Raw genomic sequence first — 57,671 nt, 5'->3', positions numbered from 1 at the left:
ACCACGGCACCATACTATACTTCAGTTGTATATGACGCATTAAACAGGGTGGTCAACAGTTTTGATGAAGACGGAAACCTCACGGAGACTAAATATGCGATTGACAACAGTATGTATAAGCAGACTACGCAGCAGCTTCAGAACCTTGCCGTACCATTGAAATATGAAACATTTAACAATGCCGAGGGAAAAGTGGTTAAAACAAACAATTTTGTCGGAGGGCAGGTATTGTCAACCACATTCAACTATAATAATATAGGAGAGCTTCTCTCTTCCACAGATCCGGAGAATAAAACAACTGCCTACGCGTATGACATGGGAGGCAGAAGAATAAGGGAAGATCATCCGGACCGCGGTATTTCAAGATTTGTTTATGATGCGGGAGGCAATCTTATCAGAAGATATACGGCAAACCTTTCAGGTTCCACGGCATCTCAAAACTATATTGCTTATACTTATGACTTAAACAGGCTGACCAACATCACCTATCCTCCGCTGCCGAACGGATCGCCTAATCCGAATAACGTGGTTTACCAGTATGCGACCAATGGCTCAGGAAAAGGAAGGATTACATTTAAAGGTGACGGAACCGGTTCTGTGCAATACCTCTATGGAAATATGGGTGAGATCGTGCGGGAAAGGCGGCGCATCTTAGGATACAATATCCCTGTTATGTCTTTCACCACCAGTTACACCTATGACAGTTGGAACAGGATTTCCGGGATACGTTATCCGGATGGCGAATATCTGAGCTATCAATATGACCGCGGCGGAAACCTGAAGCAGGTAACCAGCGACGTGAATGGGGATTATATTAAGGACATCCGATATGACCTTTATGAACAGAGGACCAAAGTAGTGAATGGGAATGATACATATTCCGTCTATACGTATGATCCCGCCAGGCGTATGTTAAAAAACCATATCCTCACAAAAGACAATTATACGGTATTCCTTAATAATCAATATAAATACGATCTGGTAGGTAATGTTGTCAAGAATACGAATGCGGCCGACCCCACACCCAATATGCTGGGAGGACCGTATGAAATGATCTACGGCTATGATACCATGAACCGTCTGATCTCTTCGGAAGGTTCCATGTTCAAAGAGTTAAAGGAAGATCATACGGATCCGAACAATATTGCTTCAAGCTACAGCACATCGCTGAGCTATACCAACAGCAGCGGAATCGATACCAAAAAGCAGACGGTAATCCACCAGGGTACGGTTGATCCTTTGAATACCTACAATAATCTTTACACCTATTTAAGCGGTACGCACAGAGCGGATTCTGTTCTGGACCAGGCTACCAATACGAACAATCTGTTTAAATATGACCTTAACGGTAATCCCGCAGCCGACGGATCACCATTGGGGGCAAGATATATGTATTGGGACGAAGAGAATAACATGAAGGCCTATTCTTCGGAAGACGAAGGCATTTACCAGTACAACGTATATGACGACAAAAATGAGAGGACCATCAAGTATATTCTGGGCCAGCAGTCACAATTGTACCAGAATGGTGCCCTGGTTGACGGCTCGATGTCTTTGCAGTCCTACTCGGTCTATCCGAATCCTTTCATGACGGTAACTTCGGACGGGAAATATACCAAACATTACTATGCAGGAACCCAAAGAATAGCCAGCTACCTTTCCACCAACAGCGGAAATATCAGCAGATCCCAGGATTCCACCTCAGTAGCAGGAAGCAATGCAGCCCCTGATCCTGATCCCCGGGCGGATTTCAACCGGTATGCGGAAAAGGCAGGACTTGATGTACAGAGTATCGATACAGAGCTGAAATCGGGTTCCGCACAGAACGGAATTTATTATATCCACGGGGATTATCTGGGAACCGGCACCTTTGTGACGGATGGCGATGGTATTGCTACCCAATTTTTCTTAAATTTACCATTCGGGGAAACATTTGTAGAACAGCAGGTAACCGGCAAGTATCCTAATCCTTATAAGTTTAATGCCAAAGAGTTAGACAGCGAAACCGGTCTTTATTATTATGGAGCGAGGTATTATAATCCTAGATTGAGTATTTGGTATGGGGTGGATCCGCTGGCGGAGAAAATGCCGAGCTGGTCGCCGTATGCTTATGCATTTGATAATCCTATAAGATTTACTGATCCGGATGGAAGATATCCTATTTTACCTCTTGTCGGGACAATAGCTGTGTTCTTGAGAACATTCAATAATACACCTTCTAGAATGGGAACGCTTTCAGGTGCGAATGCAGCAGCAGCAATGTCAAGATTAGGAAACACTGAATTTAGTTGGAGCCAAGGTAGAAGTCTTCCTACTAGTACGGCATATTTTAATAACCGGGATGGAAGATATATCTATACAACCGAAGGCGGTTGGATTGATATGGTACATTTTCTATTTTATGCAGGTAGAGCCTATAACTATAAACAAGATAAAAGTAGAGCTCAAGCAGAAGTGTTGGCAAAAGGTGGTTCTGTGTCTTTAAAAACTTTAGGAGAATCTAGGATGAATCCAGTCAGTGAATCATTGCAAGATGGATATGCGCAGGAAGCGTCAGATGTTATGTTTGCAGAACATTCTGCATATAGTTATGAAGATTTGCCTAGCGATAAATTTGGAGCTGAATTCGGAGCAAATTATTTTGATCCTAAAAGCAAATTTTCATTTGGAGAGCAATTGCAAAATTATTTAAATTCATTAGGTGCAACAAATCCTAAAAATGCTCCTAATTATAATGAACTTCCTAAACAGGATAATCTTAAATCCCCTCCACGAAAAAATTATAGTACAAAACCAGTTTATATTAAAGGAGATAAAGGAGGAACAAATGGTAATCCTTGCTCATTATGCCAGCCAACTAAATCAAAGCAATAGAGATTAATATTATGAAGAAACTTAAAAGTAAATTTTTATTCGTCATGCTTTTTTTTATAATTAGTTGTGTATCAGAAAATATGCAAGAAGCTAATCATATCATAAATAAAATAGAGGAATATAGAAAATCAAACAAGAAACTTCCTGAGAATCTTAACGAAATTGGAGTAAAAGAAACGGAAGAAGGTCCTGTATTTTATAAGAGAATTGGTTTATCAAACTATATAATATGGATTCAAGCTGAGTCTTCAATGGGGGATTCTGATATTTATTATTCTGATACTAAAAAATGGGAGAAGGCATATAGAGAAATTAAGTCAACTAAATGAATGGCTCTGTTATTAGGTCCTAGATCAGTTGTAAAATAAGATTATAGCACTTGTCATCTGCTAGGACAAGTGTCTCGCTCTTTCCTTCGTGATAAGATTGGTGTTACAAGCCTGTTTTTCTTAAATTTACCATTCGGGGAAACATTTGTAGAGCAGCAGGTCACCGGGAAATATCCGAACCCTTACAAGTTTAACGCAAAAGAGTTAGACAGCGAAACAGGTCTTTATTATTATGGAGCGAGGTATTATAATCCTAGATTGAGTATCTGGTATGGGGTGGATCCACTAGCGGAGAAGTACGCAGGGTGGTCGCCGTATGCATATTGTGGAAACAACCCTATTAATTACATTGATCCTGATGGAAATTTTAGATTACCGGCAAATGCTACGAGAGAGCAAAGAAGATTATATACAGAGGCAATAAAAACTATAAAAGCGGTGTTTCGAGATTCAGGATTTCGAAAAGCGTTTAAAGAGAGATTTGGTGTAGATGATAAAATGATACAGAAAATGCTCAGAGATGGAGATGGACCCACTGTTGTAATGAATGAAAGTATGGGACATTTGGGGTTATTTGATCAAAAAAAAGATCCTAATGCTATTTATATTGATCCTGGTGTAATAAACACGGTTTCAAAACATAAAGGAGATAAAAAGTATATTGATAATTTAGCAGAAATAATGATTCATGAAGGTGGTCATTGGGGAGACTATCAAATAGACCATATTTCCGAGGAATTTACCCTAGGTTTTAGGACGAGTTTTCAATCAAAAAGTGGTATGCCAGATGCAGGAGATAATTGGGAAATTACTTATTTTGGAACAGATACTCAATTTTCTGCTTCTGATCGTGACATAATTACTGAAAAGTTTGATGGATTTAGGAGGAATAATGCTGCAAAAGATTTTAGGCAACAACGTGAAATCAGGGACTTGAAATCAGAAAAAAAGCCATCTATTTTAGATATTTATAAAAAACCGAAAGATAATTTGCGGGTAAGACCATGTTATTAACCCAAAATCCCTAAACAATATGAATTTTAAAACTAAAATAGTTATGATCTTATTATCCTCTTTATTACTTACGAATTGTAAGGAGGAAATGAAAAGTTGTGTAAGCCAATCTACCGATACTAATGTAAAGCTATATAATGACTTAACAGATCAGTTGATACCTATTTTTTTTGGAGAAGATTATTTAGGTAAAAAAAGATATTTTGATAGTTTAAGAGTTCATGATGAGGATTTATATATCGAAGAGAGGACAAAAGCGCACAACGAACTTTTTAATAATCCTGAAAAATTTTGCAATTTATATATAGATTCTACTAAAAATAAAAATACATATTTCGGGACAGATAATACCGAAGTTTATTTAAGACGCATAAAAAGAACGAAGGATTCTTTTAAAGACTTTTCTAATAGTCCAGATATTAAAAAATTAAGTACACGAAGTTCTATAAAAGCAAATCAATTTAATTTGTGTACCGCAAAAGTGCTGGATCTGGCAGAGTATGATAAACATACAAATGAATGTGAGATAGGTGTTGTCTATTTTTCAGAGATTGTATTTGATCCTTCTAAAAGAAGAGCATTAGTTTTTGTTGACCATCGTATAAAAAATTATTTCCATAGAAATGCCGTATTTGAACTAAGATTGCATGATAATTATTGGGAAATAGAAGATTTTATGTTAGTGTCAACTTCCTAATTTTCCCGTCGCTTCCGCACGAATCCTTTCGTGTGGTAGTTTGGAAATTATCATAAATTTACAATTTGTGGAAACCTTGATTGAGCAGCAGGTAGCCGGAAAATACAGCAACCCGTATAAGTTTAATGCCAAAGAATTAGACAGCGAAACCGGTCTTTATTATTATGGAGCGAGGTATTATAACCCGAGGTTGAGTGTTTGGTATGGTGTGGATCCGCTGGCGGAGAAAATGCCGGGCTGGTCGCCGTATGTTTATGCATTTGATAATCCGGTACGTTATACCGATCCCGACGGTAGAGCTCCAAATGATATTGTTTATTTTAATATGCTAGGACAAGAAATATATCGAATAAAAAGTAATACTGAGTTCAGAACATTCGTACAAGCTTCTACCTTTTCTGAAATTGTAGGTGGACAAACAAGTATTGCGCCTGTAGGAAGCGGTATATCTGGTTTTTTTGTAGAAGCTCAAATGCCAAATATAATTCAAACTAGAACTCAAAGTGGCGAAGATGTTAGTGGTCCAAAATATCAAGTAAATGACTATCAAATAGCTGCAAGTACACATCTGTCAAATAATGAACTTAACTCTGGTACTATGATAGTAGGAGATAAGAACGGAAATTTAGTAAAAGCTTGGAGTATGCAAGAATCACATGCTGGAACAAATGGTTCAATTTACAAGTTAATAATAATGAGGATTTTACACCGGATAAAACAGCAATTGGAATTACAAAAGGAGCAACATTCTCAACAAATAAAAAAATTAATTTATCTATTAGATATGCAATCGGTGAGGGATTCTCTTCCAGTCCAAATTATTCAAAAGATGGTAGTGGTAAAATAATTTCTAGAAACTGGTCTTGGAGAGGATGGAATGAAGCAATTAAAGGTTATAATGGTGGAGGTGTAAAAGGTTATGAAAAATATATTCAAACAATGTTAAATCAAAGTAGAACACCTAAACCTTCAAATTATTAAAAATATGAATACAAAAAATATTGTATTATTTATAATATATTTCACTCATTGCGGATTCTCTTTCGCGCAGAAAAAGGAAATAAATTTTACAGAAGAAAGGCACAAGTTTAATCAAAAACTTATATTCAATCAATGTTATAATATGGTTAAAAAACAGATTACTAAGAATGATGAATTTAAAGGCAGCTTTTTAGGCCGGGTTAAAACGAAGACAGGTAAGACTTATTTTATTGTAAAATCCTCGTACATTTTTAATTTAAATAAGAGTGCAACGGCAGAAAGTCAAATCTTTGTTTATAATTATAAAAACGAATTTGTCGGCTATTATTATTTGAGTAATATTAATCAATTGCCTTGGAAATTGTTTCATAATAAATTATACTTTAATAACAAAGATTGCAGGGAAAAGATAATTGTAGATTTTACCACTGGTATACCTAATGCTATTAATTTAAAATGTAATGGAGTTGACGACTTAATTGAGTTAAAATAAATGTCTGCTATTACATAGGAATTCTGCTTGTTAATGTGCAAAAAGGCGGCATTAATTTGATAATATCTAACTATGGTATATTTTACGACAGATACTAATTATGTTTCAGTAAAATATAGCTTAATTACCCTTCGGGGAAACATTCGTAGAGCAGCAGGTCACCGGAAAATATCCGAACCCTTACAAGTTTAACGCAAAAGAGTTAGACAGCGAAACAGGTCTTTATTATTATGGAGCGAGGTATTATAATCCTAGATTGAGTATCTGGTATGGGGTGGATCGGCTGACGGAGAAAATGCCGATGCTTTCTTTTCCAAATCCTGTTCAATGATGTATCTAATAAGAAAAGGTCCTAAATGGACCTTAATACGACTCGTTTACCAATTTTATGCGGGTCTTTCTTATATAATATCTTGCCTGCAAAACCTAAATTTTGTCTATTTTTGCACATGATTTCTAAGCAGACCATTGATAAGATATTTTCCACAATCCGCGTTGAAGAGATTGTCGGGGAATATGTGCAGCTGAAAAGGGCAGGGTCTAACTTCAAAGGGCTCAGCCCGTTTCATGAAGAAAAAACCCCGAGTTTCGTGGTGTCGGCCAGCAAGCAGATCTGGAAGGATTTCTCTACCGGAAAAGGCGGAACGGCCATTTCTTTTTTGATGGAAATCGAAAACTTTACCTATCCCGAAGCCCTTCGCCATGCCGCCAAAAAATACGGCATCGAGATCGAAGAAGACCAGAAAGATTTTTCTGAGGAAGCGAAAATGGCCCAGTCGGAGCGGGACCAGCTGTATAAAATCCATGAAGTGGCCAATGATTTCTTTCAGAATTTCCTTTGGGAAGTGGAAGAGGGGAAGAATATCGGTCTTTCCTATTTTAAAGAGCGGGAACTTCGTGACGACATCATCAAAAAATTCCAGCTTGGCTATTCTCCCGAAAAGAAAAACGCCTTTACCGAATATGCCCTGGAAAAAGGCTATTCCAAAGATCTCCTGGAAAAATCCGGGCTTTCGATTTTCCCTGAAAATTCACCGTCCGGCATCGACCGTTTCCGGGAAAGGGTCATGTTTCCGATCCACAGCTTTTCCGGCAGAGTGCTGGGATTCGGGGCGAGGATCCTGAGAAATAACGTAAAAACCGCCAAATACCTCAACTCCCCGGAGACGGAAATTTACCATAAATCCAATGTCCTGTACGGCCTGAACCAGAGCAAGCAGGCCATTTCACGGAAAAATGTCTGTCTTTTGGTGGAAGGATATATGGACGTGATCTCCCTTCACATGTCAGGCATCGAAAATGTGGTGGCGAGTTCCGGGACTTCCCTGACCACAGAGCAGATTAAACTGATCAAGAGACTCACGGAAAACGTGACCATTCTTTTTGACGGGGACAATGCCGGAATCAAGGCCAGTTTCCGGAGCATTGATATGCTGCTGACCGAAGGAATGAACATCCGTGTCCTGCTGTTTCCCGACGGTGACGACCCCGATTCGTTCGCCCGCAAGCATCCTCAGGAATACGTAGAGAAATTCATCGAAAATGAAGCAATGGATTTTATCGACTTTAAGGCGGAAATCCTGTTGAAAAACATCGGGGATGATCCTATCAAAAAAGCCGAGGCGATCCGCGATATCGTAAAATCGGTTTCTTTCGTTCAGAATGCTTTAAAAAGGGAGGTTTATTTGAAGCAGGTTTCCGGTAAGTTCGGTCTTTCGGAGCAGAGCCTGTTCAATGAGCTGAATGTCCAGAAGCAGATCACGCAGGGCCAGACGCATCATGTACAGCAGCAGCAAAAAGAAACCGCTCCGGTAAAAATGGATGTGGTTCCTTTAGATGAAGAAAAATCCGATCCGTTTTTGTTTGAGGTTCTGTTCATGGAAAATAAGCTGATCGATCACATGCTGATGTTCGGTGATATTGTACTGAAAAGGAAAAATGAAAGTGAAGAGGAATACCAGATTACCGTTATTGAGGAAATACTTTATCATTTCGATGAAGAAGAATACCGTTTTCTGGTTAAAGGAAATGAAATTATTATCGGACACGTAAAAGAGGGGATTCAGAATGAAGAACTGAGAAGCGGAAATTTCTTTATTACCTTTATGGACGAGGAAATTACGACAAAAGTGGTGGATGCCCTGCTTCCGGCCAACGAACTGGAGAACTGGGCTTCCAGGAATATATTCCCGCCGAATTACGGAGACAAAATTGCCGATCAGGTAAAAGGGGATATCCTGCTTCATAAATACCGGTATATCGATTATCTTATTGCAGAGACTGCCAGAGAACTCGACCATTACAGGGATTCCGACCAGACAAAATATTTTGAGCTGGTGCAGAAAATTATGTTGATGAAGCAGGCGTCCATCAAATTAAGCCAGATGATCGAATATTCGCCTATCAAAGGGATTTATGTCAACCGGAAAAGATAGTTGCTGAAATTGTACGCTCTTCTATGACAAAAAGTCCTATAAAATTTTAGGAATAAAAGTTGTAACTTCAACTTCGTAACATATAATAATACAAACAGAAATATGGACATTAAAAAAGAATTCAGAGATTTCTCTACGAAACATTTAGGAAACAACGGTCTGGTTACCGATCAATATATGAATATGTACGGTCCTACGAATCTTACCCCGTATATCATGGAGGAAAGAAGACTGAACGTAGCACAGATGGACGTTTTCTCCCGTCTGATGATGGACCGGATTATTTTCCTGGGAACAGGGATTGATGATCAGGTAGCCAACATTGTAACGGCGCAGCTTTTATTTCTGGAAAGTGCCGATCCTTCAAAAGATATTCAGATCTACATCAATTCTCCTGGCGGTAGTGTATATGCCGGATTGGGCATTTATGATACCATGCAGATTATCAAGCCGGACGTGGCCACCATCTGTACGGGAATTGCTGCTTCCATGGGAGCGGTACTTCTGGTAGCAGGGGAGAAGGGAAAGCGTTCTGCATTGAAGCATTCAAGAGTGATGATTCACCAGCCTTCAGGAGGTGCCCAAGGGGTTGCTTCCGATATGGAGATCAATCTGAGAGAGATGCTGAAACTGAAGAAAGAACTTTATGAAATCATTTCAGAACATTCGGGACAAACGTACGAGTGGGTAGAAAAAGCTTCGGACCGTGACTACTGGATGACTTCCGAAGAAGCCAAAGGCTACGGGATGGTAGATGAAGTTTTGCAGAGAGCGAAAAAATCATAGTCAGCAAAGGCTGTCATAACAAAAGCGCACCGGTTCCGGTGCGCTTTTACTGTTTTTAACATCAGCAGATCAATACTGAAATTAGATTATTTTGAATAGGCCGGAAGCATCGGGTTGGTGATGACCGAACATTTCCTGATTTCAATAGTTGTGATAGCCGTATTGTTGGTGGTATCGGTATCGGTAATCTGGTTGGATGATACGTTGGAAACCATTCTGAAGCTGCGGTTGTTGCCCAGGCCTTTTTTATAATATTTTCCGGTAATCGTAACGATGCCTGACGTTTTGGCCGTCAGTCCCACCGTGCCGGTGATATTGTTGGACGTAAATCCTGAAGTCGGCAGATTGGAATTGGTAAATCCTGTGGTCGAAAGACCCGTTATTGAAAACTTGGACGGGTCGAGTACATTATTGTTTTCATCTGTTATTTTCCCGTTGAAATCGATGCTGTTGAGTGCGGCATCGGTATCGTTACTGACCTCTACTTTAAAAGTAATATCACTGGTGTTGTCATTGCACGTAAAATAGCTGTCCGAACGGCTGTCTACCCTCAGGTTTCCGGGCGTAGTGAGGATAATGTTCCTGATTTCCTGAAAATTGAATCCCCCGCCTGTAGAAGCGGCGAAGCCCAGTTTAAGATTGGAAGGGATAGGATAAGTCGCTGAGCTCAGCGTGTAGGAGAGAACCTGCGTAAAAGTAGTCTGGTTTTCCTTTCTCCATTTGATGGTTACCACATAATCATTACCCGGCTTGGTAATAATCACCTGGACCCTCCGGTAGAAAACATTGTCCGCAGGCCGGGTTGCCGTAAGGGTATTGTAATCGATTTCGTCACGCTGCCGGATGGCATCAACGGTTCCGCTCCGGTTACCCAGCGGGGCGCTTGCAAGATATACGTTTGAATTGTTGTAAGTAGCGCTTGTCGGTCCTCTTAGCACAAAAGCGTTGGGAAGCATCCCTGAAGTCAGGGTGCCGGCAGGTGCTGACCCGTTTCTGTTCTCCCCGTTGTTGGCGTAGTTGCCGTAAGCATCAAGCCCAATCCCGAGGTATCCCCCGGATAATCCGGTGGTTCCGGCCGGGTTACTGTAGGTGGCATATCCTAATGAACCGCCGTAGCCACCCAATTTGAAGTTGGCATCCGATACAGTGGCGTCAAAGAGGTAAACGGAAAAACCGTCTGCTCCAAAATAACCGTCATTGATATTCCGCCAGTCTTTGTATTCGAAATCGGCAATGACGCCCAGCGTCGTCGGAAATCCCTGAAGGACATACATAAAACCTTTCTGGTTGGTTTTGGCCTCGGTAAGCCTTAACCATCCTGCTCCGTTGGGATCAACCCCGTTCGCCGCAGTAAGGTAGGCATTGTCTCCTACTCTTATCCCCGTCATGTCCTTGGTTGTCAGAGGATTGGTAATCGTAAACTGCCCGGATACCGTGACCAGGGAAAGGGAAAGTACAGCCGTTAATAATTTTAATCGATATTTCTGAATATTCATTCTCAGGTTTTTATTTTACTACAAATACAATATTCATAAAGCTGGCATCCGTCGCATTATTGCTGACCGTATAATTCATTACCCCGTTGGCATCAATCGTTACATTGGTAAAGGCATTGGTATCGTAATAGGTGATATAATATTCAAGATCGTTTTTGCCGAGTACAGGAATTTTTCCCAGAGCACCGGTACTGGATACCTGCGGCGTAGTAAACTGGTTATAATACAGCTGGTAAAGGTCTTTTGTTTTGGCACCCAGGGTAGTGGTATCAAAAAGGATGGATGGCATATAGAAGAACTTAGGCATTCTCAATCCTACCCATTTTGAGATCCCGTTATTGTAAAAATAAAAGCCGGGAGTGGTAATATTAGAAGTTTTTGAAGTTGGGGTACCGGGTACGGCAGTCACATACACCACCGCTGAATTCTGATCTGCCCCATACAGGTTATCCTTGGCGGCAAGTTCCGTTCCGGTCATTCTTACGGTCAGCAAACCATCCGGAGTTGAAGCGGCTGATTTGGTAAGATCCAATGTTGACTTTGGGAGGTTAGTATTAATACCTACTTGCCCGCTAAGGTAAGAAATAGCCGATAAACACAGCATCGAAATGATCCTTTTCATATTTTTTTTGGGCAAAAATATGAAATTTAAGAGCAGATATACTAAAATTAACCGTCTTTTTTTATGACTGTAATCATAATCCCCGGCGGAGTGATAAATTTTATTGCGGTTTAATTGCGATACCTAATAAGAAGCCTCATCCAAAGCTGATCCATTGGGGAAAAAAAATTTTTTCCATTTGGCAACGGTATTTCTGCTAAGTCTGAAATGATCGGCCGTCTGGGTATTGTTCAGATGATGCTTTTGCTGGTAATTCAGGATTTTGAGAATGGTATTCCTGTCGTACGATTTCAGCTTTTGGTTGTCCTGCAGTTTTTGTTTATCGCTTTTTCCGGTAATAATGGCATTTAAACGCATAATATCCAGGAGATCGATGTTCTTTTTCTTTAAAATAGAGCTGCAGAGCTTTGCCTTCTCAGGATATTTCATCCGGATCATATCCTGATAGATTTTCCGGTAGTCAGGAGTTTTCATTTTATGTGTATTTTTATTTTTTACTGATCCACTTATAAAGCGTGGTTTTCGGAATACGGTATTCCTGCATAATTTCTGCTTTTGTCTTAATGCCGGTATGAATGAGTTCAAGAATAAAATCAATAATTTCGCGGGTATAAATATTTTTCCGGAAAACGGGGAGCTCGGTTTTTGTTTCAGCTTTTTCTTTAATATTTACGGGGGGCGAATAAAGAATGAGATGCTGGGTGTAGATTCTGAAAAAATCATAGTCGAGCAGTTTGCTCCACTTCAGAAGTTTTTCTGTACTGATTTCATGGGAACCATACATACGATAAATCTCCTCTTCAGTACATTTCATAAAATTACAGATATGGTACAATTCCATTTTCTTTTCAACCACTCTTTTTTCGATTAAATTTCCAATATGGATGTTTTTAAACTTCATACGATATAATATATTGATGTAAGGAGATGATAATCTGTTGAATACCCGGATCCTGCAATTTATTTTCCGGCACTTCTATTGAAAAACGTACTGGAATCATATCTTAAAAACAGCTGGATGATCCCTCTCATTAATGATTTAAAAATCCGGCACCTGTGAATATACGATCATTACAGGATCCTATACCCATAATGATATGTTTCGCCGTAAACCTGTACTGAAGGATTTCCGAAAGTGCTGGTATCGCCTGCAGGATCACCCCTAACATCAAAAATCATTTCAGAAGTTTTTATTAATCGCTACCTGTGCATATAAAACTTACAGGGAGAGAAAAATTAGGTATGCTTATTCATTGTATATTAAATTTTAGCTGTTATGATACGGAACCCTTTACAGGATTTACATGGCAAATATAATAATTATTTTAGATGATTAAATAAATCCAGGTAAAATACTGAAAAATAGAAAATTATAACAATGTTCCACTAATTAAATAACAAAAATCAGATAAAAATTCTATAATTAGTGGTACTGTTTAACTTTTATTCTTTTAGATGAGGATGAACTTTTTTGTTTTTTCGTGAATGTTTGTTATATAGAATTAATATAATGATAAGAAAAGATGTTTTCAGCTACAGGATCATTTATTTAAAATACAATTAGTATTCGCTTAAACATCAGTTCATACATCATCCTTACTTTCGCGTCACAATAAACCAACATGAAAAAAATACTGTTTTCTGGCTTGATGCTGACTGCGCTTACCGCATGTAAAGATTTTGAAACGACCGATAGCGGTCAGGATATCAATTATTCCAAGCTGCCTCAGGAGTTTCCTTTCAGCACTTTGGCAACCGTCAACGGAGTAGAGGTGATCAACGGGGGATTCGGATCCGGAGCTGCGGCGCATCCCACCAGAAAAGGAGAATTCTATGTCATCACAGACCGTGGTCCCAATACGGATTACCTGAACGGGAAAAAATTCCTGTCGCCTTCCTTTACCCCTACCATCATGCACTTCAAGATAAATGCGGCAGGAAATATTGAAGTCATTAAATACATCAAACTTAAAAACCCTTCAGGGCAGCCGATTACCGGACTTCCGAACCCAGCCGGAATGGGAAGCACCGGGGAAGTGGCCTATGATGCCAACGGAACGGTACTTGGGACGGATCCTTATGGAATGGACAGTGAAAGTGTTGTGGCAGCAGCTGACGGTACGTTCTGGGTTTCAGATGAATATGGTCCGCATATCGTACACTACACGGCAGAAGGTGTGGAAATGGAGAGAATCAGCCCGATCGGAGTCAATACGGGAACGCGGAAGCTGCCGGCAGTTCTTGCCAAGAGAAGGGCAAACCGCGGAATGGAAGGACTGTGCATCACACCGGATGGAAAAACCCTGGTAGGTGCCATCCAGTCGATGATGTATGTGCCGAGCAAAAGTCTGGCAACCAATAAAACATTAACGAGGATTGTCACTTTCGATATTGCTACCGGACAGACGAAGCAGTTCCTGTATCAGCAGGATGGAGGCGCTTCCGACTCGGTATGTGACATTACGGCACTGAGCAGTACGGAATTCCTGCTTATCGAAAGAGACGGAAACTTCGGTTCCCAGGGGGGCATCAAAAAAGTTTACCGCATCAATCTTTCCGGAGCTACCGATGTGAACGGATCTGACCTGAGCGCAGTAGACGGAATGAAAATCAACGGGAAAGCTCTTGAACAATGTACCTGGGCAGAAATTTCTGCAGCCGGAATCCAGGCCGTTTCCAAGACCCTTGCCGTGGATCTCGTGGCTAAACTGGGTTATGAACACGATAAATTCGAAGGCATCGTTTATCTCGGAAACAATAAACTGGCCGTTTTCAATGATGATGACTTCGGTATCGTAGACGACGGAAACGGAAACCCTAAAGCCAAGATTCTCCCAAAAACCGGGAAAGTAGACAAAGGAACGATGTACGTCGTCGATATTAAATAGTTTTCAAAATATTCTGAGTCTCCCGAAACCGGGGGACTTTTTTATCGGTAAGATCAAAGGAATTTTATTTTACGGAATTCTGAAATGTTTCAGATTGTATAATCGCTCTTTTACAATTAAAAACTAATACTTCCAATTTACAGCAGATTCATAATAAACGGGTCATTGATTTTACTGATTCAGCAGATTTAAAATCTAGATGGCGAAATTACATTCAGACGTTTTATAACACTTAGATTTACAGCTGTTTAATACCACATTATCTTATGAATTGTTTTAATTTTGAATCCGTAACCTGTATTTGTGCGTATATACTTTTTACATCAACTCAATCATAATAAACGGCTTATGTCTTTATTTAAGGAAAACTTCCGGCATATTATTGTTGCTGAGATCGAGGAAACTTATGGAATTGCCATTCCTGAACATACGGAAAAACAGGAACTTGTCTATCTGCTTTCGCATTCTCTTCTCGGGATCTATCATAAAAAATTATATGTGTATTTCATATCCGGTCATGTCGTTAATTATAAAGTCCATCATTTTATCTTCAACAGGAAAATAATGTAACCAATTCATTTAAGTAAAAGCTGAGGTTAACAGATTGGAAAAGGGAAACTCTGGTAGTTTTTGTCGGGATTACCGACAGGATTTTCAATTGAGGATAAAGCAAATAGTACCGGATTCATAGGAATTCAGAAACAAAAAAACCACCGCATCCGGTGGTCTTCTGGTGTCTGTGTTATTATTGCTTATGATTGGAAGGCCTCGATGATTCTAGAAAAATCTTCCAATTTCAATGCTGCTCCGCCGATCAGTCCGCCATCGATATCGGGTTGGGAGAAAATTTCCCGGGCATTGTCCGGTTTTACGGAGCCTCCGTACAGGATCGAAATTTCGTCGGCTACTTCCTGTCCGTATTTTGCTGCGATTGTGCTTCTGATATGAGCATGGATCTCCTGCGCCTGCTCGGGACTGGCTGTTTCGCCGGTGCCGATGGCCCAAACCGGTTCGTAAGCGATCACTACTTTCCTGATTTCCTCTGCCGAAAGCGTAAACAAAGCGACTTCCGTCTGGTTCTTTACCACTTCGAAATGTTCGCCTGCTTTTCTCTGCTCCAGGGTTTCACCGTTACAGTAAACAGGAATTAAGCCTTTATCCAACGCCAGCTTGATCTTTCTGTTGCAGTGGGAATCCGTTTCACCATGATACTGCCTTCTTTCGGAGTGCCCGATCAGTGAACCGGTAGCATCGATGGATTCCAGCATGTCTGCAGAAATTTCCCCGGTATAGGCTCCGCTTTCATGCTCGCTCATGTCCTGGGCAAAAATGCCGATCTCATCTTTTTCAAAAATATCCTTTGCCATCATCAGGTATAAAGCCGGTGGAGCGATCCATACTTCACAGTTCGGCGTATGGTTGTTTTTATAGCTTAGCAACTGAACCATCAACTGTTGGGCATCAATTACACTTTTGTTCATTTTCCAGTTTCCTGCTACTATTTTTCTTCTCATAAAATTTATTTTAATGTTTAAACCGCTTGGTACGGTCTGTTTTAATGTTCTGATTTATCAATATTCCAAAGATTTTTCAAAAGCGTATAAAAAGTATGCTCTTCATCGGTCACTACTTGATCCGCTTTGATCAGGGTCTTGGCAAACTGTATAAAATTGTCGCGTTCTTTCTTTGTGGAATCATCGTAAAAGCAACGCGCGTGAAATTCGAAATGGTCTTTCCATTCTTCCGGCTGCAGCAGGGCAATGGTTTCAAGTTCGTTATCGAGGTTGATCTTAAAAGGAAACTCATCCGCTAAATACTGCTGGACCAGCATTCCTTCTTCCGGGGAAAATTCCCCGTCTACTGAGGAGAGAATCATTAAAAGGTGGTAACCGGCAATCGGCTTATTGGATTTTTGCATGATGATTATGATATAGTTTAAGGTTTAAAGTTCGAGGTTTAAAGTTGGTCCCGGATTCAATATCTCTATATTGTTTCTTCATTTTTGGGTGAATGGTCAATTTTGTTTTTGATTCGCCAGCCACTTTTTTAAAATTCACCTGCGCAGCAAGATTCACTTTGGGTGCGGTCAATGGTAAATTCCTTCGGTTGAATGGTCAATTTTATTTTTGATTCACCATTCACTTTTTAAAAATTCACTTGCGCAGCAAAATTGACCTGCAAAACAAAATTCACCTATTCACCATTCACATTGATCCCTATCGTTTCAAATAGTCCTCCGCCGGCTGCTTGTCGACGATCCTCCCGTTTTCCAGGATCAGGACAAACGGATTGCTGCGGGCAATGGTTTTGATGGCTGTGCCGTCCATCATGTTGTTTTTTATGGTTTTAAAAGTGTTTGGAAGGGTGGAAACGCCGGATACTACGGCAGCTCCTTGGGTCTTAACCTTTGCTTCAAGCTGTTTCAGGAGTTCCGGGGAAACCGATTGCGGATGATAAGAGAAGATCAATATTGCTTTCGGAGCATTGATAATCTGTTCCGTCACGTCTGTTCCGTTTGGATCTTCAATCTTGAACTTGACGATCTCCGATTTATAACCTTCCTTAATTAAAACCGATTCATTTTTTCCTTCCTCAATTTTCCAGGGGGAACCTTCCGCCCAGTATTTCGTTTCTTTGATGTAATCGTCCTGGTTTACTTTTACCGTTTCCCCCGTTTTTGCATTTTTCAGGGAATAGAACGTTTTGTATTCCGAAGGGTTTTTATTGATTTTTGCTTTCTCTGCTTTCAGGTCGGTACCGATTTTATAATCACGGAAATCAATCAGCGGTTCATGAACAATTCCATGGGCGCCGATCAGGATCATGGCCACTGTAAAAACACCCAGAAGGATATATTTGAATTTATTTCCTGTTTCTTTCCTGGGGTTGAAACTGTAGGCATCTTTCTTTTTGAAATCCTTTCCGTACAGGATAAATACGATGATTAAGCCGATCAGCAGCACCACATCCTTGATAAAGCTCTGCCAGGGAGTAAACTTAATGGCATCGCCAAAGCATCCGCAATCCGTTACCACATTATAATACGCCGAATAGAACGTGAGGAAGCCGAAGAATACACAAAGGGCGATCAAAGCGGAAAGGGTGAATTTAAGCTTTAATTTAATCAGCAGCATAAAGCCGAGAAGAAGTTCCAGCACTACGACGAAAACCGACAGGGGCAGGGCAAATTTTTCAAAAAACGGCATATCAAAAACCGTAGGAGAGAAGTATTCTTCCATTTTAAAGGAAAAACCTACCAGATCCACCGCCTTCACAAAACCGGATAGGATGAAAATGACGGCGATAACGAAACGTAAGATAGCTTTCATATATTGTATTTTTTAAGAATTAATCTGAACATTAATGAAAAAGGAGCGTCTTTATCAGCAAATCTTTTAAGTTTCAGAGCTTCTTCATCATTATATGTATCCCTACCTTCTTTAATAATATTGCTTTTTATTTCAATTAATTGATTTTTGAATTTATGCAATAATTTTGATCTCTTCAGATCAAGATTTTCACTGTCCAATCTATATTTTTTGATTGTTTTCTTTCCTAGTTCAGAATCTGAAAGAATGTATTCATCTTCAAAATATAGATTATTTTCAATTTCATCGTCTGAGTTTCTAAAAGGATTCAGAACCTCACTTACGGCAATGTCAATATTTGGAAGTTTATCATTACAGTTTGAGCTGGACAAATATAAATTGTCCCATTCATAGGCATCTTCTGGTTTTTCATCAACTTCTATATGATGATCTATTTCCCGATAGTTCCCTTTAAGCATTTCCCCTGAATAAAAACATTTATGGCTGCTAGTGGCAAGCAATTTACTAATAATGTCATGATGACCATATTTATTATGATCTGGTCTTGCTTTAGAATTTGTTAATCTCTTTTCTAAAAATTTCTCTGTCCATTCTGCTTTTTTCCTGTCTAATATACCAGGAGCAGATAATCTAACCAAGTGAATCATTTAACAATGGATTTTAATAAATTATCCAGTTCCAGATAGGAAAAATACTGGGGATTAATTTTTTTTAATTCATCTTCAATCTCATTCTCCAATTCTTTATTCTTTTCCTTTATCGCTTTCTTCCTCCGGCTTAGCAAAGAAGATATTTTCTCATTGGCAAAAGGCAACGTTCCATCAAAAGCATCTGAAATTAAAATTTCATCAATCGGTTTGCTGCTGTACTCATCGGTTTCATCGGAGATAACAGAATACTCTTTCTCCGATTTGCAGACATATACTTTTGCTCCATCCACTGATCCTACAATAAAGGGAGAATGGGTAGTTGCAATAATCTGAAGATTTGGAAAAATATCTAAAATAGAATTGAGAAAGGTTTTCTGCCACTTTGGGTGAAGATGATTCTCTGCTTCGTCTATTAATAAAACACCCGGAGTTTTCAACAGATCTTCTAACGGTAGATTATTTAATTTATATACCGAGTACATCTGAGATAAGAGTCCCAGCATTCTTTGGATTAAATACAGATTGCCACTGCTTAATTTTTCCAAAGAAATTTCATTTCCATTGATATCGATGATTGGTAAAAGAGACGTTCGGTCAACGTATTTTAATTCTCCGTGATTTAAACTTAATCTAAATATTCTTCTAATGGTTTCATAAATAAATTCACCCTCTTTTTTTTGATCCGGCTGATCGGATGATTTGTAGTAATCGAAAAATGTTATAATTTTTGTCGTTTCAGCATTCTTTTGAAATCCTTTTAAGGCGCCAACGAGATATTCTTCTGGTTTAATAAAATCCAAGCTCGAAATATGGAATGGCTTATCGTCATTTTGAGAAGTCCAGTAATTCATTATCCATAGTTGATTATCTGAATCTTTGTCGTCAAGGAAAGCATGTGATATGATACGATAAGGATTACCTTTAAATAAAACCTGCACACCATTATCAACAAGTTGAGAACTTTCTAAATCGAGTATTTCATTATTAACTTCAAGCGTTAAATCAATTTTAAAATCCGGATTTCTATTTATTTGTCTTTTAATATTTCCATATAAATCATTGTCAGCCAATATCACTTTCCTGATTGCATCGAGCACAATCGTCTTGCCTGTTCCATTTTCACCTGTGAGAATTGTTACCTGTTTCCTGGAGTTTTCAAAAGTGGCAAATTCGATACGATCATCCAGAAATGGCCCTATATTTTTTAAATGTAAGTCAAGCAGTTTCATTTCTAAATTTTTTTTTATTCTACGGGGCTTGCTTTTTCAGAAAACTTGATCAGGCAGAAAACGGCATAATTCAGCATGTCGAAATAATTGGCATCCAGGCCTTCGGAAGCAATCGTTACCCCCTGGTTGTCCTCGATCTGTTTCGTTCTCAGTACTTTCTGGTAAATAAGATCGGTAATCGATGAAATCCGCATATCCCTCCAGGCTTCACCGTAGTCATGGTTTTTCCGCTCCATCAGCTGTTGGGCTTCCGTTGCATACCGGTCGTAAAGCTGCATCACGTCTTCCTTATCTTCATTGAAATCGTTGGAAAAGCCCTTTTCAAGCTGGATCAGCCCGATGATCGAGTAGTTGACGATGGCGATAAACTCATCTTCTTCACTTTCGTCCACCATTTTTTTATCAGTCATCTGCAGGGTACGGATCCTGTTCACTTTAATGTAAATCTGGTCCGTAATCGAACTCGGTCTTAAAACCCTCCATGCAGCTCCGTAATCCTGTAATTTTTTGCTGAATAATTCGCGGCACTGACCAATAATTTTCCCGAACTGTACTGAAGTTTCTGACATAAATTTTCTTAATCTTCCAAATATACGAATTAGGTTTTAGGTAGCGGAAATCAGGGCTGAGTTTTTTGCGGATATTGGAGTTCGGGCCTGGAAGTCGTATTTTTGCCGGATGGAACATCTTGGATCATCAATCGGATCTCATACTCTAAACTGCAACGGGAAGCTGGTGGATCTGTCGACGCCTAAAATCATGGGCATCCTGAACCTGACCCCCGATTCTTTTTCCGACGGCGGAAAATTCAATAATGACGAAGCGGCTCTGGTACAGGCTGAAAAAATGCTGGAAGAGGGTGCCGGGATCATCGACATCGGGCCGCAGTCGACGCGGCCGCATGCTGAATTTTTAAGTGCCGGTGAAGAAATAAACAGAATCGGAAGGATCATTTCTTTAATTAAAAAAGAATTTCCGGAAGCCCTGGTATCCCTGGATACTTTTTATTCCGAAACGGTGAAGTTCGGCTTTAACGAGGGAATTGATCTGATCAACGATATTTCCGGGGGACAGTATGATGACCGGATGTTTGATGCGGTTGCCGGGACAAAGCTTCCGTATATTCTGATGCATGTGAATCCTTCCTACGAAACCATGCATGATAAAATAAAGTTTGAAGACATTACCGTTTCCATCAGCCGGTATTTCTCCGAAAAAACAGCTGAACTGCTCGCAAAAGGCATTCGGGATATTATTTTGGATCCCGGTTTTGGCTTTGGGAAAACCGTAAAGGATCAAATGAAAATGATTGATGAGGTAAAGTATTTTGGTTCCGGTAAATTTCCCCTTTTGATCGGAATCTCCAGGAAATCATTCATCTATAAGCCACTTGGGAAATCGCCGGCAGACATTAATGAAGAAACGCAGAAACTTCATCTTAAAGTGCTGCAGCAGGGTGCTAAAATCCTGAGGGTGCATGATGTTGCAGAAACGAAAAAGACAGTTGATCTGTTTTTGAGAAGCTGTTAGTCAGGAAATGTAAATAAATTTTTTTAACTTTCAAACAAATATTAATTTGTATAAAAACAAAAGCATGAGTGTAGGAACCAATCTGAAAAAATTACGAAGCAAAACTAAATATTCCCAACAGGATATTGCTGATATGCTGAATGTAGACAGACTAACGTATGTCAACTGGGAAAACGAAACAACAGAAATAAAATCAGGCTATATTCCAAAACTTGCGGATATTTTTGGAGTAAAGATTGAAGATTTATTTGAAACATCTACAAGCATTGTGGGTGTAAATAATGATTATTCAACCGGTGGTCAACATGGAATTATTATCAATCTTTCAGATAAGGATCTTGCAGAAAAATTAAGCGGACAAATTCAGGAACTTATCAAAAATTTGAAGAAATAATAAAACGGTCTCAAAGGTGAGACCGTTTATTGATATTGTAAGGCTTGATTTTAAAACTTGTTCAATTTGTCAATCCGATAGAAAACTAATAATTTTATTTTGATAAATCAACCTGGATTTTTACGGAATAGCAAAAATAAATAATTATTCAAAAGGTTTTAGTTCTAAGGGATTATTAAATAGTTTTTTCTTTTTGTCCAGCATCTCCTGTGTTTGTTTTCTCATGTCTTCGTCCATATCCGGGAAAGCAGCAACGGTAAACTCCATATTGTATTTAGACTGCAAATAATTTTTCTTACTCATCAGCTTGAATGGAGAAAGATTAAACTCAAACTCTTCTGAATTTTTTTCAATCTTCGTTGCGGTAAAATGATAATCATTTTTTGTGTCATAAAGTTCAAGGATCAATCCTGGTAAACCATTGAATTTGTATGGACCTAGAGATTGCGGATATTCTTTAGAAAAATAAGCGATCCATCTTCTTCCAAATCCGTTTGTCGCAGCCATTTGACATTTTATTCCATTGATTATTTTTGTATCACTATATAAAACCCATTGTAAAGATTCATATTCTTCATAACGTATTTTTGAATTGACCGCAATCGTGAAAATCGTAGTTTTATTATTTATTTTTAATATTCTGTCATTAAATATAATGCTGTTTTTTTTAGTATCAATTCCTCCTGAAGAAGTATAATTTCCGGAATCGTAACGGTAAATATTGTCGATGGCAAAATAATAGTCTCGGGAATTTCCAACCAAGATGAAATCTTTATTTTTCATATTCTTTTCTCCGAGATTTAAATTTGTATTATAAGTGACTTTTATTGTTGGCTCAAATTCTATCTTTTGACCATTAGCGAAAAGATAAATGTATACTAATAAAACACAAAAAAAATTTTTCATAAATAAATTAATTAAAGCAGATAGTTAGAACTATCTGCTTGCTTGCAAATTAAGGATGGATTGTTACATTTGCTTCTGTTCCACATTCATTGTAGTTCATACTTTCAATCCAGTTAGCCATTTGGTTGTAAGTCCAGCTATCTGGAAATGAAGTGTAATGCTTTACTCCACAAGTAGAAGTCCAAACTGCCTGAATTCTCGCAAATGCCATAACTGAAATTCCCATCATGGCACAAAATAAAATTTTCTTTTTCATGTGTAAAAAATTTAGTTGATTAAACTTTTACAAACATAAAAAGCCGTTTTGAAAATTTTAGTGTAGAAAATTATACAAATTTTGATGAATATTTACGACATTTAACTGTTTTATTATCATCTAATTAAAGTATTAATATAAATGTTTTTTTAAGTATAAATTTTTAATTAAAAATCTATTTTTACTGAAAATTTTCATTCCATATTCAATAACTCTCCAACTCTCTAACCCTCCACCTTAATTCAAATTCGCCAGCTTATCGGCAAACTGTTTGGAGAATTCAGCGCGGTCTTCTTCCAGCTTTTCCGGGTGGGAGGGCAGGATGTAGTTGAAGAGGATTTTGTTCTCATGATCCAGGAAGATGATTTCCTTTTCGTTGCCGTCGATCATCTGAGCGAAAATTTCCCACATCGACGTGTCTTTTAATTTTAATAATTCGAAGAACTGTTCTGCTTGTATTTCGATTTTCTGCATAGTCTTTTATTTTATTTTATTTTTATCCGCTTCAGGTAAAGGGGCCGGATCGGTTTAGAATTCTAATAATTTTAATTTGAACTGAACGGCAAAGTTCTGTTTGAAGTTGTGGGTGGTATAATAGCCGACCCGGTAAAACAATCCCAGATTAAAGTAGGTGGAAAGGAAATTGTTCCATTCCAGGCCGACTTCCTGGTAAAGATGGTTTAGCGGACGGAACCTGAACTGATGGTATTCGGCCTTATCCATATCTCCGATGGTTCCGCGCAGCACAAAATCGAAGCTCGAAATGTTCTGACCGAAACTTTTAAAATACCATGGCAGCTTGTGGGTCAGATAATAAGCCACAAAACGGTCATTATAATACTTTCCGCCTTCCAGCGTCGCAAAGCCGAGGAATGAAGTGAGGTTGAAATTAAAATCCCTTCTCGGCGATGCCAGCCCGTTCATGGTGAAGTTTTTCCAGATCGGGGCACCCCCGAACACCATTCCTCCGTACAGCCGGAATCCCGTGGTTCCGAACCTTGTTTTAACATGATGGACGAAAAGCGCGTCAAAGCGCATATAGCTGAAATCTCCGCCAAAAATTTTATAGCTCTGCTCATAGTTGAAATACAGCTCCGGATACTTCTGGTCGATCAGTGATTTTCCTTGCGGAGTCATGATGTTCGTAGAGTTCGGGGAATATTTCAGGGTAAACAGGGTGTTGAAATTTTCAAATGAAGAACCTTTTCCTCGGAAGGAGTAGTCGAATAGGGCTTCTTCCAGGTTCCTTCTTGCCGCAAAAACCAAAGTCAGTCCGTTGGTAACGTCATTCAGGTAAGAAACGGAAGCACCCCTGTAATGGTAATAGCGATCGTTATTCAGATTGTTTCCGTAATTCGCCATACGCATCTTGAAATTCCACAGCCTCCGGTAAAACTCGCCGGAAGCGGTTACGTCATCATAATAATCTATCCTGAAGTAAGAGTCTTTTTCAAGGGTGGTTTTGATGTCGAGACCGATCCTGTATTTCCACTTATCGTCTTTGAAACCGTAGGCGAATGTATAGTCCGGAGAGAAATAAGGGCTGAAATTTTCATTCAGCTTGGCCTTTAAACCGACCCTGAATCCTTCGTATAAATTGTAATTGACGATTTCATCCACCGCAAAATCCACTGCGCCAACGCGGATCTGGCCATTCAGCAGACCGCTCAGGATCTGGGCTTTGTTATCGATATTGTACCTGCGGCCGAGGCTGTCGATGGTTTTGTAGGTGTTTTTCTCCCGTTCCGTCAGGGGATCGGTTCTGTATTGGTCCAGGGTATTTCCGCGGATATTTTTTACGGAGAAGGTATAGCCTCTGAAATCGGCGGGGCTGTTATCGGCAGGAGATTGATAATCGAAATACCGGGAGGTCAGGAAAGCATAGGTCCCGAAAGTCTGTTTCTTTTTGCGGTCCGGTTTTTCATCCGGATGCTGAATTCCTTCTTCTTCCAGCTTCATGTTGCTCATCTTCAGCTTTACGGTTTCATGGGCGAGAAACCATTTGTTATGAAAGAAAATCCAGGTGCTGGTAATAATGCCGTCGTTTTTATTCTTGCTGAAATTTTCTATTTTTTTAACGCCGTAGGTTTCGGTATCGATATAGATGGCGCCGTTGTATTTCCGTTTTTTATCAGGATTTTTAAAATTAACTTCCCTGAAGCGGATGACAAAGTTTTTCCGGCCGTCCATTTCCAGCGTGTCGGTGAGGAAAAACCGGTACAATCCCCGGTTCTCCTGTTTCAGCTGATCGGGGATCTTATCCCGGTTGCTCTGCTGAAGGGCAATCATTTCATAAATCGGCTGTTTCAGTCCGGAGATCCGGTTGTCCAGGATATTGATTTTCTCGCCGTATTGTTTGGAGTACAGAAATTCCTGGGCCCTTTCCCAGAGAAACAGTTTGCTTTTGGAAAATATTTTTCTCGCCGAAATGTTGTTCAGTGAATCTTTCCTGCGTTTTTCCCGGAACATCCCGGTTTCCTCAAAAAACTTATTGTACTGCGAAATGCTGTCTTCATCGATATCCAGTGAAATTTTTTCATACGATTTGTAAGAATAGGAATCCAGGGTCTTCGGTGAGTTTTCCCGGAACTGCTGACTGACTTTTCTCAGGATTTCAAGTGCTCTCGGATCGCTTTTGTCTTCGATGGTAATGCCTTCAATAGCGGTAACTTTCGATTGTGAGAAACCAAACGTCCAGCATAAAAGACCGAAAAACAATAAAATCCTTTTCATAAAAAAACCTTTCAAAATTAATGATATTTCTCCGCACAGAAAAGTTTTTACCACGCGGTTTTGGCAGGTTAACAAAATTTTATACGTTAAAATGGAATGGCGGTCTTCAGCTGAGCATGAATCTGTTGCCAGGGAAGAAATTTAAAATGAGGGTACCGGAGCACTAACGGATGAAAAAGTTTAACGTGAACTCGAAGAACCTGGATTAAGCGGCTGGAAGAGCGGTGTTGGATGCCGGAAGTTTCTCTTGTTAAATACAGGATCAAAGGTGCTGATCATCAAACTTATAGGTTTTTGCTTTATCAGAAAATTTTTTATGTAATCCTCAATAACCGGTTTAGGTTATTTTTCAATCAGAGAAGGATTAATATCGTTTCAAAGTCCTGAAGGGAAGGCTTGGTACAGGATAGGATAAAATCCTGTCAGAAGCGTGAACCGTTTATTCATTCTACCAGGATGAGTGGTATCCAAAATCCTGACTGAATCATTCTAACTTTTATTTTTGATTTAAATAATCGACTGAATATGATGTCAATAAGGTCGAATTCACGTTAAGTTTAATATCTGAAAAAATCTAAATCCCGTAGGATATACGCGATCATCCGTAAAAAACCGTGCAGCCGTAGGAAATAAAAAAAGCGGACCCAAAAGTCCGCTGCATCGAAATAATAATGATCATCAATCAAGAATACCGTCAATTCAGTAAATTGAATTTAACTTTAATCCCGAAATTATCTTTAAACTCTGAAGTCTGATAATAACCTAACCGGTAAGAAAAACCTACGCTGTAGCGGCTTCCCAGGAAGCTGTTCCACATGAACCCGGCTTCCTGGTAGTAATGATCCAACACCCGGAACATGAACTGATGGTCTTCCCGGTTTTTCATATTTCCGGCGGCCGCCTGGTATTCAAGCTCAATGTTGGAATATCTTTTACCCAGCGTTTTGAACCTGAACGGAAGGTATTGCGATACTTTAAAAGCGATGAACCTATCGGCAAAGAAAGTTCCTGCCGGCATGGTGGCAAATCCCAGATTGGAAGGTGTGCTGACCGCAGAGGTCCATTTTTCCAGAGTCAGGTCCCTCTGTCCCGCCATTTCAAAGTTTTTCCAGATCGGCGCGTCTCCGGAAGAAAGCCCTCCGAAAAGTTTAATGTTGGTATACCCCAGTTTTGATCTGAACTGATGGACGATTAAAGCATCCATTCGGTGGTAATCCAGATTTCCGCCCAGTGTCCGGAATCCCTGTTCGTAATTCATGAAGATCTGCGGATAGCCTTTTTCATACGTATATTTTCCGGTCGGGGTCATGATATTTTTATCATTCGGGGAAAATTTAAGGGAGAGGGTAGCACTGGTATTGTCGAAAGCATTTCCGAGGTCTTTGTACTGATAGTCGAAACGGGCCTGTTGCTTTTCCCTGTTCAGCGCAATTTTCATGCTTAATGAATTGGATAGATCATAAAGGAAGGAAGCACCCCATTTCTGGTTTCTGTAGAAAGCAGCATTGTGAAGGTCGAGGTTGAGGTCCGGGATTTTCATCATCATATCCCACATGGCATTGCTGAACCTTCCTGCTGCAAAAACATCGTCGATATATTCAATCCGGAATACCGAAGTTCTTTTTTGTGATAACTTCACGTCTAAACCAAGGCCGTATTTCCAGCGGTGGTCTTTGAATCCGTATCCGAAATACCCGTCCGGTGAGAAGGTCTTGCTGAATCTCTCATTCAGCTTGATGCCTGCACCCAGACGGATCCCCTGGTACTGGTCGTAGCTGAAAAGCTTGGTAATATCGAAATCAATGATTTTGTACCGCAGGTTCCCTCTCAACAACTGGGTCAAGGTATTGAGTTTCTTTTCAAAATCATGTTTCTGTACAAAACTGTCGATTTTGGTATAGGTAGCACTTTCCCTCGCCGTCAGGCTGTCGGTACGGTACTGATCCAGAAGGCTGCCGTCTGAATTTTTCACTTCCAGGGAATAGCCTTTGAAATCGGATGCTTTCTGTTCTTTGTTCAGCTCAAAATCAAAAAACCGGTTTTTTACATAAAGGTAATTGCCGAAGCTTTTTTTGTTGTATTTTGGTTTTTCGCCGGCTTTCACGCTGTCTTTTTTGGAAGTGTCAAAACTCTGGTCTCCCATTTTCACCCTCATATCTTCGTAATCCAGAAACCATTTTCCGCCGACGGGCTTCCAGACGGAGACGATTTCTCCTTCATTTTTCTTCTTGCTGCTGCTTTCAAACTTTTTCAAGGCATAGGTTTCAGAGTCTACATAGATTTTGCCGTTGAATTTTCTCGGGTTCTGTTTTTTCTTGTCGGTGATTTCCTTGAATTTAATCACATACGTTTTTCTTCCGTCGAGCCGGATTGTATCAGAGAGGTAAAAGTTAAACAGCTTCCTGTTTTCCGGTTTCAGCTGTCTGGGAGTCCGGTCCAGGTTGGAAATATTGATGGCCAGGGCTTCGTAGACCGGATTTTTGAAACCTGACATCCGGTTGTCGATAATATTGGTTTTTTCACCGAAGCTTTTGGAATATTTGTACTCGGCTGCTTTTTCCCAGAGAAACATCTGGCCTTCCGCCGAAGCCTGAATAAAATCTTCTGCCGTAAGAGAATCTTTTTCCTCCTTTTTAGTCTGCTTCACCTCCTTTTTATCCACTTTTGAGAGCGAATCTTTTCTTATTGCCAGGAAGTCTTTATAAATGCCGATTGAATCTTTATCAACATCAATGGAAAATTTGGTGTAGGATTTAAAATTGTAGGAATCCAGGGATTTGGGTGAATTTTCTTTGGCTCTTTTGTTCACTTCATCAAGTATTCTCAGGGCTTTCGGATCGCTTTTGTCCTGAATAACCACTTTGTCGATCGTACCCATTTTTTCGGATAAAGGCTGCATGGCCGCTTCCATGGATTTCTTTACGTCGGCCGTCACATCCTGAAAGTTGCTGGCCAGGATTTCTACCTTTTTACACTTTGTCTTAAAAGATAATAATCCATTAAAATCGGTCTTTCCTAGAAGCTCATCCTCACAATAGACTGCTGCATTATAAATGGGCTTTTTATCAGCTTTGCTGACGACCTTCAACTGATTCTGCCCGAAGAAAAGCAGTGTAAAGAATAAAAATAAGGGGGTTAAAAGTTTTGTCATTAGTTTTACTTTGTAGATAAGACAAAACTATTGATAAGAAGGTTACAATACCATAGCAAAAAATATAATCTTTTGTTAAAAATAATGAACTGACCGGCAGGGAAACTGATGGGAATTCAACAGGTACTCAAGTTCTATCACCCTGAATGGAACTAAAAAAATCAGGCTGTCTAAAAAATTAGACAGCCTCGCCTGCTTTAATGTAAATAGGATAAGAAAATCCTCTTTTATGCTCTGCTGTTTCCATTTCCTCTTGCTGCCAGAGCCACAATAAGGATGATAATCAGGGCTCCTGCTACCCATAAAATAGGATTGGACATGATGCCGGCTGAACTTCCTCCTTTATCTACATTAACATCTACTTTTAAGTCTGCTGCTTTTTCCTGTGCACTGGTCCATACAAAGGCAAAGTTCATCATTAATGTTAATACGGCCAGCTGGATTTTTGAAAGAATTTGTGTCGGTTTCATAATGTTAATTTTTGTAGTTGTATTAATAGGTGTAAGTGTGTTATTCTTAATAAAAACAGGTTTTTTATATCGTTGCTTTTATAAATTTGTGATATAAGTTGTATTATTGTTTAGTATATCGCAATCCGTTATATTTAAGATAAAAATAATCTGTTCTTTTTTCATTAATCATGAATCGTTCCAAAGTGGAGTTATAAAAAGAATTCCTGGAAATTTTAAGTAATTTTTGATTAGATTAAAAGTAAATATTCTGTTGATTCAGGTATTTTTTCCAGGTAGTGGAAAAAAAGAGATTAAAAAATTGTTATAGATAAAGGCGTTAATCATACTGTTATGCCATCTTGGTACAATGTCTCAAGATCTATTCGGAATTATATGAGAATGTATTTAATTAAAAATTTTAGGCTTATAAGCAGTCATTCCGTCAGTTCGGGTGTTTTGCAGCGCATTGGAGAAAATGGATAAGAAATTTGCAGACAAAAGAACTTTAAGCGGACTTTTCAAAATCGATTTGAGGTAATAGGATAAATTTTTACTGATAAAACAAATCCCGTCCAAAAATGAACGGGATTTTATAATAAAGTCTTGACGGATTGTTGTGAACCTGTATGTATGATTAAATATTCAACGCTTTCTGATATGCATTTTCCAGTCCGTCGAGGTTTTTCCCTCCGGCTGTGGCAAAGCCCGGGTTTCCGCCGCCGCCGCCCTGGATTTCTTTGGCCAGTTCTTTAATGAGTGCTCCGGCCTGATAGATTCCTGCCAGATCATCTGAAACACCAACGGTAATCATTGGTTTTCCGTCTGCGTCGGACAGAATAACCGTGATGGAAGTCGGGATTTCTTTCTTCAGCTGGAAGACGATATCTTTTACCGAACCTGCATCCAGAGAGGTTCTTTTTACCAGAAGCAATTTATCGCCTTTCTGCTCGTAGGCCCCTTTCCAGTCGCCGATTTCACCTTTGGCTTTTTCCTTTTTGAAGGCTTCCACTTCAGATTTCAGAGACGAATTTTCTTCCATTAATTTTTCAATCGAACGCATCAGGTCTTTGGATTTCAGCAGCTGTGACAGTTCAGCAACCTGCTTTTCCAGGTTTTTGAAATATTTTTCAGATTCGTCACCGGAGATCGCTTCAATCCTTCTGATTCCTGCAGCTGCAGAGCTTTCGGAAATGATTTTAAAATGGCCGATCTCATTCGTATTTTTTACATGGGTTCCCCCGCAGAGTTCCTTCGAGCTTCCGAACTGGATCATTCTCACACTGTCGCCGTATTTCTCACCGAACAGTGCCATGGCTCCTTTGTCAAGAGCTTCTCGGATCGGGATGTTCCTGAATTCCTGCAGGGCGATGCTTTCTTTAATTTTAGCATTTACTTTGTTTTCCACCAATGCCAGTTCTTCTTCTGTCATTTTATTGAAGTGGGAAAAGTCGAAACGAAGGTAATCCGGGCCTACGTAAGAGCCTTTCTGCTCAACATGGGTTCCCAATACCTCTCTTAAAGCTTCGTGCAGTAAATGGGTTACCGAGTGGTTGGCCTGGGAGTTTTTCCGGTTCACTGTATTCACTTTAGCATAGAAGAGGGCACCGGCATCTTTCGGAAGACCGGTGATCAGGGAAACGATCAGCCCGTTTTCCTTTTTGGTTTCCAGAACCTCGAAGCGCTCCGTAGCATTTTCAATAACCCCTTTGTCACCAACCTGTCCACCGCCTTCAGGGTAGAAAGGAGATTCACTTAAAACCACCTGGTAAAATGCGCCGTCTTTATTTTCTACTTTACGGTATCTGGTGATGTAGGTTTCCGATTCAAAGGTATCGTAGCCTACGAAATTTTCAGGTTTTTCTTCCAGGGTTACCCAGTCGTAGACTTTCTGGACAGAATCAGCTTTTGAACGTTGTTTCTGTTCATTTAATGCCTGCTCAAAACCTTTTTCATCAATGGTTAACCCTTTTTCTTCAGCAATGATTCTGGTTAAATCATCAGGGAAGCCATAAGTATCGTACAATTCAAAAACCTCTTCCGTAGGCAATACTTTTTGGTTATCGGCAATTGTCTGCTGGATCAGTTTTTCCACCCGGATCAATCCGTTTTCAATGGTTCTCAGGAAAGATTCCTCTTCACTTTTGATGACTTCGGTAACCAGGGTTCCCTGCTTCTCAAGTTCCGGGAAGAAGGTCCCCATCTGTCCCTGCAGAACCGCCACCAATTTGTAAAGGAAGGGTTCTTTCATGTCCAGGAACCGGTAAGAATAGGAAATTCCCCTTCTCAGAATTCTGCGGATTACATAGCCGGCTCCTCCGTTGGAAGGCAGCTGGCCGTCGGCAATCGCAAAAGCAACGGCCCGGATATGGTCCACTACCACGCGGATGGCAATGTCTTTTTCGCTTTCTAAAATTCCGGTGTATTTTTTACCGGAAAGTTTTTCCACTTCAGCAATCAGCGGAGTGAAAACATCGGTATCATAATTGGAAGATTTTCCCTGAAGCGCCATACACAGACGCTCGAAGCCCATTCCGGTATCGATATGTTTGGCCGGCAGATTTTCCAGGGAGCCGTCTGCTTTCCTGTTGTACTGCATGAAAACCAGATTCCAGATTTCCACCACCTGCGGATGATCGTTGTTGACCAAGTCAAGTCCTGAAACCTGCGCTTTTTCTTCAGCGCTTCTCAAATCCACATGAATTTCAGAACAAGGCCCGCAAGGTCCGCTGGCACCCATCTCCCAGAAGTTGTCCTTTTTGTTTCCGTTGATAATCCGGTCCTCGGAAATATGGGACTTCCAGAAATTATATGCATCATGGTCCCTTTCCAGATTTTCGGAAGTGTCGCCCTCGAAAATCGTAACGTACAGGTTTTCTTTCGGAATTCCATAAACTTCCGTTAATAATTCCCAGGCAAAAGCAATAGCATTTTCTTTGAAATAGTCGCCGAAAGACCAGTTCCCCAACATTTCAAACATGGTGTGGTGGTAGGTATCCCTGCCCACATCATCCAGGTCGTTGTGTTTCCCGGAAACCCGGAGGCATTTCTGGGTATCGGCAATCCGGGTGGCTTTAGGCTCTTTGTACCCTAAAAAATAATCCTTGAACTGGGTCATCCCAGAGTTGGAAAACATCAGGGTGGGGTCGTCTTTCAGCACGATGGGTGCGGAAGGTACGATCAGGTGGCCTTTACTTTGAAAATAATCTAAAAATTTCTGACGGATCTCTTGTGATGTCATGATCTATATGCTTTGCTTTTTTTTACAGTTTTGATAAGATGCAAATCTACTGTTTTTTACTGAAAACCGTAAACGGGAAGCCGTAAATTTAAAGCGGACCTGAAGGGTAATATGCCGGAAGAGGAAAGAGGGGTGCCGGAAGTTTTACTGCTATTAATAAACAAAGAGTATACAATATCAATAAGAGGATATCAAAACTAAAATTAATATTATAAAGTCTGACTGAAAATTTATCAAATTAAGGTTAATTATACAGGTCACTATATATCTGTCCTCTGAGAAACAGTGCCTGTTTACCAGGTGAAAAAGTTTATATCCACCCTCTCAAAGCATCTTTACGGATGAAAAACAAACATCCTGGTGTTGGAAAAATGCTGTGGCGCTTTGCTTTGTAAAAACAGACCGCTAATCCAGGTAAAATTCTTTTGTATAAACAGGGTAAATCTTTTCAGTATCAAAACCATTTCCTGAAATTTTTCGTAAATGATAATGCAAGGAAATCCTGCAGACTGCTATCGCGGAGATAGAGATTATCTTTGAAACAACCGGAAAATTAGTCCGAAATTTGCAATTTAGATAGGCAGGTTTTTAATGAAGAAAAGTAAAGATTTGAAATGGATATAAAAATAAAAATGAAGAACATATTAATATTGCTCAGCGTTGTTCTGGGTATTGCGGTTTTTGCTACGAGCTGTGGAGATGCCAAAACGAAATCTACAGAAGTAAAGAAAGAAAATGAGACCATTATGGACAATAAAAATGTAAAGGAAATCTATTTTGCAGGCGGATGTTTCTGGGGAACCGAACATTTTTTCCAGCAGATCAGAGGGGTGGTAGGTACGGAAGTAGGATATGCCAACGGGAACAAAAAAAATCCGACGTATGAAGAAGTGGTAAGCCATACGACAGGATTTGCCGAAACGGTAAAGGTAAAATACGATCCTGAAGAAGTAGATCTGAATCTGTTGATCGATCTGTATTTTAAAACCATTGACCCAACCAGCATTGACCAACAGGGAAATGACAGAGGAAACCAGTACAGGACAGGAATCTATACCACCGATAAAGAAACGGAAGCGATGGTAAAGGCCGAAGTGGCCAAACTGGCAAAGAATTACAGCAAACCGGTTGTAGTAGAAACAATTCCGTTAAAGAATTTCTACAGAGCGGAAGACTATCACCAGGATTATCTTGACAAAAATCCGGGAGGCTATTGCCACATCGAACCGGGGTTGTTTGAAATGGCGAAAAATGCCAATCCACCGAAAAAAAAGGAAACCAAGGCAACCACCTACCAGAAGCAGGATAAAAAAGTTTTAAAGGAAAAACTGACTGCCGAACAGTATAATGTAACCCAGGAAAACGGAACGGAGATGGCTTTTAAAAATGAATACTGGGATGAAACCCGTGAAGGGATCTACGTAGACATTACCACAGGGGAACCGTTATTTATCTCCACCGATAAATTTGAATCCGGATGCGGATGGCCAAGTTTCTCCAAGCCGATTACTAAAAAACTGGTAGAAGAAAAACTGGACCGTTCCCATGGGATGACAAGGGTTGAAGTAAGAAGTAAAACGGGAGATGCGCATTTAGGTCACGTTTTCAATGACGGACCGGCAGACAAAGGCGGACTCCGGTACTGTATCAACAGTGCCTCGCTGAAATTTATCCCGAAAGCGGAAATGAAAGCCAAAGGCTATGGAGAATACATTGCCTTATTGGATAAAGAAAAAAAATAAGTGTTTTTAAAGTGAAGAAGTGATTGTAAGGGGGCTGCCGCAAGGCAGTCCTTTTTTGTCTTAAAGCTGCTGTATAATAATTTAAACCTTCAAGGTTTTTGAAACCTTGAAGGTTTAACAGGCAGTTATACTCTATTTCTCTTTATCTGAAGATTTTCTTTGATGCCGAACATCGAGATGTTCAGAAATAATAAAAAGCCGGAAACAATATAATAAGCAGGTTTTGGGAGATTCAGTAAAATCTGTTTTGATGTTTCGTAGAGATTAGGGCTATACTCTCCATATGAAAGTGATCCGTAATCAATGGGAATTATAACGGTATCATCACCAAAAAAATCTTCCTTTGCATCCGGATCAATATAGTTAACCACAGCAAAGAAATGTCCTGTTTTTTCCAGATCTAAAGCATAGGTTTCCTGTTTTGCAATGGCCATATCATTCAATAGAGAGACAAAATCGCCATATGTATTATTTTCGTCCAGAATAAACTCAATCCCGGTTTCCTTTTCATTTCTTTTCTGCATTGCTTTTATCTCCGAAACATATAAAGCAGAATTTTCTCTGGCTGTTGAAGGATAGACTTTTATTTTTTTATAATTCCAATTTCTTAAAGGTTCAAAAGAATTAACGAAATCATTTTTTTTCTGTTTCACTTTAGCAGGAAGCCCGATGTCAACTACATTATATTTCGTTTCATTAATATACGGATGGATAAAATACCAAAATAAAACAGGCACGATCAAAGCACTGATCATTCCCGGGAAATAATAGATCTTTTTCATGGCTTGAATTTTAACCGGAATTTAATGAAAATTTTAATATAACGAAACACAAAAGCAGCCCGGAAAACGGACTGCTTAAAATATTGAGTTCAGTTAAATATTAAAGAACTTGAAGTTGGCTGTATCAACCTTATATCCGGTTGTTTTGATTGATTCAAAAATAAAATTAAAAACTAATCAGAATTCTGTAACAGAATGCAAAATATGCAGTAGTTTGCTGAGCAAGAACTTTGATCCTGTTTTTTGGCAGGAGAAACTTCCGGCATCCGGCTTCCCTCTTCCAGCCTCTTCATTCACGTTATTTCCTACCAGTCTCTTTTCCTCAGGATCCAGTAGGATCCGAAGATGAAAATCGCGCACCAGAACAGGCAGGCCACGAGGCTTTCCACAGGGTAATGGAATTCATACTTCATGCCCATCATTTTGGCCATGTTTAATCTCATCATCGGGTTCGGAATCAGGCTCGACATGCTTTCCAGCGGCAGAAGATGCGTCACGAAAAAGTCGTTCTGCAGGATCTGGTTTCTCTGTTCGCCCTGCAATCCCCTTACTTTTGTAAATACCTCAACGGCTGATAGGATGCTTTCTCCAATCCAGAACACGAAAAGGGCCAGGAAAACAAACACCGACTTTCTCAGCAATACGGAAAGGAACATCAAGAAGCAGAAGAATGTAAACAGCTTGATAAAATAATTGCCGATGAAGAAAATTTCTTTAAAAACCTTCGCCGACTCGGTGGTATCGGAATACTGATATCCCAGGAACAGGGTAATCCCGAAAACGATCACTGTGGAAACAACTGTAAAAACGCTGATGGTCAAAAGTTTGGAAGAGATGAATTCGGTCCGGCTTAATCCGTCAATCGTATTCTGCTTGAACATCCGGTTGCTGAACTCCTGTGAGATGGAAAACACAATGATCAGTCCCAGGAAGATTTTCAGCAGGGCCACGATCCAGGTTGTAAAATTCCAGATCTCCGGAAAGTTGTAGATTCCCTGTTCCTTCAGATTAACCGTTCCTCCGAAAAGGTCGAAGTCAATTAGTCCGATAAAAAGCAGAGCCACCAGAATGGCGAAATATAAGATCGTAAAAACCTTAAACGGCCGGTAGTTCAGGTTTTTGTAGTATTCTAGTTTTAATAGTTTAAGCATGATTATTTTGTGTTTTTTACAAGTTCAAGGAATTGGGATTCAAGCGACAGCTTTTTCTTCGTCAGGTGCGAAAGGAAAATTCCTTTTTCAGCCAGCTTCCGGTTCAGGGTTGAGGCGGAAATCGAGGCATCATCCCGGATCTGGGCTTTCAGCAGATCACCGTCCTGATTAACGGCAGTAAACCACTGGAGTTCATTCAGCGCATCCAGCAGCAAGGCATTGTTGTCCGCTTTCAGTTCAAAGTAGCCGTTGTTGGCGGTCATTTCGTCTACCCTTCCGCAATACAGCGAGGTTCCTTCTTTCAGAACGATCACATGGCTGCATATCTTTTCAATTTCATCCAGCAGGTGGCTGGCGATAATAATCGTAATGCCCTGTTTGGCAATATTGCTGATGATCTCACGGATCTGGATGATTCCTTCGGGATCGAGCCCGTTTGTCGGCTCATCCAGGATCATCACTTCAGGATTGTTCAGCATGGCGGACGCAATGGCCAGACGCTGCTTCATGCCCAGCGAGTACGTACGGAACAGGTCTTTTTTCCTTTCCAGCAGGTTAACGGTTCGTAGAACCTCATCAATCCTTGCATAAGGTGTTCCCTTGATCTCCGCTACGATTTTCAGGTTGGTTTCCGCATTCAGGTACGGATAAAAATTCGGCTGTTCGATAATGGCCCCGATTTTCTTCAACGTGTCCGGACCGGTGCCTTTTTTCCCGAACCAGTACCATTCGCCGCTTGTCGGGTTGATTGTGGAAAGCAGCATCCCGAAGGTGGTGGATTTTCCGCTTCCGTTGGGACCGAGTAATCCGTAAACATTTCCTCTTTCCACATCAAAGGAAATATTGTTCACTACCGTTCTTTTGAATTTTTTCGTCAGATTCTTTACTGATAAAATTTTTTCCATGTAATTTGTTTTACATAGTAGTAGTCTATGTAATTGAAATTTTGTTACAAATAATAATGGATATCCATAAAATTTAATTTTTAAAAATCTTACATTTGATAGAATTAATCGGGAATTATGAAGTTAATTGAACTGGCCGGGGAACTGAATGTATCGGCCGAAGCGATAAAGCAATTCATTCAGGATTTTGATCTCGACCTTACGGATTGCATCCACACCAATTTTGAAGTAAAAAAGGATTTTGAAAAGTTTGCCCGCGAAAATGCCGAATTTTTAAGGCGTTACGAAAAAGATCTGGATAAAACCAAAACCCTGGAACAGATTGCGGAAACCATCAAGCAACCGAAAGAGAAAATCGAACAGGCGATCAAAGAAAAAGATCCCAACATTTTCGACAACGGCTTTTTCAGGTCTTCGGTTTCAAGCTATGGAATCGATAATCAGTTAGGCGGTAACTATCAGTTTGTCTATGATTATTTCGGCCACAAAACCAGTCTTCAGAAAAGGGATTTCATCGGCTACCGGGATTTGTTTTTTTACATTTCAGAAGTGCTGGAGCCTTTCCTTAATCCGCAGCAGATCAAAGACTGGGGCATCAACAGGCCGGCGGGGATCATCCTGTACGGCCCTCCCGGCAGCGGCAAGATTTTCTGGGCCAATAAGATTGCAGAGATCATCGGCTATCAGTTTAAAGAAGTAAAAAAGCATGCTCTCGGGACTTCTTACGTAGATGGGAGTCAGACCGATTTCAATGATTTCCTGGTTACGGTGATGAAGGAAGACAAAATCTTATTGTTTATGGAGGATTTTGATGAGATCATGATGCCCAGGAAAGCGGAAAACCGGGTGGCCTCATGCAACCTGGAAGCCCAGGAAACGATCCTGCACCACATCTCAAGATTTGAGCAGGAAAGACTTCTGATGATAGGTTCTGCAAAATCCGTCTCTGATATCGATGAGGAAATTACCGCTCCCGGACGGTTTGACGTGATGGTTCCGGTTTTCCCTCCCAATGCTGGAGAACGGGCAGAGATCATCCTGTATGCCATAACGAAAAACCTCGAAAAAGACTCTCTTCTGTTTAAAATCCTTAAAAACAACAAAGCCGATCAGATTCCTTTCTGGACCGGCGTTTCTGCAAAGATGAAAGTCTTCAGCAACACCATGCTGATCGATTTTACCCAAAGCCTGAAAAAAAGGATCAAAAACCTTTACCGGAAAACCCGAAACGAAAACCTGGAAATAGACCAGAACCTTCTGAATGGAGCTTTGCGGGATGCAGCCGGAAAGCTGACGGGAGAATACCTCGATCAGATTGCGGTTTTCCTGAAAGATGTAACCGTCAACAATTTCGACCAGTTCCAGTTGCGGATCAAAGAACTCAAAAAAGAAGTGGATACCTACCGCGCCGTGGAAGAGCCGCGCCGGATCATCGGATTCCATCACAATGAAGAAGAGGGCGGAAGCCAGGGGTGATGGTGAATGGTGAATTTTGCTCCGCAAGTGAATGGTCAATTGTGAGCTTACACTACTGTGAATTTACATTACGAATAATATTGGAAAATCGCTAAGGCGCAAAACTTTTGAATACTTCATGCTGTAAGGCGCCAGGATTTCATCTCTGATAAAATTGCATACTGCTGATTTTGTAAAGCATGAAATTTAAAGTTAATATTCGGGGTGTCGAAATTTGACAGCGTCAGATTCCTTGCGCCTTTCAGCAGCAGCAACATGATTCAGTTTTCTTGCGTCTTGTGCAATTCAACAACTATACAGGCATTATAATCCAACCAACAGTACCGGACCTCTGCATTTTAATCCCAAACCGACAAGATACGGCAATAACGGAATAAAAATTTCTTATTTTTGCAGGAAATAAGAAATCGTGATCAACAACGACCAGATAAAAGAAATCCAATCAAGGATTGACGACCTCCATAAATATCTTCAGATCGACAAGAAGAAGATTGAAATTGCCAATGACGATGAAAAAACGGCTGCACCCGAATTCTGGGACAATCCCAAAACGGCGGAGGCCTTCCTGAAGCAGCTCCGTTCCAAGAAAAAATGGGTGGAAGCCTATGATGAAATCAATACCCGGTTTGAAGACCTGCAGGTCCTGGTGGAATTTGCAAAGGAAGATCCTGATTCCGAAAAGGAACTGGATGCCACCTTTCCTCAGTTGGTGGAAAAAATCGAAGACCTGGAATTCAAAAACATGCTTTCCAACGAAGGGGACGAACTTTCGGCAGTGCTTCAGATTACAGCCGGAGCCGGAGGAACGGAAAGTTGCGACTGGGCTTCCATGCTGATGAGGATGTATACAATGTGGGCGGAAAAGCAGGGTTATAAAATCCGTGAACTCAATTTCCAGGAAGGCGATGTAGCCGGTGTGAAAACCGTAACCCTGGAAATAGAAGGAGAGTTTGCCTTTGGCTACCTGAGAGGTGAAAACGGCGTTCACCGGTTGGTAAGGATTTCCCCTTTCGATTCCAATGCCAAGCGACATACCAGTTTCGTATCGGTATATGTTTATCCTCTGGTGGATGATACCATTGAGATCAACATCAATCCGGCCGATATTTCATTTGAGACGATGCGGTCTTCCGGAGCGGGGGGACAGAACGTCAACAAGGTGGAAACGGCGGTCCGTCTCCGTCACGCCCCGACAGGAATCATCATTGAAAACTCCGAATCCCGTTCACAGCTTCAGAATAAGGAAAAAGCGATGCAGTTGCTCCGTTCAAGATTATATGAAATGGAACTGGAAGAACGGCTGAAAGCCCGTAATGAAATTGAAGCCAACAAAATGAAAATCGAGTGGGGCAGCCAGATCAGGAATTACGTTATGCATCCTTACAAACTGGTAAAAGATGTACGCTCCGGCTTTGAAACTTCGGATGTGGATTCTGTAATGAACGGAAATCTTACGCCTTTCCTGAAAGCCTTCCTGATGGCCGATGGAACGGCTGTTTCAGACGACGATATGGACTTATAAAAGGTATTTTTAAATTTCGTTAAAATCTTACAATATATTTCCTTTTGACGTTTATTAATCCTATTTTTGTTGCTTATCAAAAGGTATGGAAGATTACAACAATTGGAAAGATTTATTAAATCCCGAGTTCTACATCAAACTGGGTGGGTTTTGGCTGATCCTGTTTATTATTTTTGCCGAGACCGGTCTTTTTATAGGATTTTTTTTACCGGGAGATTCGTTGCTTTTCGTTTCGGGAATTTATTCGATCGATATTATCGAGGCGACTTTCGGTTCTACCGGAAGTGATTTCCTGGACACATTTATCCTGGCTTCATCCGTAGCTTTGGCAGCCATTGTCGGCAATGAGGTGGGCTATTATTTCGGAAGAAAAGCAGGTTCTGCCCTGTATAAGAAACCGGACAACTGGCTCTTCAAGAAGAAATATCTTTATCAGGCCCACGATTTTTTCGAGAAAAACGGTGCCCTGGCGGTTATTATGGCCAGGTTTTTACCGGTAGTCCGTACCTTTACCCCGATTGTAGCAGGGATTGTGAAAATGGATAAAAGAGATTTCTTAAGAGACAACGTCATCGGTGCGGTGCTCTGGTCTTTTCTGCTGATTTTTGCCGGGCATTACCTGGACAAGCTGTTCATCGACCAGTTCGGAATCGACCTGAAGAAAAAGCTGGAACTTATTATCATCGTTATTGTTCTGATAACCACCGTTCCGATTATCATTAAATTTTTATTCGGCAAAAAACAGGATTTTTCGAAATATGAAAACCACAATTTCGATGAGGACGAAAAATAACAATTACAAATAATAAATATAGAATAGCCTGCTCTTTGGAGCGGGTTATTTTTTGCGGTACCAATAAATTTGTTCTGATCAACCGGTCCGGCTGCTCCGGTCTTTAATTAACCCTAAATCGATCGCCTTCAGTTTGCATTTATTTGTTTGATTGATTGGGTAGATTAAGGCTAATTAAGTCCGGATTTTAAATAAAATTCCTTTTGGCAGAACGATGGAATGTTCACGCTGCTGTCAGGATTTATCCTGTCCTGTAATAAGCCGTCCCTTCGGAACCTTAAGACAGTATAAATCAGAGTTTGGTTTAAAAATAAACCAAGATTCTTTTATTCAGGATTAAATAAGAACTTCCTCTGATAAAATGACAAAAGATTTAGTTTGATGATTAAGGCCTCCGGACCTATCTTTGACCGGTGAGACTTCAGGCATCCAGCTTCCCTCTTCCAGCCTTTCAGCTCGGTTCTTCTTCGGGTTCACGTTAGTCAAGCCCCTTCCGCATAAATTTTCTCAAAATAATTTCCCAGGCTGATCACCCTGGCATGGTTGACCGGATTAATGTAATTCAGGAACATCTGCTCGGTGCTGTGGCCGGTGGCCTGCATCAGAAGCGGAGTAGGGATCTTGCCGTAGAAATTCGAGGCGAAGCTCCTTCTTCCGATATGGCTGCTGATGTTCTGCCATTTCTCCGTGTCAAGTTCCCTGCTGCGGAACCCGATTCTTTTCCGGATCTTTACCGGAGTGTCAATCCGGGCAATAGCTGCTACTTCCTTGATCTGTTCATTATAGCTACCCGGATCCAGAGGCTTGGGAAAGCCGTTTCCGTACCGCCCCATAATCTTCAGGACAATCGGGTGAAGGGGTAAAACAATTTCTTTATGTGTTTTCTGCTGAATGAAGGAAATACACTTTTTCCCGTCTATGGTAATGATCTGGCTGCTGCCGAATTTCATGAAATCCGAGATCCGCTGTCCGGTATAACAGCTGATGACCAGCCAGTCCTTGGCCTGCTGCAGTCTCCTGGGCGTCCTGGCCTGCTTGATTTTCTTTATCTCTTTTTCATCCAGGATCAGTACTTTTCTCTGTACTTTTGATCTGGGTATCTCTATCTGTCGGACATGGGTTCTGATCCCTTTTGTTTCGGCAAAATTCAGGATGGTTTTAATAAACTCTGCGCTTCTGTTGAGTGTACTTTCGGTATATTGCTCTTCTCTCCCGAAAGCATAGAAACTCCTGATAAAAAAGCTGTCGATGTCTTCCGGAAGAATCCGCCGGCAAAGATAGCCTTCAAACTTTTCCATCAAACGCATAAAAACCTGGTAGCGGCGGAAAGTGGAAAGGCTTACCGAGTTTTTCTTTAATTCCAGATAATCATTCATCAGAGAAAGGAAATGACCGTCAGTAAAGCTTGTATTCTCTTCAAATCCTAGTTTTCTGATCGCTGCCGAAATGGTTTTAAGGGAAAGATCCGGTTTTTCCTGAAGAAGTTCTGCAATTCTGATCTTAATGGTATTGAGAGCTGCATAAAGCCTTTTGTATTTTTTACAATAGATGTTTAAGGGGCGTTGCTTCTCTTGATCCCATTCTTCTTTGGCGATAAAAAGACCTAGCGGAAGTTTACAGATTTTATTTCCGGAAACAGAAGCGGTGTAGGAGATATAAATCCGGTGTCCGGATCCGGATGCTTTTTTAGATAAAAAAAAAGAAAAAACCATAGTATAAGATTAAATATTCTTGAAAATAATATCAAAAATAATACAAATAATTAGTCTTTCTTAGACTAATGTTGCAAAGATATAAATTAATTTTAATTGCCCAAATAGATACCTGTAAATTATTGTCAGTTAAATATTTGTAACAATATATTAAAATCCGGAATTAAAAATATATTTTATAACATATGCTCACGATGGGATAATGATTATAAAAATATAAATAACTCTTTTATTTAATCAGTTCAATTATAATATCATAAGACTTCAGATTAGTCTAAGAAAGACTAATGATAAAAAGACAATATGAAAGTAAATGAAAACGATTCTGTCAGAACATCGATCTCCCTCTTCTACAGATGCATTTAGAAAAATTAATTTATACCATAAATTTTTACAATCAATGAAAAAAAACTTATTTATTGCTGCTGCGTTTACCTGTTCGGCAGCTATGTATTCCCAGGTGGGAATCAACACCAATAACCCGCAGGCAATCTTTCATGTGGATGGAGGAAAAGACAATCCGGCAACCGGTGTACCTACAACGGCACAGCAAAGCAATGATTTTGTGGTGACTTCTACGGGTGCTACGGGAATCGCCACCATTGCCCCTACAAATAAACTGCATGTTGTGGCTGCCTCCAATCCTCTGCGCCTGAACGGACTCGTTAATGCACAAAAAACGGACTCCCTACTTACCGTAGATGCCTCTACCGGAGTCGTAAGGATGAGAAGCATCAATTCCATTTCCGGAAGTTCCTCCAGCACCTGTAATCCGGGTATAAAATCAGGGACTATCTCCCACAACCAGCCTTATGGATGTTCAGGATATGATCCCGGAGTATTCACCTCATCGGCGGCAGATCCCGGAATCGGCGGAAGCATAGCTTATACCTGGCAGCAGAGTACCGACGGGGGAACGACATGGACAGCAGCATCCGGCACCAACAATGTGCAGAATTATGATCCTCCCGCTTTAACCATTCCTACCAAATACCGCAGGGCAGCGGCCAATTATTGTGGCGTAGTGTATACCAATACGGTAGATATTGCCATAGACGGAGCTAGTTCTGGAATTGTAGCTACCCCATGCGCTCTTGCTCCGGGTGAAAGCACCTCGCTGTCGATAGGGCTGTTTACCGGATCTTCCGTTATCAGCTGGTCGGTATCTCCTTCTACAGGGATGACTTTCAGCAGTACGAATACGACCACTACAACACTGACAGCCTCTTCAGGTGCTGCCGTCGGATCTTATACGGTAACAGCTACGATAACCAGCCCGGGATGCGGAAACAAATCCTTTACGAAAACCATCACCGTGGTTCCGGCGGGAGTAAACGTAGGGAATCTGAAAACTTCCTGTAAAGAGATCCTGGATTCGGGATTATCCACAGGAAACGGAACCTATTGGATTGATCCGGACGGAAGCGGAAACGCCTATTGTGCCGAACAGGTATACTGTAACATGACCGATAACGGCGGCGGATGGACCCTGATCCTGAAATCGATGAACAACAACAGCGATTTTAAATACAATTCAGGACTTTGGGCTTCAGGAGCCGTATTTAATACTTCCGATTTTGATCTTACCAATTCCAGTACGGCAAATGCATTGTATAAACCATATAATTATTTATCTGCAAAAGATTTCTGGGTAGATTTTGTGACAACGCCTGATCTTACCCCTTTTACAGTACCTACAGCCGGAACGCCAAAGACACTGGCTAACGCAACACTGAATGCCAATATTGCTAATCAGTATCTTAATCAGGCCTGTCAGAATAATGGAATCAACAGTACCTACTTTACGCCTGCAAATGCTTATACAATTGAAAAAGGAGGATCCGGGAACGGAATAAATCTGGGATCCAGTGTTATTTCCATAAGATTTGGAGTAATGACAAATAACGAAAACAATGAGATTTTTAATACTTCCGATTCAGGAATTGGTATCGGAATAGCGAATATTCAGCAGAGCTCAGCCGGAAATATATCATCCGGTAACAGCACATGCTTAGATTGTATACAAAGCTGCAGTATTTACACGGGGACAAACGGAAATGGTTTTTACAAAGCGATCCTTTGGGCCAGATAATTCATCTTATTAATCTATAATTAAATAATTCATGAATAATAAATTAATAATTTGTACCCTGATCTTTGTAGGGGTGAATATATATTCTCAGGTTGGAATCAATACAAAAAATCCGCAGGGAACCTTTCATGTAGATGCGGGAAAGGATAATCCTGCAACCGGTATCCCTACCACTTTGCAGCAGAATAATGATTTTGTAATCACTTCGGCAGGAAATGTAGGGGTAGGTACTGTAAATCCTTCCAATAAGCTTCATGTGGTTGCTCCGGCCAATCCTTTAAAGATTAACGGATTAATCAATGCACAGAAAACTGACTCTTTACTTACTGTTGATGCCTCTACAGGTGTCGTACGGATGAGGAGCATCAGTTCCATTTCCGGAAATTCATCCGGCGGCTGTAATCCCGATCTTAAGCCGGGAGTAATATCCCACAATCAGCCTTATGGCTGTGCGGGATATGATCCCGGAGTGTTTACATCCTCGGCGGCAGATCCCGGACTTGGCGGCACGGTTGTCTATACCTGGCAGCAGAGTACAGACGGAGGAACTACATGGACAGCGGCCCCGGGCACAAATAATATCCAGAATTATGATCCTCCTTCTTTAACCATTCCTACAAAATACCGCAGGGCTGCAGCCAATTACTGCGGAGCAGTGTACAGCAATACCGTAGACATCGCCATTGATGGTGCCGTTTCAGGAATTGTTGCCAACCCGTGCGCCATCGCGCCGGGAGAAAGTACATCGCTTTCTTTGGGATTATATACCGGGTCATCGGTCATCAGCTGGTCGGTATCTCCATCTGCAGGAATGACTTTCAGCAGTACCAATACACCATCCACTACCTTAACGGCATCCCCGGGTGCAGCTATTGGTTCGTATACCGTTTCCGCAACTTTCAGCAGTGCTTCCTGCGGAACCAAGACTTTTACCAAAACCATTACGGTAGTTCCGGCGGGCGTAAATATCGGAAACCTGAAATCTTCCTGTAAAGAGATCCTGGATTCGGGATTATCTACCGGGAACGGCACCTACTGGATCGATCCGGACGGAAGCGGAAACGCTTACTGTGCCGAGCAGGTATACTGTAACATGACCGATAACGGCGGCGGATGGACTTTAATCCTGAAATCAATGAACAACAACAGCGATTTCCAATACAGTTCGGGAATCTGGTCTTCAGGGGCTGTATTCAATGCTTCCGATTTTGATATTACCAATGCCAGCACTGCCAACGCGCTGTATCCGGCATACAACTATCTTACGGCAAAAGATTTCTGGGTAGATTTTGTGACAACGCCTGACCTTACCCCTTTCACCGTACCTACGGCAGGAACTCCTAAAGCACTGGCCAATTCAACAATCAATTCGAATGTTGCCAATCAGTACCTAAACCAGCCCTGCACCGTAAATGGTGTTCCCTCGACTTATTATTCGCCGGGAAATGCTTATACCTGGTTAACGGGAGCCATGGCCAACGGTATAAATATAGGAACCGCCAACTTCGGTGCCGCACGTTTTGGAACTGTTCTGAATAATGAGACTTATGAAGTATTCAATACGGCAGATTTCGGTATTGGTATCGGCGTTAAAGGTGTTCCCAGTGCTGCCTGGGGTTCGGGAAATTCAATCGGCCAAAGCTATGGTACAGGTACACCAAGCGGAAATAATTGCCTGCCCCAGTTAACGGGTACGAATCCCGGAGGTTTTTATAAAGCGGTCCTTTGGGCAAGGTAATGATCTACAGGCTCTTTATTTTACTGATCGCATTCTGTTCTACAGTTTCCGGACAATCCGGAAACTGCGGAGCAGACTTTCTGCAGAAGGAAATGGAAATCAGAAAATCGGATTTTTCACAGATGTACAGACCGGGAAACCGGATGGAGGATCACGATTTTGGTAATTTCCGTCTTTATGATTTCAAATCTGAGCACATCCTTATTTTTTTCTGGAAAACGGACTGTCCGTTCTGCAAAAAGCTGCTTGCTGAAATCCGGTTGATCTTACAGAAAAACGGCAGCAAAAAAGTGCAGGTCATCGGGATTTGCCTTGATGACAACAGGAGCAACTGGGAAAAGCATGCCTTTGTAACATCAGAGATTTACCCTAATCTCAGAAATGTATACGCGGAAAACGGCTATTTCAGCAGTGTGGCAATACAGTATCATATTTATGCAACACCTTCGATGATTCTTTTGAATAGCGACCACCAGTTCCTGAAATTGCCCAGGAATCAGGATGAATTGAGAAGAATGTTCCACTGCGATTAAGAATTACGAATACATTCTTTTTTCTTTTAATTAATATACACAAATGCTTATTATATAAATGGACTTCAAAAAAATTCATATCGGAAGTCTCATACAAAAAAGAGTTGCGGAAAGCGGGATTGAAATATCCCGCATCTGCAATTTCATGAAATGTTCCGAAGAAGAAATTAATGGAATTTACCGGTCTGAAGCGATCGGTACAAATGAGCTTTTAAAATGGAGTAAGCTCTTGGAATATGATTTTTTCCGGATCTATACTCAGCACATGATTTTATATTCGCCTCCTTCCTCACAAAAGAAAGACTCAAAGAAGAAAACAGAACTTCCCTTATTCCGGAAAAATATTTACAGTAGAGAGATGATCGATTTTATCCGTGAACTTATCAGTACCGGAGCGAAAACGAAAGCAGAAGTTATTAAAAGATACGGCATCCCGAAGACTACCCTCTATAAATGGCTAAGCAAACATGAAAATACCTGATTACCGAAGAATATACCGGGATATGATCCGGATAAAATACCCTGAAAAAGCTGGTCTGTGCCATGCTATCCTCAGTAAAGACACACTGGAACGGATGGATGTTATCCGTCTGAATACGATTATTACCGGAAGTGCTAACGGAGAAAACATCCGGTATAACCAGAAACTGAAATCCTATGATAAAAGGACGATTCTCCGGATACTGGATTACCAGAAGAAGCACCGGCTGAACAATACTCAACTGGCTGCCCACTTCAGTCTCAGCCGGAATTCGGTTACCAAATGGAAAAAGCTGTTCCCGTAACTCCCGATACCGGACAATTTAAACGATTATGATAATTTTAGCGGACTTTAATCCGCTTTTTTCATGAACAGGGTAAATGGTTTCAGCCGGCTTTTAAACCGGTTTGTATTTTTGGGGAGATACCGATCATTTAAGGATCCATTCCAGGATATTCGGATAAATGATGCTGTCCCTTTTCCTTTTGCTGAAAAACCTTGGTGCGTGGCCGGTTCTTTCCATGTAAATGAATTTATGAACAATATTCCGGGCAGCCAGGGCCGAGTCCAATGCCAGTCCCTGTTTCCGATTGACGAGAAAATCCCGGTTACCCTGAAAAAGCAGGGTAGGGACATGGGTAACATTGGCAATAGGGCTTGCCTTTTTAAATTCTTCAGACAGTTTTTTACGGTCGAATTTCGTACCCACAACCTTCTGGATCGTCGGCGATGAATATTTCGAATAAAACGAATTCAGATATTCCGGGGAGTAAAAATCGGTCGGGCCACTTAGAGAGATAATCTTCTTTACACGGTCCGGGTTCTGATAGCCATAAAGTAATGCTAAATGACCGCCGGCACTTTCGCCTAAAAGAACATAGTTATCCGGTTGCAGCTCGGCCTTTTCAGCCAGTGAATTAAACTTTACCAGAGCAGAACCGATATCTTCCAGCTGTTCACGGTAAGTGATTCCCTTTGCTTTGGAAACCAGCCGGTAATTCATATTGATGCTGGGAATATGATTCGCAAAAAGCATCTTCTGGATCTGGATCATGTGTTCCTTTTTTCCCATAGTCCAGCCTCCGCCATGGATGAGCAATACCACCGGGCTGTTTACGGGATATCCCGACGGAAGGAAAACATCCATCTTCTGTCTTTTGTGCTCACCGTATTTCAGGTTATAAATCTTCTGTTCGTTATCCGTTCCCACCCACACTTTAAATTTCCGCGTATTGCATGAATTTACTACCAGAACAATCAGTCCTAAAACAAAAAAATGGTAATTCAGAATCCGCTTTTTCATTATTTAAAGGTAAGAAAAATTAATAGAAGATTCTATTTAGCAGGCGCTTTCTTTACTGCTTACTTCAGGATGATTTCCTGTCTGTATTTCTTGTTGTTTTACTGGATGTATGAAAATCCTTCGAGAGCCTCAGGATGACCTAACGCTAATACTAACTTGAAATATGTTCCGTTGACTTGCACAGAACAACCATTTCAATTCAATCAAAAATGCACATGCGCACTGTCAGGCTGAGGTTCTCGAAGCCTTTTTGCAAATATTCGTATCTTTAACTAAAATACAATATGAAAAGATACTATGTCTACATTCTCAAATGTTCTGATAATTCCTATTACACCGGTGTTACCAATGATATCGAAAAAAGAATGCAATATCATATAGCAGGTGTGAATCCTGATTCATATACATATTCAAGAAGACCTGTTGAATTGGTCTTTCATACAGAATTCAATGATGTAAATCAAGCCATCGTATTTGAAAAGCAGGTGAAAGGATGGAGCAGAAAAAAGAAAGAAGCTATTATGAATGATGAATGGGAAAAGCTGCCAAACCTATCAAAAGAAAAAAGCCGAATAGATGATACTGGCCTTGTAATCCTTCGAGAGCCGGATGACATAATACTAATCTAATTATAAGCTGTCAGGCTGAGGTTCTCGAAGCCTTCCAAACTACTCTTCCAGTCCATGAACCAATAACCCGGCCTATTTAATCAACGGTGTATTCTTTGCTAAGTATAATGCTGAAATTAATACCGGCGCATGCGGAAAACCGAATTAAATAATTAATTTTGCGCTTTAACAATTATTAAAAAAATATTAAAATACTATGGCATCTGGTTTTTTTGCGATCCTGGACGATATCGGGGCATTGATGGACGATGTGGCGGTGACGAGTAAAGTAGCCACTCAGAAAACAGCGGGCATCCTGGGAGATGATCTTGCGGTAAATGCTGAAAAAGCAACAGGTTTCTTATCGTCAAGAGAACTTCCTGTCCTGTGGGCGATTACCAAAGGTTCATTCATCAATAAACTCATCATCCTCCCGATCGTATTCCTGCTGAACTGGCTTTATGCTCCTGCCATTAACTATGTGCTGATTCTGGGGGGACTGTATCTTTCCTTTGAAGGGGTAGAGAAAATTATAGAGTATCTTTTCCACCGCGACAAAAAAGGACATGAAGTAGAAGAGGAAGTAAAAGAACAAAGCCCGGAAGAGTTGGAAAAATCAAAAATAAAATCGGCCATTACCACCGATTTTATTTTATCCATTGAAATTGTAATTATTGCATTGGGCACGGTACTCGAAGAAAGCCATCCTTTTATTACGCAAATCCTCGTAACCACGTTGGTTGCCTTCATTGCCACGGTAGGCGTATACGGAATTGTAGCCCTGATCGTAAGAATGGATGATGCCGGATTTAAGCTGATCAAAAGAAGCAATGATAAAGGATTCTTCGGAAAACTCGGGCATCTGCTGGTAAAGGCATTACCGATCGTGATCAAAGCATTAGGGGTTATCGGAACCGTTGCCCTGATTATGGTTGCCGGCGGAATCTTTGCCCACCGCATCGATTATTTCCACCACCTCTTCCCGGACTGGTCTTCCAGTGAAATCCTCACCAAACTGAAAGAAATCATACTTGGTCTTGCAGGAGGAATTTTAGGCGTGATTCTGTTTACCCTGGGAAAAGGAGCTGTTTCGTTAGTGAAAAGTAAATAATTTAATCTTACCTTTGAAATATACAAAAGCTTATGAGTAAATCGTAAGCTTTTTTTGATCATCCATGAGAAATTTATCGATCGATATTTTAAAAATTGTGCTGGCCTCTTTTGTGGTCTGCCTGCATCTGCATATTCTTCGGGATACTTATCCCTCCCTGAGCTATGTGCTGGTCAACGGACTTTTCAGGATCGGGGTTCCGGTATTCCTGATCATTTCCGGATATTTCTTTTTCTATGTGAATGATCCTGCCAAGCTGAAAAAATGGTCTTTCCGGATCTTTTTACTGTATGCCATCTGGTCGGTGATCTACATTCCTTTATGGAAAAAAGATGATGGGTATGTAATGAATCTTATTTTTGGTTACCATCATTTATGGTATCTCATCGGTACTTTATTGGCCGGACTGCTTTTGTATGTGCTGCGGAATATTCCTGCTCAGAAGCTGTTTTTAATTTTAATATCCTGTTTTTGCTGCGGCTATGTGATCCAATATCTCGGGAACGCACATTGCTTCAAAGGGGATACGGATGCGGTATTCAATTTGTTTCCTGCCTATCGGAATTTTCTGTTTGTCTGCTTTCCGTTTCTCGGGATCGGTTTTTTAATTAAAAAACTGGGAATTGATACAAAACGGAAGCCTTCGTTAATAATAGTTTTGCTCTCTGCCGGAACGGTGATAGGAGAGGCTTTTCTGAATGAAAAAATATTTCATCTGCAGAAAAAAGAGAGTATCGACCTGCTGTTTTCATTGTTGATTGCCTGTCCTCTCATGTTTCTATACTGTAAAAATATAACGGCGAAAACAGATTCCAGAATCCTGGCAAGCATTTCAACCGCCATTTACCTGATTCACCCGCTGGTTATCGAATGGGTATATAAATCCGGTTACTTTACTTCTTGGCAGGATCTTGTTTTTATCGTGGTTTTAATGGCTGCCAGCCTTATTCTGGTATTCCTCAACCGCAGGCTGAGATATCTCCTGTAAACAGATATTCCGGATTCATACCTGCAAGGTTCAAAAAAGATTTTAAGATTTGTGAGAATCTGAAAAGTCCCCATAGTTTCGTAAGGGCAGCACAAAATAAAAGAGACCGTCCGGCAATCCGGACAGCCTGTTTTATACGGTAATCAATTAATAATTAGTTTAAATCGTAATTCATAATCACCAGTCTCAGAATAAAGTGAACCAGATCCTGTTCGGCTTCATTTCGGTTGATCAGATGATTGCGGTATTCGTATGATCCTAATACTTTTATAAGTCTCATATACGTTTCAAGATCGGCATCTTTGATTTTTACTCTGGTATTCCCGTCTTTTCGCTGAACAAGTACATCATCCAAGGTTCTTATCTTAAATAAAACCTCACATGATTTCGGAACACGACCGAAATATCGCTCTACGATATTTACTTTGAATGCATCGAAAAAAATCGTGTTAAAAACAAGATTTGGGGTAGAGTCTGGTGTACGGAGTTGAAGCTTGTAATTCATGTGAAATTTGCATTAGCGTCTATAGCGCAGATATTTTTAATTTAATGATTGGTCTATTGTCAGTCAGTAATGAATGTGAAAAAAGAGACCTACAAAAAATAAGCCTCTTTCAAATATTTTAATTGAATAAATCTTTTACTTTATCAAAAAACGTTTTTTCTTTTCCGGATGGTTCTGCTACCATTTCACCGCTGCTCATCTGCTTCTCGAAGAAATCGGTCTGTTCCTTCGTCAGTTTCTGCGGTGTCCAGACATTGATGTGGATGAACATATCGCCTTTTCCGTAACTGTCGATGCTCGGCAGTCCTTTCCCGGCTAATCTCAGGATTTTTCCGGATTGGGTACCTGCATCAATGGTTATTTTTACTTTTCCGCCGACGGTCGGTACTTCTTTTTTAGTGCCCAGTGCCGCTTCTGCGAAAGAAATATACAGTTCCTGGTGAAGGTTGTCGCCTTCTCTTTTGATCACTTTATCCACTTCCTCTTCAATGATCACCAGAAGATCTCCCGGAATTCCCCCGAACGGAGCATCATTTCCTTTTCCTCTCACGTTCAGCTGGATGCCGTCTCTGGCTCCTGCCGGTATATTGATGGTTACTTCCTCTTCATCTTTTATAAGACCCTGTGCATTGGCCCCGGCAGGGATTTTATCGGCTACTTTACCGATTCCCTGACAGGTTCCGCAGGTCGTCTGCGTCTGCATCTGTCCGAACATGGTATTCATTACTTTCAGCTGGACTCCGGTTCCGTTACAGGTAGGGCAGGTCTTTGAAGTGGCTCCTTCCGCCAGCTTCATTTTTTTTACTTTAATGGTTTTCTGGGTACCGTTCACCATCTCGTCGAGGTTCAGCCTGATTCTGATTCTTAAATTGGAACCTTTTACCTGCTGACGGCCGCCGCCGCCGCCGAATCCTCCGAAACCGCCGCCGAAGATATCACCGAACTGGCTGAAAATATCTTCCATATTCATTCCGCCGCCTCCGAATCCGCCTCCGAATCCGCCGTTTCCACCCATTCCTGCATGGCCAAACTGATCGTATCGGGCTCTTTTCTGCTCGTCGCTCAGCACTTCATATGCTTCCGCTGCTTCTTTGAATTTATCTTCAGCATCTTTATCGCCCGGGTTTTTATCCGGGTGATACTTAATGGCCATCTTACGGTAGGCTTTTTTTATCTCGTCGGCTGAAGCAGATTTGCTGATCTCCAGAACCTCGTAATAATCTCTTTTTGACATCTTTATATATGAGTAATTAGTAATGAATAATGAGTAATATCAAAATTGCTTATTACTCCTTACTTATGGCTGTTTTTTAATTTCCGGTGACTACTTTTGCAAAACGGATCACCTTTTCGCCCAGGGTATATCCTGTTTCAATAACATCTACAATTTTTCCCTTCAGGTCCTCGGACGGTGCAGGAATCTGGGTGATGGCTTCATGGAAATCCACGTTAAAGCTGTCTCCGGCTCTTACTTCCATCGCTTTTAATCCCTTTTCGGTAAGTTTGTTTTTGAATTTATTGTAGATCAGTTCCACCCCCTGAAGGTCTGTGGCGTTGCCGTTTTTGGCAATTTCCTTAATGGCTCTTTCAAAATCATCCAGCACCCCCAGCATTGAGATCATCATGTCCTGATTTGCATATTGAAAGAACTCCATCTTTTCTTTGGAGGTTCTTTTTTTATAGTTTTCGAATTCGGCGTATAATCTGATGTACCGGTCTTTTTCTTCTGCCAAAAGTTCCTCTGCAGTCGGTTTTACTGTCACATTTTCCTCCGTTGCCGCTTCATTCTGGATCGTCGTATCTTCCTGATTGTTGATGCTTTCTTCGTTAATATCCTGGTTTTCCATAATTCAATCTTTATTTTCCTTTTTATTCACAAACATTCTGCCAAAGAAAAAAGCATGACATTTCGTCAGATTATGGGTATATAGTGAATACTGCATAGTCAATAGGCTATAATTAACGGTGGATTTTGCCCGGCAAGTGAATTGTGAATGGTCAGTTTTATACCGCAGATAAGTGTCGGAAAAACGCAGGGCCGCAAAAGGTTTTTAATGCTTTCATCCAGTAATCCGCGAGGATTTTATTTTTTAATAAAATCAGGGATAGCCCGGAATCGTCTGCATTTAAAGAATCTAATTTCCCGCAGATCTTGCAGATAGAAAGTCTAAAAGAACTTAACCCTCATGCGAACCGGATAGATGTCGAAAATTCAAGAAAATTTTGACAGGTAAGTGTAAGAGGTGAGTGGTGGGTTTCGTACCGTTCCAGTGCAAGCGGTAATACGATATTCAGATCTCCGAAGGAACGACAGAAAAAACGAAAACCTCCGTAATATCAACACCCGTGCATTATTTATCGTTTATAACTAATAACTCATCATTCCTCAAACGCCCTGCCCAAAAAACGTCTGGTACAGCAGGTAAAGATTCAGAATAATAATGATAACTGAAATAATCCACACTCCTGCTTTTAGAAAGGGTTTGTTCACAAATTCACCCATTTTGGCTTTGTCATTGGTAAACATCACCAGAGGAACAACGGCAAAGCTCAGCTGCATCGATAGAATTACCTGGCTTAAAACCAGCAATTCGGTAGTGCCGCTTTCACCATATATAACGGAAACGATCAGTGCCGGGATAACGGCAATCAGACGGGTGATCAGACGTCGTACCCAGGGCTTTAATCTGATATTTAAAAAACCTTCCATAACAATCTGGCCGGCCAACGTTCCGGTCAGGGTCGAATTCTGTCCTGAAGCCAGTAAGGCTACGGCAAATACGATGCTCGCCATGGAAGCTCCTAAGATCGGCGTCAGCATTTTGTAGGCATCATGAATATCCGCGACATCTTTATTGCCCGAAACATGAAAAGTGGCTGCCGCCAGAATTAAGATCGCTCCATTGATGAAGAAAGCCAGCATCAGGGAAACCGTACTGTCTAGAGTGGCAAATTTAATGGCTTCCTTTTTTCCTGCCGTATCACGGGAATAATCCCGGGTCTGCACAATGCTGCTGTGAAGGTATAAATTATGCGGCATCACGGTGGCTCCCAGAATTCCGATGGCAATATACAGCATCGCCGGATTCCGGATGATTTCTTTCTGCGGAACCAGTCCGCCCAATAACTCATGAATAGCCGGTTTTGAAATCACCAGTTCGTAAATAAAACATGCAAGGATAATAAAAATCAGTCCTCCGACAATACTTTCGATCCAGCGGAACCCTTTCGACTGCAGAAGAAGGATGAACAGCACATCTGCAGTAGTAATTACAATTCCCCAGGTCAGCGGAATATGGAAAAGGAGATTCAGGGCGATCGCAGAACCGATGACTTCAGCAAGATCACAGGCTGCAATGGCAATTTCGCAGAATACCCAAAGGATAAAGTTGGTGGTAGGGCTGAAATGATCCCTGCAGGCCTGGGCAAGATCCCTTTCGGCCACAACACCGAGTTTTACGGAAAGATGCTGCAGTACCATCGCAAAAATATTGGAAATCAGAATTACCGAAAGCAGGATATACCCGAACTGTGCCCCTCCGGCAATATCCGTCGCCCAGTTTCCGGGATCCATATATCCTACGGCAACCATAAGTCCGGGCCCGGCAAAAGCCAGATACTTCCTCCAGAAGCTTCCGTTTTTAGGGATCTTTACCGAAGAATAAGCTTCGGACAGGGAATGAGAGGTTTTATCTTTACGCCACGCGTTTTTTAAATTTGAGCTCATAAAAATGTTAGAAATGACTAACAAATATAATTAAATTAATGAAAAGGGCAAGGCCAAAAGAAAATCCCGGAAACATTCCGGGATTTCATATCATATTACCGACAGGATTACTTTGAAAATCTCACTGCCATTTTTCGGTCGATCGCTCTTTCCGTATCCGAAGCTTTGGCATCAACGGTAGCGAACTGGCTTCCGTATCCGTCTGCTCCGGTTACCTGTGAACCTACCCCCTGCTTTTCCAGCCACGATTTAATAAAATCAGCCCTTTCGGCAGATAATTTTAAATTGGCAGCTTCGTTACCTGTTTTATCAGTATAGCCACCGATTTTTATTTTCGCGTCAGGATATGCTTTCAGGATCGCTACAAGATTATTTAGCTGTCCTTCGGAACCTGCTTCCAGTGCAGTCGCACTGCCCAATTTAAAATTCACATGGTCGAAATTGTACCAGTCGTTTTTTAAAGCATTGTCATCAGCAGCACTTTGATAGCCGCCTGATTTCAGGAAGGCAATCATACGGTCTTCCATTCCGCCTCTGTAACCTTTCAATGCAGTACCGTTAAGATCGATATCCTCATCCACTTTTGATGTTGCCGCCATTGCCGCTGTATCCTTCATTCCTGAAGTTGTGGTTGTATCGGTAACTACATTTCCGGAATCACTTACAGTCGTTGTTGTGGTTGTTTCTTTTTTATCGCACTGCTTCCACACGAAAAAGCCGGCAGCCAGTAAAAGGAGCAGAGGAAGCAGCCATTTCCAGATCGATCCGCCGTCGCTGGTAGTCGGTCTGTCCGGGAAGGTTCCCCCAGGAGCAACACTTCTTGTTACTTCGACTTTCGGCTCTCCGGATACCGGCTTTTCCTCAGCCGGCATTTTTATGGCATCCCCGTCATTGTCAAATTTATAGCGTGCATCCCAGTCACCGCTTTCATTGAGGGCGGCTAAAGAAAGTCCCGCAGGCAGTAAGGTAGAAACGATTCCTTTCTGGTCATTCAGCAATTTTGAAATTCCTGCATGGTCCAGGTTGTTGTCGGCAGCGTATTTTCCCAGGGAACCAACGGTAGCACCGGCAACCATATTCAGCAATGAGCTTGAAGAATTGTTACTGATTCCTGCATAGCCCGCAATTGTTTCAATCAATCCGTTCAGCCTGTCGCCGAAAAGAACCGATAAAAGACGCGAAATAGCGGAATCGTTGGATGAACCTCCCGGCAGGTTTCCTAAGATACCGCTGGAAGAGGGATTTGAAATCGTATCCAATACCTCCGGATTGTCGGCATTGTTGGCCAGTCCGCCTACCACGGCCGGTAAAAGGCCCTGGATGGCTTTTGAAACTGAACTTTCACTTTCTCCGAGTTGGGCAGCCGTCCGGGATTCCAGGGCAGGACCCAATTGTCCTTTAATTAGATCAATGGCGTGTAATGACATAATAAAATATTTTGAGATTAATGTTGGAATAGAAAGTAACAAAAAATAGTCCAAATATATCCCACAAAAAAAATCTGTAAAAATTCAGTGAACTTTTACAGATTTATATTTTAAGCGTTTAAATCTATTAAATGCTAAATGTCATTCAATTATAATGATAAGAATGATCATTGAGCAATCATCAATTATAATCTAGTAAGCTTTGGCAAATAAAACCCTCCTCTGGGACGGCTTTCCTGAAATCAGGGAAACGCCTTCTTCAATATCATCATCCAAAGGAATACATCTGATGGTAGCTTTGGTTTCGTCTTTGATCTGCTCTTCTTCCTCAGCAGTTCCGTCCCAATGGGCATAAATGAACCCTCCTTTTTCTTCCAGCACTTTTTTGAATTCTTCGTACGTATCTACTTTCGTGATGTTATTTTTTCTGAATTCAAAAGCTTTGGTGTACATATCCTGCTGGATGGTTTTCAGCAAATCTTCGATGTATGAATCAATACCTTCGATTGCGCGTACTTCCTTTGTCAAATTATCCCTTCTGGCGATTTCCACCGAATTGTTCTCCAGATCCCTTGGTCCCATGGCAATTCTT

At 40.8% G+C, this 57,671-nt stretch carries 52 protein-coding genes and 1 pseudogene (2 of these 53 cut by a window edge); 25 read left to right on the top strand and 28 right to left on the bottom strand.

What is annotated here, in order from left to right:
- From CHA01nite_RS10720 to clpP, 9 genes and pseudogenes are all read left to right on the top strand, one after another.
- The coding region annotated (locus CHA01nite_RS10720) for an RHS repeat-associated core domain-containing protein (protein ID WP_146941310.1) crosses the window boundary (this coding region is incomplete at its 5' end): on the top strand, positions 1-2,874 show 2,874 of its 3,552 nt. The annotated region extends 678 nt beyond the left edge of the window.
- Between the two features lie 11 nt (positions 2,875-2,885).
- The gene (locus CHA01nite_RS10715; RefSeq protein ID WP_146941309.1) at positions 2,886-3,203 is read left to right on the top strand and encodes a hypothetical protein; all 318 of its coding nucleotides are present in this window, start codon (positions 2,886-2,888) and stop codon (positions 3,201-3,203) included.
- A 69-nt stretch (positions 3,204-3,272) separates the two neighbouring features.
- A complete protein-coding gene (locus CHA01nite_RS10710) occupies positions 3,273-4,217 on the top strand; it encodes an RHS repeat-associated core domain-containing protein (protein WP_228458399.1) in 945 nt (314 codons plus the stop codon).
- A gap of 19 nt (positions 4,218-4,236) precedes the next feature.
- Complete coding sequence (locus tag CHA01nite_RS10705; protein WP_170234721.1) at positions 4,237-4,914, top strand: hypothetical protein; 678 nt, start codon at positions 4,237-4,239, stop codon at positions 4,912-4,914.
- Positions 4,915-4,981: 67 nt separating this feature from the next.
- Positions 4,982-5,761 (top strand): RHS repeat domain-containing protein, encoded by a 780-nt coding sequence (locus CHA01nite_RS10700; RefSeq protein WP_228458398.1) that lies wholly within the window; start codon positions 4,982-4,984, stop codon positions 5,759-5,761.
- Between the two features lie 138 nt (positions 5,762-5,899).
- Positions 5,900-6,388, top strand: a complete 489-nt coding sequence (locus CHA01nite_RS10695; RefSeq protein ID WP_146941305.1) for a hypothetical protein — start codon at positions 5,900-5,902, stop codon at positions 6,386-6,388.
- 139 nt (positions 6,389-6,527) lie between these two features.
- Positions 6,528-6,719 (top strand): annotated as a pseudogene (locus tag CHA01nite_RS10690) (RHS repeat-associated core domain-containing protein); the annotation flags it as partial.
- A 118-nt stretch (positions 6,720-6,837) separates the two neighbouring features.
- Positions 6,838-8,823: a DNA primase gene (gene dnaG, locus CHA01nite_RS10685; RefSeq protein WP_146941304.1), complete on the top strand. Its 1,986-nt coding sequence runs from the start codon at positions 6,838-6,840 to the stop codon at positions 8,821-8,823.
- Positions 8,824-8,925: 102 nt separating this feature from the next.
- Complete coding sequence (gene clpP, locus CHA01nite_RS10680; protein ID WP_146941303.1) at positions 8,926-9,609, top strand: ATP-dependent Clp endopeptidase proteolytic subunit ClpP; 684 nt, start codon at positions 8,926-8,928, stop codon at positions 9,607-9,609.
- An 86-nt stretch (positions 9,610-9,695) separates the two neighbouring features.
- Here the strand turns inward: clpP and CHA01nite_RS10675 are convergent, their stop codons facing one another.
- The 4 genes from CHA01nite_RS10675 to CHA01nite_RS10660 form a co-directional block, all read right to left on the bottom strand.
- Positions 9,696-11,105, bottom strand: a complete 1,410-nt coding sequence (locus CHA01nite_RS10675; protein WP_146941302.1) for an L-type lectin family protein — start codon at positions 11,103-11,105, stop codon at positions 9,696-9,698.
- A 10-nt stretch (positions 11,106-11,115) separates the two neighbouring features.
- The gene (locus CHA01nite_RS10670; protein ID WP_146941301.1) at positions 11,116-11,727 is read right to left on the bottom strand and encodes a phage tail-like protein; all 612 of its coding nucleotides are present in this window, start codon (positions 11,725-11,727) and stop codon (positions 11,116-11,118) included.
- A 123-nt stretch (positions 11,728-11,850) separates the two neighbouring features.
- On the bottom strand, positions 11,851-12,201 hold the full coding sequence (locus tag CHA01nite_RS10665; protein ID WP_146941300.1) for a helix-turn-helix domain-containing protein: 351 nt from the start codon (positions 12,199-12,201) through the stop codon (positions 11,851-11,853).
- A 13-nt stretch (positions 12,202-12,214) separates the two neighbouring features.
- The gene (locus CHA01nite_RS10660; RefSeq protein ID WP_146941299.1) at positions 12,215-12,628 is read right to left on the bottom strand and encodes a transposase; all 414 of its coding nucleotides are present in this window, start codon (positions 12,626-12,628) and stop codon (positions 12,215-12,217) included.
- Between the two features lie 721 nt (positions 12,629-13,349).
- Here CHA01nite_RS10660 and CHA01nite_RS10655 point away from each other — a divergent pair.
- Together CHA01nite_RS10655 and CHA01nite_RS10650 are read left to right on the top strand one after the other, a co-directional pair.
- Positions 13,350-14,615 carry an esterase-like activity of phytase family protein gene (locus tag CHA01nite_RS10655; RefSeq protein ID WP_146941298.1) on the top strand — a complete coding sequence of 422 codons (1,266 nt, stop codon included), beginning with the start codon at positions 13,350-13,352 and terminating at the stop codon, positions 14,613-14,615.
- Positions 14,616-14,963: 348 nt separating this feature from the next.
- Positions 14,964-15,185: a hypothetical protein gene (locus tag CHA01nite_RS10650; RefSeq protein WP_146941297.1), complete on the top strand. Its 222-nt coding sequence runs from the start codon at positions 14,964-14,966 to the stop codon at positions 15,183-15,185.
- A gap of 182 nt (positions 15,186-15,367) precedes the next feature.
- Here the strand turns inward: CHA01nite_RS10650 and tpiA are convergent, their stop codons facing one another.
- The 6 genes from tpiA to CHA01nite_RS10620 all read right to left on the bottom strand — a co-directional run bounded on the left by tpiA (position 15,368) and on the right by CHA01nite_RS10620 (position 20,392).
- Entirely contained in the window at positions 15,368-16,129 is a 762-nt protein-coding gene (gene tpiA, locus CHA01nite_RS10645) for a triose-phosphate isomerase (RefSeq protein WP_146941296.1), read from the bottom strand.
- A gap of 41 nt (positions 16,130-16,170) precedes the next feature.
- Complete coding sequence (locus CHA01nite_RS10640; RefSeq protein WP_146941295.1) at positions 16,171-16,533, bottom strand: tellurite resistance TerB family protein; 363 nt, start codon at positions 16,531-16,533, stop codon at positions 16,171-16,173.
- A gap of 298 nt (positions 16,534-16,831) precedes the next feature.
- Positions 16,832-17,944: a BT_3928 family protein gene (locus tag CHA01nite_RS10635; RefSeq protein ID WP_146941294.1), complete on the bottom strand. Its 1,113-nt coding sequence runs from the start codon at positions 17,942-17,944 to the stop codon at positions 16,832-16,834.
- A complete protein-coding gene (locus CHA01nite_RS10630; protein WP_146941293.1) occupies positions 17,941-18,591 on the bottom strand; it encodes a hypothetical protein in 651 nt (216 codons plus the stop codon). The genes CHA01nite_RS10635 and CHA01nite_RS10630 overlap by 4 nt, the downstream gene beginning before the upstream one ends.
- The gene (locus tag CHA01nite_RS10625) at positions 18,588-19,823 is read right to left on the bottom strand and encodes an AAA family ATPase (RefSeq protein ID WP_146941292.1); all 1,236 of its coding nucleotides are present in this window, start codon (positions 19,821-19,823) and stop codon (positions 18,588-18,590) included. The genes CHA01nite_RS10630 and CHA01nite_RS10625 overlap by 4 nt, the downstream gene beginning before the upstream one ends.
- Before the next feature lie 14 nt (positions 19,824-19,837).
- Positions 19,838-20,392: a DUF1599 domain-containing protein gene (locus CHA01nite_RS10620; RefSeq protein ID WP_146941291.1), complete on the bottom strand. Its 555-nt coding sequence runs from the start codon at positions 20,390-20,392 to the stop codon at positions 19,838-19,840.
- Positions 20,393-20,501: 109 nt separating this feature from the next.
- On the opposite strand from CHA01nite_RS10620, the gene folP reads away from it, so the two are divergent.
- Positions 20,502-21,353: a dihydropteroate synthase gene (gene folP, locus CHA01nite_RS10615; RefSeq protein ID WP_170234720.1), complete on the top strand. Its 852-nt coding sequence runs from the start codon at positions 20,502-20,504 to the stop codon at positions 21,351-21,353.
- A gap of 64 nt (positions 21,354-21,417) precedes the next feature.
- Entirely contained in the window at positions 21,418-21,747 is a 330-nt protein-coding gene (locus CHA01nite_RS10610; protein ID WP_146941290.1) for a helix-turn-helix transcriptional regulator, read from the top strand.
- Between the two features lie 144 nt (positions 21,748-21,891).
- Here CHA01nite_RS10610 and CHA01nite_RS10605 read toward each other — a convergent pair whose 3' ends face one another.
- The 7 genes from CHA01nite_RS10605 to alaS form a co-directional block, all read right to left on the bottom strand.
- Positions 21,892-22,653, bottom strand: a complete 762-nt coding sequence (locus tag CHA01nite_RS10605) for a GLPGLI family protein (protein ID WP_146941289.1) — start codon at positions 22,651-22,653, stop codon at positions 21,892-21,894.
- A gap of 49 nt (positions 22,654-22,702) precedes the next feature.
- Entirely contained in the window at positions 22,703-22,909 is a 207-nt protein-coding gene (locus tag CHA01nite_RS10600) for a hypothetical protein (RefSeq protein WP_146941288.1), read from the bottom strand.
- Positions 22,910-23,146: 237 nt separating this feature from the next.
- Positions 23,147-23,383, bottom strand: coding sequence for a hypothetical protein (locus CHA01nite_RS10595; protein WP_146941287.1), 237 nt, complete (start codon positions 23,381-23,383; stop codon positions 23,147-23,149).
- Positions 23,384-23,437: 54 nt separating this feature from the next.
- Entirely contained in the window at positions 23,438-25,642 is a 2,205-nt protein-coding gene (locus tag CHA01nite_RS10590) for a hypothetical protein (RefSeq protein WP_228458397.1), read from the bottom strand.
- A 694-nt stretch (positions 25,643-26,336) separates the two neighbouring features.
- The gene (locus CHA01nite_RS10585) at positions 26,337-28,793 is read right to left on the bottom strand and encodes a DUF5686 family protein (protein WP_146941286.1); all 2,457 of its coding nucleotides are present in this window, start codon (positions 28,791-28,793) and stop codon (positions 26,337-26,339) included.
- A 227-nt stretch (positions 28,794-29,020) separates the two neighbouring features.
- Positions 29,021-29,263, bottom strand: a complete 243-nt coding sequence (locus CHA01nite_RS10580) for a hypothetical protein (RefSeq protein WP_146941285.1) — start codon at positions 29,261-29,263, stop codon at positions 29,021-29,023.
- Positions 29,264-29,879: 616 nt separating this feature from the next.
- Positions 29,880-32,483, bottom strand: coding sequence for an alanine--tRNA ligase (gene alaS, locus CHA01nite_RS10575; protein ID WP_146941284.1), 2,604 nt, complete (start codon positions 32,481-32,483; stop codon positions 29,880-29,882).
- 632 nt (positions 32,484-33,115) lie between these two features.
- Here alaS and msrB point away from each other — a divergent pair.
- Positions 33,116-34,225 (top strand): peptide-methionine (R)-S-oxide reductase MsrB, encoded by a 1,110-nt coding sequence (gene msrB, locus CHA01nite_RS10570; protein WP_146941283.1) that lies wholly within the window; start codon positions 33,116-33,118, stop codon positions 34,223-34,225.
- A 125-nt stretch (positions 34,226-34,350) separates the two neighbouring features.
- On the opposite strand, the gene CHA01nite_RS10565 is transcribed toward msrB, so the two are convergent.
- The 3 genes from CHA01nite_RS10565 to CHA01nite_RS10555 form a co-directional block, all read right to left on the bottom strand.
- Complete coding sequence (locus CHA01nite_RS10565) at positions 34,351-35,007, bottom strand: hypothetical protein (protein ID WP_146941282.1); 657 nt, start codon at positions 35,005-35,007, stop codon at positions 34,351-34,353.
- Positions 35,008-35,312: 305 nt separating this feature from the next.
- The gene (locus CHA01nite_RS10560; RefSeq protein WP_146941281.1) at positions 35,313-36,158 is read right to left on the bottom strand and encodes an ABC transporter permease; all 846 of its coding nucleotides are present in this window, start codon (positions 36,156-36,158) and stop codon (positions 35,313-35,315) included.
- Positions 36,159-36,160: 2 nt separating this feature from the next.
- Positions 36,161-37,063: an ABC transporter ATP-binding protein gene (locus CHA01nite_RS10555; protein ID WP_146941280.1), complete on the bottom strand. Its 903-nt coding sequence runs from the start codon at positions 37,061-37,063 to the stop codon at positions 36,161-36,163.
- A gap of 117 nt (positions 37,064-37,180) precedes the next feature.
- On the opposite strand from CHA01nite_RS10555, the gene CHA01nite_RS10550 reads away from it, so the two are divergent.
- The 3 genes from CHA01nite_RS10550 to CHA01nite_RS10540 all read left to right on the top strand — a co-directional run bounded on the left by CHA01nite_RS10550 (position 37,181) and on the right by CHA01nite_RS10540 (position 40,854).
- The gene (locus CHA01nite_RS10550; protein ID WP_146941279.1) at positions 37,181-38,539 is read left to right on the top strand and encodes an AAA family ATPase; all 1,359 of its coding nucleotides are present in this window, start codon (positions 37,181-37,183) and stop codon (positions 38,537-38,539) included.
- A gap of 409 nt (positions 38,540-38,948) precedes the next feature.
- Entirely contained in the window at positions 38,949-40,061 is a 1,113-nt protein-coding gene (gene prfB / locus CHA01nite_RS10545) for a peptide chain release factor 2 (protein ID WP_146941278.1), read from the top strand.
- A gap of 85 nt (positions 40,062-40,146) precedes the next feature.
- Entirely contained in the window at positions 40,147-40,854 is a 708-nt protein-coding gene (locus tag CHA01nite_RS10540; RefSeq protein WP_146941277.1) for a DedA family protein, read from the top strand.
- A gap of 482 nt (positions 40,855-41,336) precedes the next feature.
- Here CHA01nite_RS10540 and CHA01nite_RS10535 read toward each other — a convergent pair whose 3' ends face one another.
- Positions 41,337-42,566 (bottom strand): site-specific integrase, encoded by a 1,230-nt coding sequence (locus tag CHA01nite_RS10535; RefSeq protein ID WP_146941276.1) that lies wholly within the window; start codon positions 42,564-42,566, stop codon positions 41,337-41,339.
- A gap of 400 nt (positions 42,567-42,966) precedes the next feature.
- On the opposite strand from CHA01nite_RS10535, the gene CHA01nite_RS10530 reads away from it, so the two are divergent.
- Genes CHA01nite_RS10530 through CHA01nite_RS10510 form a run of 5 tightly spaced genes read left to right on the top strand, consistent with a single transcriptional unit; the run spans position 42,967 to position 47,714 of the window.
- On the top strand, positions 42,967-44,658 hold the full coding sequence (locus CHA01nite_RS10530) for a fibrinogen-like YCDxxxxGGGW domain-containing protein (protein WP_228458396.1): 1,692 nt from the start codon (positions 42,967-42,969) through the stop codon (positions 44,656-44,658).
- Positions 44,659-44,689: 31 nt separating this feature from the next.
- On the top strand, positions 44,690-46,396 hold the full coding sequence (locus CHA01nite_RS10525) for a fibrinogen-like YCDxxxxGGGW domain-containing protein (RefSeq protein WP_146941275.1): 1,707 nt from the start codon (positions 44,690-44,692) through the stop codon (positions 46,394-46,396).
- Complete coding sequence (locus CHA01nite_RS10520; protein WP_146941274.1) at positions 46,384-46,929, top strand: peroxiredoxin family protein; 546 nt, start codon at positions 46,384-46,386, stop codon at positions 46,927-46,929. Before CHA01nite_RS10525 ends, CHA01nite_RS10520 begins: the two co-directional genes overlap by 13 nt.
- Before the next feature lie 58 nt (positions 46,930-46,987).
- Positions 46,988-47,410: a helix-turn-helix domain-containing protein gene (locus CHA01nite_RS10515; RefSeq protein ID WP_146941273.1), complete on the top strand. Its 423-nt coding sequence runs from the start codon at positions 46,988-46,990 to the stop codon at positions 47,408-47,410.
- A gap of 22 nt (positions 47,411-47,432) precedes the next feature.
- Complete coding sequence (locus CHA01nite_RS10510; RefSeq protein ID WP_228458395.1) at positions 47,433-47,714, top strand: helix-turn-helix domain-containing protein; 282 nt, start codon at positions 47,433-47,435, stop codon at positions 47,712-47,714.
- Positions 47,715-47,840: 126 nt separating this feature from the next.
- Here CHA01nite_RS10510 and CHA01nite_RS10505 read toward each other — a convergent pair whose 3' ends face one another.
- Positions 47,841-48,713, bottom strand: coding sequence for an alpha/beta hydrolase (locus tag CHA01nite_RS10505; protein WP_146941271.1), 873 nt, complete (start codon positions 48,711-48,713; stop codon positions 47,841-47,843).
- Positions 48,714-48,997: 284 nt separating this feature from the next.
- On the opposite strand from CHA01nite_RS10505, the gene CHA01nite_RS10500 reads away from it, so the two are divergent.
- From CHA01nite_RS10500 to CHA01nite_RS10490, 3 genes are all read left to right on the top strand, one after another.
- A complete protein-coding gene (locus CHA01nite_RS10500; protein WP_146941270.1) occupies positions 48,998-49,342 on the top strand; it encodes a GIY-YIG nuclease family protein in 345 nt (114 codons plus the stop codon).
- 196 nt (positions 49,343-49,538) lie between these two features.
- Entirely contained in the window at positions 49,539-50,432 is an 894-nt protein-coding gene (locus tag CHA01nite_RS10495; protein ID WP_146941269.1) for a DUF808 domain-containing protein, read from the top strand.
- A 64-nt stretch (positions 50,433-50,496) separates the two neighbouring features.
- Entirely contained in the window at positions 50,497-51,420 is a 924-nt protein-coding gene (locus CHA01nite_RS10490; RefSeq protein ID WP_146941268.1) for an acyltransferase family protein, read from the top strand.
- 154 nt (positions 51,421-51,574) lie between these two features.
- On the opposite strand, the gene CHA01nite_RS10485 is transcribed toward CHA01nite_RS10490, so the two are convergent.
- From CHA01nite_RS10485 to proS, 6 genes are all read right to left on the bottom strand, one after another.
- On the bottom strand, positions 51,575-51,925 hold the full coding sequence (locus CHA01nite_RS10485) for a prevent-host-death protein (RefSeq protein ID WP_146941267.1): 351 nt from the start codon (positions 51,923-51,925) through the stop codon (positions 51,575-51,577).
- A gap of 118 nt (positions 51,926-52,043) precedes the next feature.
- On the bottom strand, positions 52,044-53,159 hold the full coding sequence (dnaJ, locus tag CHA01nite_RS10480; RefSeq protein ID WP_146941266.1) for a molecular chaperone DnaJ: 1,116 nt from the start codon (positions 53,157-53,159) through the stop codon (positions 52,044-52,046).
- Positions 53,160-53,235: 76 nt separating this feature from the next.
- On the bottom strand, positions 53,236-53,772 hold the full coding sequence (locus CHA01nite_RS10475; protein ID WP_146941265.1) for a nucleotide exchange factor GrpE: 537 nt from the start codon (positions 53,770-53,772) through the stop codon (positions 53,236-53,238).
- A gap of 539 nt (positions 53,773-54,311) precedes the next feature.
- Entirely contained in the window at positions 54,312-55,652 is a 1,341-nt protein-coding gene (locus tag CHA01nite_RS10470) for an Nramp family divalent metal transporter (protein ID WP_146941264.1), read from the bottom strand.
- 107 nt (positions 55,653-55,759) lie between these two features.
- Positions 55,760-57,079, bottom strand: coding sequence for an OmpA family protein (locus tag CHA01nite_RS10465; RefSeq protein ID WP_146941263.1), 1,320 nt, complete (start codon positions 57,077-57,079; stop codon positions 55,760-55,762).
- Between the two features lie 192 nt (positions 57,080-57,271).
- Positions 57,272-57,671, bottom strand: partial view of a proline--tRNA ligase gene (gene proS, locus CHA01nite_RS10460; protein WP_146941262.1) — the final stretch only. The gene runs 1,076 nt beyond the window's last position; only the last 400 of its 1,476 coding nucleotides appear in the window; its start codon lies off the right edge, out of view — the gene reads right to left on this strand; the stop codon is at positions 57,272-57,274.

The organism is Chryseobacterium hagamense, from assembly GCF_007991455.1.
GTDB classification, from domain to species: domain Bacteria; phylum Bacteroidota; class Bacteroidia; order Flavobacteriales; family Weeksellaceae; genus Chryseobacterium; species Chryseobacterium hagamense.
The sequence above is the reverse complement of the archived record's forward strand: the minus strand, read 5'-3'. Positions and strand labels throughout refer to the sequence as shown.

Coding starts and splice junctions, on each gene's coding strand:
- CHA01nite_RS10715 (WP_146941309.1), top strand. CDS start 2,886: ATGAAGAAACTTAAAAGTAAATTTTTATTCGTCATGCTTTTTTTTATA.
- CHA01nite_RS10705 (WP_170234721.1), top strand. CDS start 4,237: ATGAATTTTAAAACTAAAATAGTTATGATCTTATTATCCTCTTTATTA.
- CHA01nite_RS10695 (WP_146941305.1), top strand. CDS start 5,900: ATGAATACAAAAAATATTGTATTATTTATAATATATTTCACTCATTGC.
- dnaG (WP_146941304.1), top strand. CDS start 6,838: ATGATTTCTAAGCAGACCATTGATAAGATATTTTCCACAATCCGCGTT.
- clpP (WP_146941303.1), top strand. CDS start 8,926: ATGGACATTAAAAAAGAATTCAGAGATTTCTCTACGAAACATTTAGGA.
- CHA01nite_RS10675 (WP_146941302.1), bottom strand. CDS start 11,105: ATGAATATTCAGAAATATCGATTAAAATTATTAACGGCTGTACTTTCC.
- CHA01nite_RS10670 (WP_146941301.1), bottom strand. CDS start 11,727: ATGAAAAGGATCATTTCGATGCTGTGTTTATCGGCTATTTCTTACCTT.
- CHA01nite_RS10665 (WP_146941300.1), bottom strand. CDS start 12,201: ATGAAAACTCCTGACTACCGGAAAATCTATCAGGATATGATCCGGATG.
- CHA01nite_RS10660 (WP_146941299.1), bottom strand. CDS start 12,628: ATGAAGTTTAAAAACATCCATATTGGAAATTTAATCGAAAAAAGAGTG.
- CHA01nite_RS10655 (WP_146941298.1), top strand. CDS start 13,350: ATGAAAAAAATACTGTTTTCTGGCTTGATGCTGACTGCGCTTACCGCA.
- CHA01nite_RS10650 (WP_146941297.1), top strand. CDS start 14,964: ATGTCTTTATTTAAGGAAAACTTCCGGCATATTATTGTTGCTGAGATC.
- tpiA (WP_146941296.1), bottom strand. CDS start 16,129: ATGAGAAGAAAAATAGTAGCAGGAAACTGGAAAATGAACAAAAGTGTA.
- CHA01nite_RS10640 (WP_146941295.1), bottom strand. CDS start 16,533: ATGCAAAAATCCAATAAGCCGATTGCCGGTTACCACCTTTTAATGATT.
- CHA01nite_RS10635 (WP_146941294.1), bottom strand. CDS start 17,944: ATGAAAGCTATCTTACGTTTCGTTATCGCCGTCATTTTCATCCTATCC.
- CHA01nite_RS10630 (WP_146941293.1), bottom strand. CDS start 18,591: ATGATTCACTTGGTTAGATTATCTGCTCCTGGTATATTAGACAGGAAA.
- CHA01nite_RS10625 (WP_146941292.1), bottom strand. CDS start 19,823: ATGAAACTGCTTGACTTACATTTAAAAAATATAGGGCCATTTCTGGAT.
- CHA01nite_RS10620 (WP_146941291.1), bottom strand. CDS start 20,392: ATGTCAGAAACTTCAGTACAGTTCGGGAAAATTATTGGTCAGTGCCGC.
- folP (WP_170234720.1), top strand. CDS start 20,502: ATGGAACATCTTGGATCATCAATCGGATCTCATACTCTAAACTGCAAC.
- CHA01nite_RS10610 (WP_146941290.1), top strand. CDS start 21,418: ATGAGTGTAGGAACCAATCTGAAAAAATTACGAAGCAAAACTAAATAT.
- CHA01nite_RS10605 (WP_146941289.1), bottom strand. CDS start 22,653: ATGAAAAATTTTTTTTGTGTTTTATTAGTATACATTTATCTTTTCGCT.
- CHA01nite_RS10600 (WP_146941288.1), bottom strand. CDS start 22,909: ATGAAAAAGAAAATTTTATTTTGTGCCATGATGGGAATTTCAGTTATG.
- CHA01nite_RS10595 (WP_146941287.1), bottom strand. CDS start 23,383: ATGCAGAAAATCGAAATACAAGCAGAACAGTTCTTCGAATTATTAAAA.
- CHA01nite_RS10590 (WP_228458397.1), bottom strand. CDS start 25,642: ATGAAAAGGATTTTATTGTTTTTCGGTCTTTTATGCTGGACGTTTGGT.
- CHA01nite_RS10585 (WP_146941286.1), bottom strand. CDS start 28,793: ATGACAAAACTTTTAACCCCCTTATTTTTATTCTTTACACTGCTTTTC.
- CHA01nite_RS10580 (WP_146941285.1), bottom strand. CDS start 29,263: ATGAAACCGACACAAATTCTTTCAAAAATCCAGCTGGCCGTATTAACA.
- alaS (WP_146941284.1), bottom strand. CDS start 32,483: ATGACATCACAAGAGATCCGTCAGAAATTTTTAGATTATTTTCAAAGT.
- msrB (WP_146941283.1), top strand. CDS start 33,116: ATGAAGAACATATTAATATTGCTCAGCGTTGTTCTGGGTATTGCGGTT.
- CHA01nite_RS10565 (WP_146941282.1), bottom strand. CDS start 35,007: ATGAAAAAGATCTATTATTTCCCGGGAATGATCAGTGCTTTGATCGTG.
- CHA01nite_RS10560 (WP_146941281.1), bottom strand. CDS start 36,158: ATGCTTAAACTATTAAAACTAGAATACTACAAAAACCTGAACTACCGG.
- CHA01nite_RS10555 (WP_146941280.1), bottom strand. CDS start 37,063: ATGGAAAAAATTTTATCAGTAAAGAATCTGACGAAAAAATTCAAAAGA.
- CHA01nite_RS10550 (WP_146941279.1), top strand. CDS start 37,181: ATGAAGTTAATTGAACTGGCCGGGGAACTGAATGTATCGGCCGAAGCG.
- CHA01nite_RS10540 (WP_146941277.1), top strand. CDS start 40,147: ATGGAAGATTACAACAATTGGAAAGATTTATTAAATCCCGAGTTCTAC.
- CHA01nite_RS10535 (WP_146941276.1), bottom strand. CDS start 42,566: ATGGTTTTTTCTTTTTTTTTATCTAAAAAAGCATCCGGATCCGGACAC.
- CHA01nite_RS10530 (WP_228458396.1), top strand. CDS start 42,967: ATGAAAAAAAACTTATTTATTGCTGCTGCGTTTACCTGTTCGGCAGCT.
- CHA01nite_RS10525 (WP_146941275.1), top strand. CDS start 44,690: ATGAATAATAAATTAATAATTTGTACCCTGATCTTTGTAGGGGTGAAT.
- CHA01nite_RS10515 (WP_146941273.1), top strand. CDS start 46,988: ATGGACTTCAAAAAAATTCATATCGGAAGTCTCATACAAAAAAGAGTT.
- CHA01nite_RS10510 (WP_228458395.1), top strand. CDS start 47,433: ATGATCCGGATAAAATACCCTGAAAAAGCTGGTCTGTGCCATGCTATC.
- CHA01nite_RS10505 (WP_146941271.1), bottom strand. CDS start 48,713: ATGAAAAAGCGGATTCTGAATTACCATTTTTTTGTTTTAGGACTGATT.
- CHA01nite_RS10500 (WP_146941270.1), top strand. CDS start 48,998: ATGAAAAGATACTATGTCTACATTCTCAAATGTTCTGATAATTCCTAT.
- CHA01nite_RS10495 (WP_146941269.1), top strand. CDS start 49,539: ATGGCATCTGGTTTTTTTGCGATCCTGGACGATATCGGGGCATTGATG.
- CHA01nite_RS10490 (WP_146941268.1), top strand. CDS start 50,497: ATGAGAAATTTATCGATCGATATTTTAAAAATTGTGCTGGCCTCTTTT.
- CHA01nite_RS10485 (WP_146941267.1), bottom strand. CDS start 51,925: ATGAATTACAAGCTTCAACTCCGTACACCAGACTCTACCCCAAATCTT.
- dnaJ (WP_146941266.1), bottom strand. CDS start 53,159: ATGTCAAAAAGAGATTATTACGAGGTTCTGGAGATCAGCAAATCTGCT.
- CHA01nite_RS10475 (WP_146941265.1), bottom strand. CDS start 53,772: ATGGAAAACCAGGATATTAACGAAGAAAGCATCAACAATCAGGAAGAT.
- CHA01nite_RS10470 (WP_146941264.1), bottom strand. CDS start 55,652: ATGAGCTCAAATTTAAAAAACGCGTGGCGTAAAGATAAAACCTCTCAT.
- CHA01nite_RS10465 (WP_146941263.1), bottom strand. CDS start 57,079: ATGTCATTACACGCCATTGATCTAATTAAAGGACAATTGGGTCCTGCC.